52 protein-coding genes and 1 riboswitch (1 of these 53 running past the window's edge) are annotated in these 57,671 nt (G+C 66.9%); of the genes, 33 read left to right on the forward strand and 19 right to left on the reverse strand.

The genetic code is table 11. The annotated features are described in order from the left end of the window. Nucleotides 1-90: 90 nt before the first annotated feature. The 6 genes from ABIB14_RS14890 to wecB form a co-directional block, all read right to left on the reverse strand. Complete coding sequence (locus tag ABIB14_RS14890) at nt 91-336, reverse strand: helix-turn-helix domain-containing protein (RefSeq protein ID WP_354236694.1); 246 nt, start codon at nt 334-336, stop codon at nt 91-93. Nucleotides 337-589: 253 nt separating this feature from the next. Continuing rightward, nucleotides 590-1,168 (reverse strand): transposase family protein, encoded by a 579-nt coding sequence (locus ABIB14_RS14895; RefSeq protein ID WP_354236695.1) that lies wholly within the window; start codon nt 1,166-1,168, stop codon nt 590-592. A 39-nt stretch (nt 1,169-1,207) separates the two neighbouring features. Further along, complete coding sequence (locus ABIB14_RS14900; RefSeq protein WP_354236696.1) at nt 1,208-1,465, reverse strand: hypothetical protein; 258 nt, start codon at nt 1,463-1,465, stop codon at nt 1,208-1,210. A gap of 189 nt (nt 1,466-1,654) precedes the next feature. Next, nucleotides 1,655-3,664: a glycosyltransferase gene (locus ABIB14_RS14905; protein ID WP_354236697.1), complete on the reverse strand. Its 2,010-nt coding sequence runs from the start codon at nt 3,662-3,664 to the stop codon at nt 1,655-1,657. After that, on the reverse strand, nt 3,657-6,536 hold the full coding sequence (locus ABIB14_RS14910; RefSeq protein WP_354236698.1) for a CgeB family protein: 2,880 nt from the start codon (nt 6,534-6,536) through the stop codon (nt 3,657-3,659). The genes ABIB14_RS14905 and ABIB14_RS14910 overlap by 8 nt, the downstream gene beginning before the upstream one ends. Nucleotides 6,537-6,600: 64 nt before the next feature. Beyond that, complete coding sequence (wecB, locus tag ABIB14_RS14915) at nt 6,601-7,731, reverse strand: non-hydrolyzing UDP-N-acetylglucosamine 2-epimerase (RefSeq protein WP_502909681.1); 1,131 nt, start codon at nt 7,729-7,731, stop codon at nt 6,601-6,603. 423 nt (nt 7,732-8,154) lie between these two features. Between wecB and ABIB14_RS14920 the strand changes: the two genes are divergently transcribed. Then, complete coding sequence (locus tag ABIB14_RS14920; protein ID WP_354236700.1) at nt 8,155-9,627, forward strand: hypothetical protein; 1,473 nt, start codon at nt 8,155-8,157, stop codon at nt 9,625-9,627. Nucleotides 9,628-9,656: 29 nt separating this feature from the next. On the opposite strand, the gene ABIB14_RS14925 is transcribed toward ABIB14_RS14920, so the two are convergent. Both ABIB14_RS14925 and ABIB14_RS14930 read right to left on the reverse strand, forming a co-directional pair. Further along, entirely contained in the window at nt 9,657-9,944 is a 288-nt protein-coding gene (locus tag ABIB14_RS14925) for a hypothetical protein (RefSeq protein WP_354236701.1), read from the reverse strand. A gap of 67 nt (nt 9,945-10,011) precedes the next feature. Further along, entirely contained in the window at nt 10,012-10,593 is a 582-nt protein-coding gene (locus ABIB14_RS14930) for a YdcF family protein (protein WP_354236702.1), read from the reverse strand. Between the two features lie 104 nt (nt 10,594-10,697). On the opposite strand from ABIB14_RS14930, the gene ABIB14_RS14935 reads away from it, so the two are divergent. Genes ABIB14_RS14935 through rsmD form a run of 4 tightly spaced genes read left to right on the forward strand, consistent with a single transcriptional unit; the run spans nt 10,698 to nt 15,691 of the window. After that, nucleotides 10,698-11,729, forward strand: coding sequence for a thiamine-phosphate kinase (locus ABIB14_RS14935; RefSeq protein WP_354236703.1), 1,032 nt, complete (start codon nt 10,698-10,700; stop codon nt 11,727-11,729). A 22-nt stretch (nt 11,730-11,751) separates the two neighbouring features. Further along, the gene (locus tag ABIB14_RS14940; RefSeq protein ID WP_354236743.1) at nt 11,752-12,831 is read left to right on the forward strand and encodes a DAK2 domain-containing protein; all 1,080 of its coding nucleotides are present in this window, start codon (nt 11,752-11,754) and stop codon (nt 12,829-12,831) included. Continuing rightward, the gene (locus ABIB14_RS14945) at nt 12,821-15,040 is read left to right on the forward strand and encodes an ATP-dependent DNA helicase RecG (RefSeq protein WP_354236704.1); all 2,220 of its coding nucleotides are present in this window, start codon (nt 12,821-12,823) and stop codon (nt 15,038-15,040) included. The genes ABIB14_RS14940 and ABIB14_RS14945 overlap by 11 nt, the downstream gene beginning before the upstream one ends. Nucleotides 15,041-15,085: 45 nt before the next feature. Further along, entirely contained in the window at nt 15,086-15,691 is a 606-nt protein-coding gene (rsmD, locus tag ABIB14_RS14950; RefSeq protein WP_354236705.1) for a 16S rRNA (guanine(966)-N(2))-methyltransferase RsmD, read from the forward strand. A 150-nt stretch (nt 15,692-15,841) separates the two neighbouring features. Here the strand turns inward: rsmD and ABIB14_RS14955 are convergent, their stop codons facing one another. The 3 genes from ABIB14_RS14955 to ABIB14_RS14965 are packed head-to-tail and all read right to left on the reverse strand — an operon-like array spanning nt 15,842 to nt 18,713. Continuing rightward, on the reverse strand, nt 15,842-16,630 hold the full coding sequence (locus tag ABIB14_RS14955) for a spermidine synthase (RefSeq protein WP_354236706.1): 789 nt from the start codon (nt 16,628-16,630) through the stop codon (nt 15,842-15,844). After that, a complete protein-coding gene (locus ABIB14_RS14960; RefSeq protein WP_354236707.1) occupies nt 16,627-17,835 on the reverse strand; it encodes an aminotransferase class I/II-fold pyridoxal phosphate-dependent enzyme in 1,209 nt (402 codons plus the stop codon). The genes ABIB14_RS14955 and ABIB14_RS14960 overlap by 4 nt, the downstream gene beginning before the upstream one ends. Next, the gene (locus ABIB14_RS14965; RefSeq protein ID WP_354236708.1) at nt 17,832-18,713 is read right to left on the reverse strand and encodes an SDR family NAD(P)-dependent oxidoreductase; all 882 of its coding nucleotides are present in this window, start codon (nt 18,711-18,713) and stop codon (nt 17,832-17,834) included. The genes ABIB14_RS14960 and ABIB14_RS14965 overlap by 4 nt, the downstream gene beginning before the upstream one ends. 48 nt (nt 18,714-18,761) lie before the next feature. Here ABIB14_RS14965 and coaD point away from each other — a divergent pair, with 48 nt between their 5' ends. The 5 genes from coaD to mutM all read left to right on the forward strand — a co-directional run bounded on the left by coaD (nt 18,762) and on the right by mutM (nt 21,874). Then, nucleotides 18,762-19,241, forward strand: coding sequence for a pantetheine-phosphate adenylyltransferase (gene coaD / locus ABIB14_RS14970; RefSeq protein ID WP_354236709.1), 480 nt, complete (start codon nt 18,762-18,764; stop codon nt 19,239-19,241). 144 nt (nt 19,242-19,385) lie between these two features. Then, nucleotides 19,386-19,910, forward strand: coding sequence for a YceD family protein (locus ABIB14_RS14975; RefSeq protein ID WP_354236710.1), 525 nt, complete (start codon nt 19,386-19,388; stop codon nt 19,908-19,910). 36 nt (nt 19,911-19,946) lie between these two features. Then, nucleotides 19,947-20,150 carry a 50S ribosomal protein L32 gene (gene rpmF / locus ABIB14_RS14980; RefSeq protein WP_056738282.1) on the forward strand — a complete coding sequence of 68 codons (204 nt, stop codon included), beginning with the start codon at nt 19,947-19,949 and terminating at the stop codon, nt 20,148-20,150. Between the two features lie 21 nt (nt 20,151-20,171). After that, nucleotides 20,172-20,888: a ribonuclease III gene (gene rnc, locus ABIB14_RS14985; RefSeq protein ID WP_354236711.1), complete on the forward strand. Its 717-nt coding sequence runs from the start codon at nt 20,172-20,174 to the stop codon at nt 20,886-20,888. An 8-nt stretch (nt 20,889-20,896) separates the two neighbouring features. Beyond that, nucleotides 20,897-21,874, forward strand: a complete 978-nt coding sequence (gene mutM, locus ABIB14_RS14990) for a bifunctional DNA-formamidopyrimidine glycosylase/DNA-(apurinic or apyrimidinic site) lyase (RefSeq protein WP_354236712.1) — start codon at nt 20,897-20,899, stop codon at nt 21,872-21,874. A gap of 26 nt (nt 21,875-21,900) precedes the next feature. Here the strand turns inward: mutM and ABIB14_RS14995 are convergent, their stop codons facing one another. Genes ABIB14_RS14995 through ABIB14_RS15005 form a run of 3 tightly spaced genes read right to left on the reverse strand, consistent with a single transcriptional unit; the run spans nt 21,901 to nt 26,596 of the window. Beyond that, on the reverse strand, nt 21,901-22,881 hold the full coding sequence (locus tag ABIB14_RS14995) for an NAD-dependent epimerase/dehydratase family protein (protein WP_354236713.1): 981 nt from the start codon (nt 22,879-22,881) through the stop codon (nt 21,901-21,903). Beyond that, entirely contained in the window at nt 22,878-25,580 is a 2,703-nt protein-coding gene (locus ABIB14_RS15000; RefSeq protein WP_354236714.1) for an alpha/beta fold hydrolase, read from the reverse strand. The genes ABIB14_RS14995 and ABIB14_RS15000 overlap by 4 nt, the downstream gene beginning before the upstream one ends. Continuing rightward, nucleotides 25,574-26,596 carry a 3-oxoacyl-ACP synthase III gene (locus tag ABIB14_RS15005; protein ID WP_354236715.1) on the reverse strand — a complete coding sequence of 341 codons (1,023 nt, stop codon included), beginning with the start codon at nt 26,594-26,596 and terminating at the stop codon, nt 25,574-25,576. Before ABIB14_RS15005 ends, ABIB14_RS15000 begins: the two co-directional genes overlap by 7 nt. Before the next feature lie 278 nt (nt 26,597-26,874). Here ABIB14_RS15005 and smc point away from each other — a divergent pair, with 278 nt between their 5' ends. Both smc and ftsY read left to right on the forward strand, forming a co-directional pair. Further along, nucleotides 26,875-30,480 carry a chromosome segregation protein SMC gene (gene smc, locus ABIB14_RS15010; protein WP_354236716.1) on the forward strand — a complete coding sequence of 1,202 codons (3,606 nt, stop codon included), beginning with the start codon at nt 26,875-26,877 and terminating at the stop codon, nt 30,478-30,480. Between the two features lie 57 nt (nt 30,481-30,537). Next, nucleotides 30,538-31,752, forward strand: a complete 1,215-nt coding sequence (ftsY, locus tag ABIB14_RS15015) for a signal recognition particle-docking protein FtsY (RefSeq protein WP_354236717.1) — start codon at nt 30,538-30,540, stop codon at nt 31,750-31,752. Nucleotides 31,753-31,778: 26 nt separating this feature from the next. Here ftsY and ABIB14_RS15020 read toward each other — a convergent pair whose 3' ends face one another. Both ABIB14_RS15020 and ABIB14_RS15025 read right to left on the reverse strand, forming a co-directional pair. Beyond that, the gene (locus ABIB14_RS15020) at nt 31,779-33,119 is read right to left on the reverse strand and encodes a hypothetical protein (RefSeq protein ID WP_354236718.1); all 1,341 of its coding nucleotides are present in this window, start codon (nt 33,117-33,119) and stop codon (nt 31,779-31,781) included. A gap of 566 nt (nt 33,120-33,685) precedes the next feature. After that, nucleotides 33,686-34,924 (reverse strand): MFS transporter, encoded by a 1,239-nt coding sequence (locus tag ABIB14_RS15025; RefSeq protein ID WP_502909679.1) that lies wholly within the window; start codon nt 34,922-34,924, stop codon nt 33,686-33,688. 226 nt (nt 34,925-35,150) lie between these two features. Here ABIB14_RS15025 and ABIB14_RS15030 point away from each other — a divergent pair, with 226 nt between their 5' ends. Next, on the forward strand, nt 35,151-36,524 hold the full coding sequence (locus tag ABIB14_RS15030; protein ID WP_354236719.1) for an ammonium transporter: 1,374 nt from the start codon (nt 35,151-35,153) through the stop codon (nt 36,522-36,524). Next, nucleotides 36,521-36,859, forward strand: coding sequence for a P-II family nitrogen regulator (locus tag ABIB14_RS15035; protein ID WP_354236720.1), 339 nt, complete (start codon nt 36,521-36,523; stop codon nt 36,857-36,859). The genes ABIB14_RS15030 and ABIB14_RS15035 overlap by 4 nt, the downstream gene beginning before the upstream one ends. Nucleotides 36,860-37,036: 177 nt before the next feature. Here ABIB14_RS15035 and ABIB14_RS15040 read toward each other — a convergent pair whose 3' ends face one another. Then, the gene (locus ABIB14_RS15040; RefSeq protein WP_354236721.1) at nt 37,037-38,425 is read right to left on the reverse strand and encodes a glucose-6-phosphate dehydrogenase; all 1,389 of its coding nucleotides are present in this window, start codon (nt 38,423-38,425) and stop codon (nt 37,037-37,039) included. A gap of 150 nt (nt 38,426-38,575) precedes the next feature. Here ABIB14_RS15040 and ffh point away from each other — a divergent pair, with 150 nt between their 5' ends. Together ffh and ABIB14_RS15050 are read left to right on the forward strand one after the other, a co-directional pair. Continuing rightward, nucleotides 38,576-40,162 (forward strand): signal recognition particle protein, encoded by a 1,587-nt coding sequence (gene ffh / locus ABIB14_RS15045; protein ID WP_354236722.1) that lies wholly within the window; start codon nt 38,576-38,578, stop codon nt 40,160-40,162. Between the two features lie 70 nt (nt 40,163-40,232). Next, a complete protein-coding gene (locus tag ABIB14_RS15050; RefSeq protein ID WP_354236723.1) occupies nt 40,233-40,982 on the forward strand; it encodes an alpha/beta hydrolase in 750 nt (249 codons plus the stop codon). A gap of 69 nt (nt 40,983-41,051) precedes the next feature. On the opposite strand, the gene thiC is transcribed toward ABIB14_RS15050, so the two are convergent. Beyond that, nucleotides 41,052-42,881 carry a phosphomethylpyrimidine synthase ThiC gene (thiC, locus tag ABIB14_RS15055; RefSeq protein ID WP_502909680.1) on the reverse strand — a complete coding sequence of 610 codons (1,830 nt, stop codon included), beginning with the start codon at nt 42,879-42,881 and terminating at the stop codon, nt 41,052-41,054. Then, nucleotides 42,876-42,983, reverse strand: a riboswitch (TPP riboswitch). It overlaps the preceding gene by 6 nt. A gap of 85 nt (nt 42,984-43,068) precedes the next feature. Between thiC and ABIB14_RS15060 the strand changes: the two genes are divergently transcribed. From ABIB14_RS15060 to ABIB14_RS15140, 17 genes are all read left to right on the forward strand, one after another. After that, nucleotides 43,069-44,169, forward strand: coding sequence for an amidohydrolase family protein (locus ABIB14_RS15060; RefSeq protein ID WP_354236724.1), 1,101 nt, complete (start codon nt 43,069-43,071; stop codon nt 44,167-44,169). Nucleotides 44,170-44,251: 82 nt separating this feature from the next. Further along, nucleotides 44,252-45,127 carry a VOC family protein gene (locus ABIB14_RS15065; protein ID WP_354236725.1) on the forward strand — a complete coding sequence of 292 codons (876 nt, stop codon included), beginning with the start codon at nt 44,252-44,254 and terminating at the stop codon, nt 45,125-45,127. A gap of 257 nt (nt 45,128-45,384) precedes the next feature. Continuing rightward, on the forward strand, nt 45,385-45,822 hold the full coding sequence (locus ABIB14_RS15070; protein ID WP_354236726.1) for a hypothetical protein: 438 nt from the start codon (nt 45,385-45,387) through the stop codon (nt 45,820-45,822). A gap of 211 nt (nt 45,823-46,033) precedes the next feature. Continuing rightward, the gene (gene rpsP / locus ABIB14_RS15075; protein WP_354236727.1) at nt 46,034-46,450 is read left to right on the forward strand and encodes a 30S ribosomal protein S16; all 417 of its coding nucleotides are present in this window, start codon (nt 46,034-46,036) and stop codon (nt 46,448-46,450) included. Nucleotide 46,451: 1 nt separating this feature from the next. Further along, a complete protein-coding gene (locus tag ABIB14_RS15080) occupies nt 46,452-46,694 on the forward strand; it encodes an RNA-binding protein (RefSeq protein WP_290257539.1) in 243 nt (80 codons plus the stop codon). A 125-nt stretch (nt 46,695-46,819) separates the two neighbouring features. After that, nucleotides 46,820-47,425 carry a ribosome maturation factor RimM gene (gene rimM, locus ABIB14_RS15085; RefSeq protein WP_354236728.1) on the forward strand — a complete coding sequence of 202 codons (606 nt, stop codon included), beginning with the start codon at nt 46,820-46,822 and terminating at the stop codon, nt 47,423-47,425. Nucleotide 47,426: 1 nt separating this feature from the next. Next, entirely contained in the window at nt 47,427-48,236 is an 810-nt protein-coding gene (gene trmD, locus ABIB14_RS15090) for a tRNA (guanosine(37)-N1)-methyltransferase TrmD (RefSeq protein WP_354236746.1), read from the forward strand. Between the two features lie 249 nt (nt 48,237-48,485). Beyond that, a complete protein-coding gene (gene rplS / locus ABIB14_RS15095; protein WP_354236729.1) occupies nt 48,486-48,845 on the forward strand; it encodes a 50S ribosomal protein L19 in 360 nt (119 codons plus the stop codon). Nucleotides 48,846-48,949: 104 nt separating this feature from the next. Continuing rightward, nucleotides 48,950-49,612, forward strand: coding sequence for a signal peptidase I (gene lepB / locus ABIB14_RS15100; RefSeq protein ID WP_354236730.1), 663 nt, complete (start codon nt 48,950-48,952; stop codon nt 49,610-49,612). A 28-nt stretch (nt 49,613-49,640) separates the two neighbouring features. Beyond that, the gene (gene lepB, locus ABIB14_RS15105) at nt 49,641-50,453 is read left to right on the forward strand and encodes a signal peptidase I (RefSeq protein ID WP_354236731.1); all 813 of its coding nucleotides are present in this window, start codon (nt 49,641-49,643) and stop codon (nt 50,451-50,453) included. Nucleotides 50,454-50,464: 11 nt separating this feature from the next. Further along, a complete protein-coding gene (gene rnhB / locus ABIB14_RS15110) occupies nt 50,465-51,136 on the forward strand; it encodes a ribonuclease HII (protein ID WP_354236732.1) in 672 nt (223 codons plus the stop codon). Nucleotides 51,137-51,222: 86 nt separating this feature from the next. Beyond that, on the forward strand, nt 51,223-51,549 hold the full coding sequence (locus ABIB14_RS15115; RefSeq protein ID WP_349411448.1) for a DUF2469 domain-containing protein: 327 nt from the start codon (nt 51,223-51,225) through the stop codon (nt 51,547-51,549). Between the two features lie 90 nt (nt 51,550-51,639). Next, nucleotides 51,640-51,996: a YraN family protein gene (locus ABIB14_RS15120; RefSeq protein WP_354236733.1), complete on the forward strand. Its 357-nt coding sequence runs from the start codon at nt 51,640-51,642 to the stop codon at nt 51,994-51,996. Further along, nucleotides 51,997-53,547 (forward strand): YifB family Mg chelatase-like AAA ATPase, encoded by a 1,551-nt coding sequence (locus ABIB14_RS15125; protein ID WP_354236734.1) that lies wholly within the window; start codon nt 51,997-51,999, stop codon nt 53,545-53,547. 53 nt (nt 53,548-53,600) lie between these two features. Beyond that, nucleotides 53,601-54,788 carry a DNA-processing protein DprA gene (dprA, locus tag ABIB14_RS15130; protein ID WP_354236735.1) on the forward strand — a complete coding sequence of 396 codons (1,188 nt, stop codon included), beginning with the start codon at nt 53,601-53,603 and terminating at the stop codon, nt 54,786-54,788. A gap of 76 nt (nt 54,789-54,864) precedes the next feature. Then, nucleotides 54,865-55,794 carry a tyrosine recombinase XerC gene (locus tag ABIB14_RS15135; protein WP_354236736.1) on the forward strand — a complete coding sequence of 310 codons (930 nt, stop codon included), beginning with the start codon at nt 54,865-54,867 and terminating at the stop codon, nt 55,792-55,794. A gap of 350 nt (nt 55,795-56,144) precedes the next feature. Further along, nucleotides 56,145-56,648 carry a DUF3145 domain-containing protein gene (locus ABIB14_RS15140; protein WP_354236737.1) on the forward strand — a complete coding sequence of 168 codons (504 nt, stop codon included), beginning with the start codon at nt 56,145-56,147 and terminating at the stop codon, nt 56,646-56,648. 325 nt (nt 56,649-56,973) lie between these two features. On the opposite strand, the gene ABIB14_RS15145 is transcribed toward ABIB14_RS15140, so the two are convergent. Then, nucleotides 56,974-57,671 carry the 3' portion of a beta-ketoacyl-[acyl-carrier-protein] synthase family protein gene (locus tag ABIB14_RS15145; RefSeq protein ID WP_354236738.1) on the reverse strand. The gene runs 538 nt beyond the window's last position, so only the last 698 of its 1,236 coding nucleotides appear in the window; its start codon lies beyond the right edge, outside the window — the gene reads right to left on this strand; the stop codon is at nt 56,974-56,976.

Consider the following 57,671-nt stretch of genomic DNA (forward strand, 5'->3'; position numbering starts at 1 on the left):
CACGCCAATCGTGGCTCTGAACGACACGATCCGTGATCTGGGCAGGTGGCTCTGAAGCGCACGACAGGTGGCTCCCTTGGAAGCCAGTATTCACTGCTTGCGGTTCCGGCGCTGGTCCTCGATGAGCCACCGCTCAATGATGTGCTCGAACCCGGTCAACACCGAGGCCCCCGGCCTGGCCAGCGGTGCCGGCGCCGCCGGGGAGAAGTCCTCCTGCTCGGCGTACTTGGCCACTGAGGTCCGGCTCACTCCAAGCCTTCGGGCGATCTCCCGCACCGGGACTCCCTGGGAATCGAGTCTTCTGATATTTTCTTGAACGGACATGGGTACCGTCATCTCACTTTCCAGCCCTTCCGGCGCATACGCTTCGCAATGGCAGCGCCGTAAGGAACTTATCTGGGAGGTGGCGGGCCCATGTCCCTGACACAGGCAGGGCCCCGAACCACCGGTTGATCTCTATCTCCAAGCCAGCCCCCGAAACCGCGAATTTCAGGAGAAAAGACTGGCCTGATTCTTACCGCTCTTTTGGCCTGAAACGAGCCACCAACTTGGCTCAAATTCCTGGCTGAAACGGCCTACAGATAGTCGATCACACACACCAGGGCTCGAACCGTGTCCAGGTCTTTGATTCCGGGTCCTGGAAGTAGCGCACGGACCGGAACCGGTGTTCGTCGATGCCCAGCATTCGGGGGCTGAGCTTGTCCACGTCGGGCAACTGCAGCACGCAGGCTTCGTTGACGGCAGCACGGACCATCCACCACGACACGGCGAAGCCGGCCGCGGTCTCCGAGAAGGCACGGCCCGAACGGATGACCGCGTCCACGAGCTGGTCCCGGAGCCGGCCGGTGGAGCGGGCACGGCGCGGTACCTGTGTCGTGGATTCAAAGAAGGACAGCCTCTCGCAGGCGGGTTCCTCGCAATACCAGCGGTAATTGGACCAGAAGACGTCCACCGTCCCGGCGACAGGGATGTCCCGGAGTCGTTGGAAGCGGCGTTCCTTCCGGCGGGTGGCAATCACCCCGCAGCTCGGACAGCCCGGTGGCTGGTCGGTTTCGAAAATGACCTGCCGGCGGCCGCCGGTAGTGACGGTGGTGGAGACGACGCGGTAGTCGGGCAGGTTGAAGAGGATGGTGGCAGCGTCAGCTGCCGCCCCGGTAGGCTCGTTCAAGGCTCGTGGTCCTGTTCCAGGTTGAATGCTTAGACACACTCATCCCAGCAGGGCCACGGGCCCTCTTGTCTTCAACGACACGAACTCAATTCCCCACGAACCACCAAGAGCCGACAACACTCTCAAATGCGATGAGCAGGCAATCAGCCCGCAGCTCGGACAGCCCAGTGGCTGGTCGGTTTCGAAAATGACCTGCCGGCGGCCGCCGGTAGTGACGGTGGTGGAGACGACGCGGTAGTCGGGCAAGTTGGAGAGGATGGTGGCAGCGTCAGCTGCCGCCCCGGTAGGCTCGTTCAAGGCTCGTGGTCCTGTTCCAGGTTGAATGCTTAGACACACTCATACCAGCAGGGCCACGGGCCTCTAGTCTTCAACGACACGAACTCAATTCCCCACGAACCACCAAGAACCCGGAAATGATCACAGGCCCACCATGATCGAAGCCCACCCGCCCATCAGCCTCTTGACAAACGTGCCTGGGCAGCACACCTAGATCGACGCGACGATTTCCGTCACATTGGCGGTGAAGGCATCCAAGCCGTAGTTGTGTCGAACGTAGGTTTGGCCGTAGGCCCCGGTGGATTGAAAGACGCTTTCCTGGTGATTCTCGAGGATGTAATCCCGCATGCTGTAGATGTTAGCGTGAATGTATTTCTCAGGGTAAAGGAATTCGACGCCCCGCCACGGCAGAAATAACGCTTGGTTGCCGGAAACAAAGGCCTCAGCGGGTGCTACGTGGAAGCTTTCGAAATCGCTGAGGGATAGAACAAAACCTACTTTAGCAAGTTCCACCGTCGTGTCCACCCAGCCCGCATAGCTTACCGCCTCAGACAGGCCATGATCGACTATAAATCTTTCGCACAATTCGTAATAATTACGCTCATCTTCGTCCCTCATGACCCACGGAAACTCTTCGGGACCCTTGCCGAATATGGTTAGCGAGTAACGAGCGTCTAGAAGGTGCAAGCTGCGTAACAATTCGAGCGCCTTGAGCAAACCTTTACGGCGGGGGACTGGCCCCACTAGGCCTAGACGGAACAGCCTGTCTACGCCACTGCCTTGGGCGTAGTTGTCCTCAATGATGAAATTGGGGACAACGCGCACTTTCGCACGGTCCACGCCAAAAGTCTCTATCATATCTTCAGCGGTGTGCGCACTGACTGAAATGAAGGAGTCGACGGCCGAGTGTCTCAGTTTGTGGCCAAAATCCCGATTTAATTCGAAAAGATGCAACCTCACGATGAGTTTTTGGTGGGGCTTCTTGTTCTCCGCGTACCATACTGCATTTCCAAGGAGCCATTCGCAGAAAATGACGTCCGCCCAGTTAAGGAGTTCAGTGCTCAGCGCTGGATCGTGGCTATCATGGCCTGGCCATTCATCAACGCGGATTTCATAAAATTCTTCGAGTGCCGGCAGAGCAGCCTTTATGAATTTTAGGTCATTACCCGCAACCAGCACACGGAGGCGGAGGCTCTTACGGATTTCTGCAAGGTCGCCCTGCTCAAGTGCGTCAAGCGTTTCCCTGATACGCGGACGAACGATGAGCCCCCCTATGGCGTTAGAGTGCCGCTGCACAAAGTCGGCGAAGGCGAGCAGGCTTGCGTCCGGGTAGCTTGTTGAGCCGTACTTGTACATCTGGTCAATCGCAACACGGATACCAACTGCACCGCGCAATTCCAGATAGCTTAGTCCGGTTGGTGCGAGGATCCGCTCGGCTTCGTCCCAAACCGTCAGATGGGAGGCCAAATCGCGCGAAGTGTATTGTTGGGTGGCGGAACGGACTGCGCTGACCGTCTTGTGGTAGACAATGCCGGGTTCATCAAGGTAGGTGATCTTCTCGGCGCTGCTCAGAACCTTTAGGAGGAAAATCGTGTCCTCGCCCATATGAAGATCTTCCGGCCACTCCACGTTGTGGTCCACCAGGAGTGACCTTCGCACCAAGGACGAGTTTGTAGTGCTTTGTTGACGGACAAGCTCAGCGATCTGGTCGAACCGAGATCCGTCGGTTGGGTAGTCCTTTACCCGATTCATAACGATGGTCGGTTTCCCTAGTTCCGCGACCTCGAGGGAAGTGCGCACGAGGTCAGTTGCCCCGGCGACGGCAAGGTCGTATTGGGCTCGCAAGGTCACGGCATAGACTTCGTCGTCAGGGTCCAGGAAGAAGACGAATTGGCCCTTCGCGGCGGCCACCCCGGTATTCCGCGGCCGTGACGGGGAGCCGCTATTGCTCTGGAGCTCTACGACGCTCCAATGTGGCCGTTGGACCTGCTTTGCCAGAATCTTGCCCACTGTCCCGTCCGTCGAGCGATCGTCGACAAAGATCACCTCAAAGTCGGAGGGTCCGAACTCCTGATCGATCCTCTCTAGCGAAGCGAAGCACCTGTCGATTTTAGTTTCGACGTTGTAGCAAGGAACAATAATGCTAATTTTCATGCCATTGACCTTGTCATTTGGTGTCTCATCTGTCAGTGCAACCTTCCCATTGTCGAGATCAGACATGGTAGAAATCGCCGGCGATTGTAGTTCCGCTGTGTCGCAAAACGGTGCCGATGAACTCACGGGGTGCGATTAGGTTGGCGACTTTGTGAAACGGAGTAAATTCATACCTCACGTCCGAGCCGAGCACGATCGGCGAGTCCACATATTCGGTGTGGAGCATGGCCCGCTTAATGTACTCCGGAGTCACCTGACTTTCTGGTAAGAGGACCACGAAGTGAGAAGTGGGGACCAATGATTTGGCCGTTACATCTTGTTTTAGCGCAAGAGCCGCGGAAACCACCGTGGCACCGTACCGATTGAACTCCGAGTAGAGGGCGCGCACGTCTTCATCAGGAATATCCGCGGACAGAACGAGCAATACACCCTGTGCTACGGAAGACAGGCCGCTAAACGACGTTAGGGCGGCCGAGGCCTGACTGGCGTTGGCGACCGGGTACACGACGGTTACTCGTTCGTCGAGGCGCTGATAGTTAATCCCCACCACGTCGAGAACTTGCTGGAAACGTGCCCTATACGTGTGATTTTTGAGCACGTTGTGTAGAGCAGCGTCCCTCTTCCGCTCGATCTCCTCGGCCGTAAGGTCCTTGAGCCCGTCATGGTTCTGGCCCACAAGCACCAAAGTATCTCCAAAAAACTCCTCGGCCGCCGCAAAATCGTTGCTGAGAACCAGAGTGTTGCTGGACATTAGCTCGAAGATGCGTCGCGCGAACATGGTTGGGGAGTCCGTCACGGTGTTGATATTCATTCCGAAGAGGCTGGACTTATAGACCTTTGCCAGCCCAGCGTGTGAAAGGGCCGGAACAGTGAGCGGGCGAAGTTCTGGGGGAAATGCGTGTAGTTCGTCAGTGGAGCCATAGAAGCGGTCAAAGATCTTGACGGGGCGCCCAGCCGACAGCGCCTTGCGGAAGATGGCAAGCATCTCTGCCGACCGCTCTTCATGGTTGGCGTACCAACTCCCAGCGAAGATCACTTCGTCCGTTCGCGACGAACCTCCGACGGGGTTGAACAGTCGTGGCTGTGTGGCGAACGGTAGGCAGTGGACACTCGGATGTCCGTAGTCCTTCCGGTACATCTCCACACAGTCCCGGTCGGTGGTGAATACATGATCGAACTTGACCGCAGTGGCCACAAAGTCATGCTCCCTGTCCGGATAGTGCGTGGGATCCTCCTTGTTCCAGAAGACAGTTGGTACATTTTCGGTCCGGCACCACTCCAAGATCCCCAGCAGCTCGCGGCGGTTCTCGTAGGCAAAGTTCCGGCTGGCGTAGACCCTTCCTTTCCAAGGGCGAGTGTTGGAGTCCACGCCTGACCAGGCCGACTCACACAGGAAGATGTCCGGTCGGTTGTCTTCGAGTTGCTGTTGCCACGAGTCAGGATCGAGAACAATGGGGTCAAATTCGTATTTGAAACTGTTAAAGGTAAATTCATCACAGATGAGGGCGACTTTAAATTCCCGGGGGTGACGGACCGCCGGGGCTACGGCTCGGAAGTTGCCGACCGCTTTCCGTGTGGCACCCGGGTCGGCAGTCGCCTCAAAGTGGAGTTCGTTCGAGATCTGCAGATCGGCGTCCGGTGCGTCCCATGTTTGGACGGCAATACGTAGTTCCACTGTGGACGACGGCACCCCAATACGGAACGTCCTCGCCCCGGTTGTTCGGGCATCGAGATACGCGTACGCACCGTACTCCTCTGAGTGTTTGAGGCCCGACACTGTTTCCATCCGGCCAGTAGCAGCGATGGCCTCGACGCGCAATAGGCCGCTCTTGGCAGTACCGAGGGCTGTGGCTCGGGCGATGTTCAGCGACAGTGTGAAGTTCCGCGAACCGTCCGTGGCCAGCCGTATCCAGACAGGCGACTTCTTTACGATGAAATCTGCGGCATTCGCCGACTGTGGGTCGAAAAGGAAGCCGGTGTCCTTCGACTGAATCGGCGGTGCAGACGGCCGTAGACCCTCTGCGGCCGACGCCGGAAGCGACTCGAAGGTGATCCGGTTCCGGATCGTCAGACGCTGAGCGTTCGCTTCCCATGCGGCGAATCCCAGCTCAACGGTGACGGCATTGGCAGGTGCATGCAGGCGAAAGGCAAATCGTCCGGAAGCATCTGTATTCACGTAGAAGTAGTCGCCCCGTGGACCCGACGGAACCTCGACCCGGGAGGGTGTAGCGACCCCGTACTTGTCGAGGAATTTCACAAACACGATTCCCGGCTTCGGAGTTCCAAAGACAGCCGAGTCGAGGACCTCAATTTGGCACTCGAGATCTTTGGTGTCATGCAGAGAGAAAGCACGCCATACTGGCGACGTGTCGAGGACAAAAGCAGTCGAGCAGTCCTCGCCCGGAGAAATCACAATCTGGCCGGTCCGCGCCCCGGCGTTGCCTGCTTTCAGTGTGGGCACCGGTTGGGAAATCGTCTGCTCGATCGCAATAGCATTTTGAAGGCTAAGTGAGCCGGGACTGGCCTTCCATACTGCGAAGCCGAGAGCGACAGAGGCGCAGCTAGTTGGGGTGCGAAGCTTAAACGTCGTGACGCCCTCTGGCCCTGGTACCAGATAGACGTAGTGGCCGTTCTTACCGGAGGCTAGCTTTGACTCACTTACGACCTCGCCGCCGTCCTGTTCGAAGTACCTTATCCAGACAACGCCAGCCTTGTCTGCAAGTTCCGTAGAGCGCTGGGCCACCCTTACGTGGACAGATAACTCTGAGTTTCCTGCCACCTCAGCTCGAAGCCAATGCGAGCGTTTGACGAGGGCGATACTTGAACCTGAAGGAAGCCCAGTGTCTAGTAGGAACTGTGTCCTGGGTTGTCCCGTGGGGGAATCGTGCCAGGTTCGCTGAAGTTTTGCCCGGGGCTTGTCTAGGATGGTCCGAAGCATGCGGTTCTCTCCAAATAGCTGAAAACTGTGTAAACGAATTTGACGCTGATGATTGGGCCGAAGATCAAACCGTGAAGTCTTCGACCCGGAGTCCAAGACCAAAGAGTTGCGAGAGCGCCGCTAGTGTCCTGAGCGCCGCTTTGCCATCACCATAGGGATTTACCGCGTTAGCCATGGAGTCGAAGTGCGCTTGCTCATTCAACAGGCGGTCCACTTCTTTGACGATCCGATCTTCGTCTGTTCCGATGAGGGCTACGGTACCTGCGTGGACAGCCTCGGGCCGTTCCGTGTTTTCACGCATAACGAGAACCGGCTTACCGAGGCTCGGCGCTTCTTCCTGAACTCCACCAGAGTCCGTGAGGACGATGTGGGCTAGCGCGAGCATACGGGTGAATTCACCGTATGCCAGTGGTTCGGTGACGATGATGTTCGGCTTGCCCTCTAGGGCAGGCAGCACAGTCTCGCGAACCGCTGGATTCTTGTGGGCAGGCAGCACTATAACAAGATCCGGCTCCGCATCTGCGATCCTGGCGAGCGCCCTGCCCATGCCTCGCATCGTATCGCCCTGATTTTCGCGGCGATGGGTGGTGACCAGAAGGATCTGTCGCCCGGTGCTGGCAAGCTCTTCCAACCGGTGGTCGGTGAACGGTATTTTCTTTCCGACGGTAGTGAGCAAGGCATCAATGACGGTGTTGCCGGTTACGACGACGTCATGGGGGTCCACCCCTTCTGCCACGAGATTTGCTTTGCTGACGCTGGTGGGAGCTAAATGCAGACTGGCGAGCTGGCTGGTCAGCTTGCGGTTGGCCTCCTCCGGAAACGGGGAGAAAAGGTCGCCGCTGCGAAGTCCGGCCTCAACGTGTACTACGGGAATGCTGTGGTAGAACGCGGCGATTGCTCCTGCCGTGGACGTCGTGGTGTCACCCTGGACTATCACAGCGTCGGGCTTGTCGTGGGTAAAAAGCTTGTCCAGGCCGTCAATTGTGCGGGTCATGATGGCGGAGAGAGACTGGCGTTGCTGAAGGATGTTCAGATCGTGATCCGGGACGACGCCGAAGAGTTCGTTGACTTGGTCAAGCATCTCCCGGTGCTGGCCAGTGACGGTGACTACGCAGTCAAACAGGTCCGAGTCCTGCAGGGCGGCGACGATCGGGGCCATTTTGATGGCCTCTGGCCTCGTCCCGAAGATGGGCATGATCGTAGGCACAGGTATTTCCCCCAAAAGAATAAATGGATGTCCGCCGGTAATGTTACGGGAACGCGCTCCGAAAGGCTGAATCGCTACCGCCCAGGGACTTATCGGAGCGACGGCCGGCGCGCGGTTCTAATTGCAGTGGCGGATCAACGAAAACTTAAAGTTCCCTCTTGCACTCTGCGGCGGCTCGCGCCACCCTGTTTGATAAGTTCAGGGTCTCACCCAGCGAGCCAAGGACCAGGCGTGGCAGCAACCCAAGAGACCAAGACGTATTCTTCCCACGGGGCCTCACAACGGTGGTTCCCGCTGATGCTGGCCCTATTTTCGCTGGTACTCGGTCCTCTCGGGTCTTCAGCAGTGGCGGCCGACACCCCAGTGTTCCCCGTCAGCGGATTCTTCGTAGCGGCTAGCACGAGTGATTCCGTGAACACACATAAGTTGCGGGCCATCAAGGCCGTTGGGGGCGACACCGTCATCACCTTTGGATCGCGACTGACGCCATCGAGTGTTGCCGGTGTTCCCCCAGACTGCCAGATTTCAGCGGTCAATTGCGCCCAGGCAGCCGCGAGCGGTGTTCGGCTGAACAGGGTTTTCACGTACGCTGACGCCAGCCCGTGGGGCTCCGCCGCCGTCCGATGCCCTCGCGACCGGAGCATCACCAACAACAACAAGCTGTTCACCGTGCTGGTAATATCCACAACCGGCGCCGGATGCGACGCCTCGAACAACCTCTACGACGTCGTGGTGGTTAGCGGCGGCAGCGCGCCAGGGGCGAGCGCCACCGGTTCCCTCGCCCGGGCCGCGGCAGCCCAAGCGATGAAGTTCTACCCGGGCATGCCCATCCCGGCCAACAGAGCCGATGTGGCATACCTCCCGGACCTGTCCTATCAGGACACGTTTAGGCAGTTCACGGACCGGTATCTGCAATATCAAGCAGCGGCCAACAACGTGAAAGGACTCTCCGGGTTCTATCTATCTACGGAGATGCCTCTCAACGATGGGGCGGTCTTTGAACCCGTTCTGAGCGTCTACCGGATACAGAACCAAGCCATCCGGGCCATCATGCCGGGCCGCGGCGCCATCGTGAGCCCTTACATCGATGCGCGCACCGCCGCGCCGGGCCACGGTACACCGGCCCAAGCACAGGGCGGGGCGCGCAACATAGCGCTCACAGCTGGCGGAACACCATTGAGCATCGCCGTCCAGGACGGGATGGGGACCGGCAAAGGCGGCGCCTACTTCGGCAGCGAGGCAAACTCGCCCGTGGACCAGTACGCGGCGGCCATGGTGGGAGCGGGCACCTGGGGCAGCAAATACGTGGCGCCGAACCGGGACTACTTCCAGGCGGCGGCCGCCGGAGTGGCCGGAACCGGGGCGACTCTCTGGGCCAACATGGAAGGGATGGCGCCCGCCAACGGAACCAATCCATGCGATGCAAACCTTCGCGGCCAGACGACGAAGGGGCGGATCGACCGGCAGCTCCAGCAGATGGCCAACGCCCCGCGCAAGATTATTTCATTCATGTGGGACACGTACTACACCTGCGTCGGGACCGGCGTGCCCCTGGCGCAGCAACTAAAGAACGAAAAAAATACTCCCATCATTACCGACAGCAGCTTTAGCGCCGCCTCCGGCGCATTGCAAGTAACCGGCTTCAACCTCAGCGGGGCGACCGTCGAACTGCAGTGGACCACTGGGGCAGGACTAGTGCAGTCCAAGACCGTGGCTGCGTCCGGCTATAGTCCATTGTTCGGCCAGCAGCAAGGGCTCAACCCGGGTCTTCAAAGCATCAATGCCAACGTGGGGGCAACGAGCCTCGGGGCGGGAAAGTTCTACATCGTCAAAGTTACAAACGGCTGGGGGACCGTCAACCCGTTTTATGCGAAGACCGGATGATGGACCGGCTTTCTCCGTAACGACCGGTCTCAGCCGGCGAGAACGAGCACGACTACCAACACCGGCACACTGACCGCTATGGCAATCACCAGAAGCAAGGCCACCAGGCGTTTGCGCCGGTAGTCGGCTTCCTCCGGAGTGGCGGCCTCGGCGGCGCGTTTCGCCTTCGGCTCGCGGACTTCAGAGGAAGGGGGTTCGGAGAGCGGCTCGGCGGCAGGCACCAGCGAGGTATCCGGGATGTCCTCACGGAAGCGGCGCCGCTTAAGGTGCCGGGGCGCGGGGACACGTGGGGGACTCGCCTCGGTGGAATGCTCCATCGCCTGTCCTCCTCGCTTTTTAGATCATCGCCTTAGCGATTTTGCCGGGCCGCCCTCAATTCTTACATCACCGGGCGCTCGAGGAGCATTCGGGCCGCAGCGACACATCGATCAGGCCGCCGGTTTCGATCACGAAGCGCCGCAGCCATTGAACCGGCGAGAAGTCTGGGTGGGACGCCACCATCTGGACGTCCGCCGTCGTGCACTGCTCCATCAGCCGTCCGGCCCGGGTGAGATGGTAACTGGACGTCACCACCGTGATGGATTTCCAGCCGTTTGCTGCGATCAGCTTCCGTATGGCTTGGGCCTCACCCCGGGTGTCGTAGTCAGCGGGGGTGAAGCAGACCAGGCCGGGGCTGGGGAACTGCGCCGTATTGCAGGCTTCGTCGGCCACCTTGTTGCCGGGGGTGTCCGTGTGCGAGAGCACCAGCACCGGGGCGCCGAGTTCCTGCTGGATCCGTTGCGCCACCGGCAGGCGTTCGGAACTGGCGCCGCCCAGCATGATGACCGCGTCCGTAGGGTGCACACTCAGGGGATCAACGTTGACGAACAACTGGACGGCGACGATCAGCCACAATACGGCCGCCCCAAGGGCGAACGCCAAGCCCTGCGCCGCGACGGGGGGCATCGCAGGCATCAGTCGGGGCATGCCTAAGAGTTTGGCACGTGCCCTGCTAACCACGAAATACGGTGCCGGCGCCGCGGCAGGTATCGTCCACCGCCGTTGTCGCCCCCGCGCGGTAGCGTAGGGCTGTGTCTGAACTTGTGACCCCCGAACTGCTCACCGTGGCCGAACTCTCCGAGTCCGAGCTCCTGGCCCGGATCTTCCCCCGGCTCCACGGCGGGGACAGCAGTACCCTCCTGCTGGGGCCCGGCGACGATGCCGCGGTCGTGGCGGCGCCGGACGGCCGGACGGTGGTCAGCATCGACACCCAGGTGGTGGACCAGGACTTCCGGCTGGAGTGGAACAACGGCTACCGGACCTCCGGCTACGACGTCGGCTGGAAAGCGGCCGCGCAAAACCTGAGCGACATCAACGCCATGGGCGCCCGCGCCACCTCGCTGGTCGTCAGCCTAACCATGCCCCCCGAAACCCTTGTGTCCTGGGTGGAGGACTTCGCCGACGGGCTGAGCGCCGGGATCCGCGAACTAGGCGCCCCGGACTGCGCCGTGGCCGGCGGAGACCTGGGCCGGGGACGCGAACTGGCCGTCAGCGTCGCCATCCTCGGCACCCTTGACGGACACGCCCCGGTGCTGCGGTCCGGCGCCCGGCCGGGGGACACCCTGGCGCTCGCCGGCACCGTCGGACGGGCCGCCGCCGGCCTGGCCCTGCTGGAATCCGCCACCCCCGTGCACGCCCTGACGCCGGAACAACGCGCCCTGATGGACACCCAGTGCCGGCCGCGGCCGCCGCTCGCGGCCGGTCCGCTGGCGCGGGCCGCCGGAGCCACCGCGCTGATGGACATCTCCGACGGCCTGGTCCGGGACGGGGCGCGGATGGCTGCGGCCAGCCACGCCGTGCTCAATCTTGATCCGGCGGCGCTCAAAGATCTCGCCGCGCCGCTGCTCCCGGCCGCCTCCCTGCTGGGCGAGGACCCGGTGCGGTGGGTCCTCGGCGGCGGCGAGGACCACGGCCTGCTCGCCGCCTTCCCCGCAGACGTTCAACTGCCTCACGGTTTCACTGCGATAGGCTCGGTAGAAGCCCCTGCAGCGACAGTCAGCGCGGGCGTGACCATAGCGGGCAGGCCCGCTGAAACTGTGGGATGGGATCACTTTGCAGACTAAAATTGCCGCCAACGCGCAAGCGATGAAGCGGTGGTTGGGCAAGGCGGAAACAACGCTTGGGAACCACAGCGACCGCCTGAACGCCATCAACATTTTTCCCGTGGCCGACGGCGACACCGGCACTAACCTCTACCTCACCGTGCGCGCCGCCGCCCGGGCGGCCCAGGGCGTCCCCACTGACACCACAGCCCGGCCGCTGGTCAACGGCAACACCCGGCCGCCCGTGGTAGGTCCGCCCGACCCCGCACAGAACGACGTTGGAGCCGTCCTGGCCCGGGCAGGCCAGGCCGCGATGGAACAGGCGCGGGGCAACTCCGGCACGCTCTTCGCTGTCTTCCTGTGCGCCGCCGCCGAACCACTGGCTGGGCACACCCGGCTCAGCTCTCCCCTGCTGGCCGCCGCCCTCAACCGCGCCCAGATCCGCGCCTGGTCCGCGCTGAGCGACCCGGTTCCCGGGACCATGCTCTCCGTGATGGAAGCGGCAGGCCGCGCCGCGGCCGTCGTCGACGCAGACCACGACGGCGACGACAGCAACCACACCCTCGGCCTGGCCCTGGATGCCGCCGTCGAGGCAGCCTTGGCCGCCGTGGTGCGCACCGAGGACCAGCTCGAAGCCCTGCACACCGCCCGTGTGGTGGATGCCGGCGGCGTCGGGATGCTCCTGGTCCTGGACTGCCTGCGTTCCGCCGTGCTCGGCGAAGAACTCCAGGAACAGCTGTTCGACGGCTTGCACGGCTATGATGTCCAGGCCCCGCACATCCACGCGGACCTGCCGCGCGATGACGGCGTGGAAGTCATGTGCACCATCACGCTCTCGCCGCTGGACGCGGCCACCATGCGGCAGCGGCTCGACGAGCTCGGCGAATCCGTCATCATGAGCCAGGTGGGCGGCGAGGCCGACGCCGACGGCGCCTACCGCTGGCGGGTCCACGTCCACGTGTCCGACGCCGCGCCGGCCGTCGCGTTGATCCGCTCCCTCGGCGAACCCTCCGACATCAGCGTCAGCGAACTCGCCCTGCCCCGGGATCCCGGTTCTCTTCCTCTGGAAGCAGTTCCCGGCGCAGCAGCGCGCAGCACGGACCTCGGCGGACATGGACGCTGAGCCTGGACTGGGCCTGGAACGCAGGATCGGGAAGCGCTCCGCGGCCGTCATCGAGAAGCACCTCGGGATCAGCACCGTCGGCGGGCTGCTGAACTACTTCCCGCGCCGCTACCTGAACCGCGGCGAGCTGACACCCATCAACGACGTTCCGCTTGATGAGGAAGTCACCCTGATTGCGCGGGTACTCTCCAACAGCACCCGGTCCATGCGCGCCCGCCGCGGTACGCTGACCGACGTCGTGATTTCCGACGACGCCGGGACCCCCGGCACGCTGAAGGTGAGCTTCTTCAACGGCTTCCGCGCCAAGGCCGAGCTGCAGCCGGGCAGGCGTGCTTTGTTCTCCGGCAAGGTGACCCGCTACGGCGGTTCGCTGGGCCTGACCAACCCCCAGTTCCAGCTGCTGGACGAAGACCCGGATGTCCCCGGGATGGACCCGGAGAAGCTCGCCGCGATGCCCATCCCGGTGTACCCGGCCACCGCCAAACTGACCAGCTGGTCCATCCAAAAGGTCATCGCCACGCTGCTGGAAACCGCGGACCTGGGCGCCCTGCCGGATCCGCTGCCGGAGAAGATCGCCGCCCGGGAAAAGTTCCTGCCCGTCGCGGACGCCTACCGGCTCATCCACGCCCCGCAGGCTGTTGGCGACTGGCAGCGTGCCCGGGACCGCTTCCGCTACCAGGAAGCCCTGGTGCTGCAGGCGGCGCTGGCCCGGCGCCGCGCGCAGCTGGCGGCCGAGGAAGCCACCGCACGCCGTCCGGCGGCTGAGGGTCTGCTGACCGCCTTCGACCGGCAGCTGCCGTTCACCCTGACCGCCGGCCAGACCGCCGTCGGCAAGACCCTCGCCGAGGAACTGGCACTGGACTCGCCAATGAACCGGCTGCTGCAGGGCGAGGTGGGCTCGGGCAAAACCATCGTTGCCCTGCGCGCCATGCTGCAGGTGGTCGACGCCGGCGGACAGGCCGCGCTGCTGGCCCCCACCGAGGTCCTCGCGGCCCAACACTTCGACTCGATCCGGCGCACCCTCGGACCGCTCTCGCGGGACGGGCTGCTCGGCGGCCTCGGCCCGGACTCGGTCCAGGTGACCCTGCTGACCGGCTCCATGCCCACCGCCGCCCGGAAACAAGCCATGCTGGACTCCGCCTCCGGGACCGCAGGCATCGTGATCGGCACCCACGCCCTGCTGAGCGAGAACGTCTCCTTCTACGACCTAGGGATGATCGTGGTGGACGAACAACACCGCTTCGGCGTCGAACAGCGGGACGTCCTGCGATCCAAGGCCAGTAAACCGCCGCACCTGCTGGTCATGACCGCGACGCCCATTCCGCGCACCGTGGCCATGACGGTCTTCGGCGACCTGGAAACCTCGGTGCTGGACGAACTGCCGGCCGGCCGCGCGCCGATCTCCACCCATGTGGTGGGCCTCGCTGAACACCCGGCCTGGGCCACCCGGATCTGGTCCCGCTCACGCGAGGAGATCGACGCCGGCCACCAGGTCTACGTTGTCTGCCCCAAGATCGGCACCGACGACGACGGCGACTTCAGCCCCGGCGAAGCGGAGCCCACCGACGCGGACCTGGCCGAGACCGGCGCCCGGGAACTCGCGTCGGTGACCGGCGTCGTTGAACTACTGCGGGACGAACCGGCGCTGGCCGGCGTCAGCGTGGCACCGCTGCACGGCCGGCAGGATCCGACGCTGAAGTCGGACACCATGGCGTCGTTCACCGCCAACCGGACCCAGCTACTGGTCTCCACCACGGTGATCGAAGTCGGCGTGGACGTGCACAACGCCACCCTCATGGTGATCCTGGACGCGGACCGTTTCGGTATCTCCCAGCTCCACCAGCTCCGCGGCCGTGTGGGCCGCGGCGGCCTGCCCGGAACCTGCCTGCTGGTCACCAGCCTCGAACCGGGCCATCCCAGCCGGCGCCGGCTCGACGCGGTGGCGGCCACCACCGACGGTTTCGAACTCTCGCAGGAGGACCTCAAGCTCCGCCGCGAGGGGGACATCCTGGGCGCCTCGCAGTCCGGCGGCCGCTCGACGCTGAAACTGCTGCGGGTGCTGGAACACGAGGACGTGATCGCGCGCGCCCGGCAGGACGCCCAGGCGATCGTGGGGGCGGACCCGGGCCTGGACCGCCACGCTGCGCTTGCCGCGGCCATTGATGACTACCTCAACCCTGAAAAGGAGGCGTTCCTTGAACGCGGTTAGGAACGCAGTTCGAACACCCGGCGGAGCCGGACAGGAGCTGCAACCATGAGCCGGATCATCGCCGGCGCCGCAGGCGGCACCCCGCTTGCCAGTGTCCCGGGATCCTTGACCCGGCCCACGACCGACCGGGTCAAGGAAGCGCTCTTCTCCCGGCTGGACGCCTTCGAGATCATCGCGGAAGCTAGGGTACTGGACCTTTACGCCGGGTCAGGGTCGCTCGGCGTGGAAAGCGCCAGCCGCGGGGCAGGCACCGTGGACCTGGTCGAATTCGACGGCAAGGCCAGCGAGGTCTGCCAGCGCAACGCGGACCTGGTCAACACGGTCGCGGGGCACAAGGTCGTCTCCGTGCACCGTTCCAAGGTCGAATCGTTCCTGGAACGGGCCGCCGAAGGAACCCGGTGGGACCTGGTCTTCCTGGACCCGCCCTACCCGCTGGACGAGGTGGGCCTGGCAGCGGTGCTCGCCAAGCTGCTCCCGCACTTGGCCGAGGGCGCCGTCGTCGTGGTGGAGCGCTCCACCCGCACCCCGGAACCGGACTGGCCGGACGGCCTGGAGCGGTTCGCGGAGAAGAAATACGGCGAAACCCGGCTCTGGTTCGCCGAGCCCGGCGTGGATGAGGGCCCGGAAGCAATGCTGGCGGACGGGGAGTAGTCCGGTTTCTTCGGCGCAGCCACCACACCTGGCGCCGGAGCCCGGACATGCCCCGCGCCGGGGTCGGCGGATGGACATATTCCGCTTATGTCCGGTCCTGGGCGCGAAGACTGGACATGTCCTCCCGAGGGAGCAGCCCGGCCACCCCACTTAGCCCGACAGTACGTCCAGCTCCACGCCGGCGAGAACCTTCGCCGGGTGCGGACCGCGGGCGGTGAGCGCGGCGGTCCAGGCGTAGGGCCACGGACCCTGCGTCCCGGTCAGGATGATGTTGCCGGGCTGCCGGCCGGCGAACATGGACGTCTCGGCGAAGGCCGCTACGTCGGCCATCGCCCGGCGCAGCGCCGCCACCTGGCTCCGGACCAGGGTGAGGCCCGGCTCGTCGCCGACATTGACGATCAGCACACCCCGAGGGGTCAGCCGGGCGGCAGCCTCCTGGTAGAACTCCGTGCAGGCGATGTGTTCCGGCGCCTCGGGGCCGGAGAAGATGTCCAGGATTACGACGTCGAAGCCCAGCTCCGGGGGCAGTGTGGCCAGCGACTCCCGGGCGTCGCCGATCACGGTCTGCAGCTGCGTCCCCTCCGGCAGCGGGAGTTGTTGCAATACAAAATCCAGAAGCTCCCGCTCCAGCTCCACCGCGTACTGCACGGACCCCGGCCTGGTCGCCTGGATGTAGCGTGCCAGCGTCAGGGCACCGGCGCCCAGGTGCAGGGCCGTGACGGGCTCACCCCACGGCGCCGCGAGATCCACCACGTGGCCGATCCTGCGCAGATACTCGTAGAAGATGTCGGCGGGGTCTGCCAGGTCGACGTGGGACTGCTCGGCCCCGCCGATGCTCAGCACGTACCCGCCCTCGGTGAACGCATCGGGTTCGATCACGGCGTGCTGGCCGGTGGTGCGCAGGAAGCGGCTGGCTGCCCGGATTTCGTCCGCGCTCACAGCCTGTCCCGGAGGGTGGCGAGCCGTTCGGCGGCTTCTTCGAGGACTGAGGTCTTCTTGCAAAAAGCGAAGCGGAGCAGGCTGCGGGTCCGTTCGGCGCCGTCGGGGTGGCAGAAGACCGGGACCGGGATGGCGGCGACGCCCACCAGGCCCGGCAGCCGGCGGGCCAGGTCCACCGAATCGGAGATGCCCAGCGGGGCGGTGTCCACGTTGACGAAGTAGGTTCCCTGCGGGGTCAGCACGTCCAGGCCTGCCGCGCGCAGCCCCTCGCTGAGGATGTCGCGCTTGAGCCGCAGGGTGTCGGCGATGCCGGCGTAGAACTCGTCGGGCAGGCCCAGGCCCACCGCGATGGCGCTCTGGAACGGGGTCCCGGAACTGTAGCTGAGGAACTGCTTGACAGTCCGGGCGGCGGCGACCAGGTGGGCGGGGCCGCTGAGCCAGCCGATCTTCCAGCCGGTGAAGGAAAACGTCTTGCCGGCGGACGAAATAGTCAGGGTGCGTTCGGCTGCGCCGGGCAGCGTGGCGACCGGCAGGTGCGCCACGCCGAAGGTGAGGTGTTCGTAGACCTCGTCGGTGATGATCACGGCGTCGTACTTGGTGGCAAGTTCGACGACGCGTTCGAGCACCTCGCGCGGAAACACCGTGCCGGTGGGGTTGTGCGGGTTGTTCACCAGCACCACCTTGGTGCGGTCGCTGAACGCCGCCGCCAGGGCATCGAGGTCGGGCATGAAGTCGGGTGCCAGCAGCGGCGCGGTGACATGCCGGGCGCCGGACAGGCCAATGATCGCACCGTAAGAGTCATAGAACGGTTCGAAGGTGAGGACCTCATCGCCGGGACCCACCAGCGCCAGCAGCGCGGCGGCGATCGCCTCGGTGGCGCCGGTGGTGACAATGATTTCGGTCTGCGGATCCGGACTGAGCCCGTAAAAGCGCTGCTGGTGGTCGGAGATGGCCTCCCGCAGCTCCAGGATGCCCTTGCCGGGGGCGTACTGGTTGGCTCCGGCAGCGATCGCGGCCTGGGCGGCGTCCTTGATCTCCGCCGGGCCGTCCTCATCCGGGAAGCCCTGGCCAAGGTTGATGGCACCGGCGGCCAGCGCCAACGTGGTCATCTCCTCGAAGATGGTGACGCCGAGATCTCCGCCGGGGGAGAGCAGGTTGGCGCCCGTGGCCGCACGCTGCCAAGGGGAGAGCGGTTGCCCGCTCACCGGGTCCCCGCCTTCTGGTCCCGTCCGGTGAACTTGTCCATGGTGGTGTAGATCCCGAAAATCCTGCCGCCGACGAAGTCCCAGGCCCGGACCGGCAGCAGCCCGCGCAGCACCTTGCCCAGCTGCGCCGTCGCCGGGGCGATCAGCTGCGCACGGCCGGCCAGCGTGGCACGCCAGGCGCGGTCGACGGCGTCGTCCGGGGTCATCAGCGGCGTGAACAGCGGGCCGCTCGCGCCGGCGAACATGCCGGTGGAGACGTAGCTGGGGCAAAACGTGGTCACCTTGAGATGGTGATAGCCCTGCTGTTCGAGTTCGAGCCGGAGCGAGTCGCTCCAGCCGATGACCGCCCACTTGGAGGCGGCGTACACGCTCATCCGCGGGTTGGACACGGTGCCCGCGGCGGAGGCGATGTTCAGGATCCGGCGCGGCCGGCCACCGTCGGCCATCATGGCCGGCAGGAACGCGTGGGTGGCATACATCGGGGCGAGGGCATTGATGTCCATGGTCAAGGCAATGTCACGGTCGGGCTGGTGGTCCCAGAACAGGGCGCCGCGGACGATTCCCGCATTGTTGACCAGCAGCGTCAGCGGACCCTCCGACGCGGCCTCCCCGGCGGCCTCCGCAATGGCCTCCCGGCTGGCCAGATCCACCCGCCGGACGACGGCGCGCGCCCCGAGCGCCGTGACCTCGCCGGCCGTCCGGGCCAGCCCGTCGGCGTCGACGTCCCAAAGAATGACGACGGCGGCACCTTCCCGGGCCGCGCGCAGGGCGTAAAGGCGGCCCATGCCCGTGGCGGCCCCGGTCACAAGGACGACGCCTCCGGAAACAGTGAACGGCGCGCGCACGTATTCGGCAGAAGAACTGAGTGATCCTGACATTCCGCCATGCTATCCCGGCCGCCGGGGCCGATGCGGTAGGTTCGGAGCATGAGACGCGCGGTATGCCCTGGCTCCTTTGACCCTATTCACAACGGCCACCTGGAAGTCATCGCCCGGGCCGCCAGCCTCTTTGACGAGGTCATCGTGGCGGTGTCCACGAACTACGCCAAGAAGTACCGCTTCGCGCTCGAGGAACGCATCGACATGGCCCGGGAAACGCTGGCCTCGCTGCGCGGGATCGTGGTGGAACCCGTGGGGGAGGGGCTGCTCGCCGAGTACTGCCGTCAGCGCGGAGCCTCAGCGATCGTCAAAGGCCTGCGCTCCTCCTCGGACTTCGACTACGAACTGCCGATGGCCACGATGAACCGGCAGCTCGCCGGGGTGGAAACCGTGTTCCTGCCGGCCGAGGGCCACTACCTGCATCTGTCCTCCACCCTGATCAAGGAGGTCTTCACGCTCGGCGGCGACGTCTCCGACTTCGTGCCGAAGTCCGTGCTGAAGCGGCTGAGGTCCGGCGAGCCGGTCTAGGAATCGCCGCGCAGAGGGTAAGCTTGATCGGTACTCGGCGGCCTGCTGCCGGTCGGTTTGAGTCCGCCCGGAAGTTCAGGCTAAGATGGTACGTCGGTCATATGTTCAACAGGAGTTCTCATTAAACGAGATGCTAGTTCGCCCTTGGCGTTCGACGTCAAGGACCTCGGACGCAGTCCGGGAAGCATGCGGACACTGACGGAACATGTACCCGCACCAAGCGATCTTGGTGTGGCGCTCATCGGTGTGCAGGAAGGCTCGGACATCGGGCTTGATCTGCGCCTGGAGGCCGTACACGAAGGAATTCTGGTATCAGGTACCGCAAACGTCAAAGTAACCGGCGAATGCGGTCGCTGCCTGGATCCCCTTGCGTATGACCAAGAGGTCGATTTGCAAGAACTTTTCTTGTACGGGGAAGCTGAATTCCCGGACGAAGAAGTAGAACAAGAGCAACGTCGAGTCGAGCACGATCTGATCGATCTTGAGCCGGTGTTGCGGGACGCAGTTGTAACCATGCTGCCGTTCCAGCCGGTGTGCCGGGAAGACTGCCAGGGCCTTTGCTCCGAATGCGGAGTTCGCCTGGAAGACGAGCCGGGGCATCACCACGAGGTCGTAGATCCTCGCTGGGCTGCCCTAGCCGACCTGGCTAAGCCTGACCGGCAAAACTGATTTGTAAGTGTTGGACTAGAGAGAAATGAGTTAGCCGTGGCTGTCCCGAAGCGGAAAATGTCTCGCTCGAATACCCGCGCCCGCCGCTCCCAGTGGAAGGCAACCGCCCCCCACCTGGTGAAGACCGTGGAAAACGGCCAGGTTGTTTACAGCCTGCCGCACCAGGCAAAGGTCGTTACCGACTCGGCTGGCACCGCGCTGTTCCTTGAGTACAAGGGCCGCAAGGTCGCAGACGTCTAATCCGCCAACAGGCTGATCGAGATGTCTTCAACTGAAGAGCTTCTGAAGCGTCTCGGTGTCTCTATTGACGCCGGGACGCTTCGTCTTGCTCTGACACACCGTTCCTACGCCTACGAAAACGGCGGCATCCCCACCAACGAGCGGCTCGAGTTCCTGGGCGACTCCATCCTGGGGTTCTCCGTCACGGACGCGCTGTACCGTGACAACCCCACGCTGCCCGAAGGGGACCTGGCCAAGCGGCGTTCCGCCGTCGTCAGTACCCGGGCGCTAGCCGGCATCGGCCGCAGCATCGGGCTGGGGGACTACATCTACCTCGGCCAGGGCGAAAAGCTTACCGAGGGCAAGAACAAGGCTTCCATCCTGGCGGACACCATGGAGGCGCTCATCGGCGCCACCTACCTGTCCAACGGACTGGAGTCCGCCCGTCAGCTCGTTATGCGGCTGGTCGGGCCGCTGCTCATGGACGCTGCCGCGCTCGGCGCCGGCACCGACTGGAAGACCAGCATCCAGGAGCTCGCGGCCAGCCGCCAGCTCGGCACGATCCACTACGCGGTGGAGGGCTCGGGCCCGGACCACGCACGGACCTTCGAGGCGGTGCTGCGGATCGGCGGCCACGACTACGGCTCCGGCGCGGGTAATTCCAAGAAGGAAGCCGAGCAGGAAGCGGCAGCGGACGCCTGGCGCCGGCTCTCCGCGCCCGCAGAGGGTTCCCGACTGAGCACCCAGACCGGCAGCTAGGCGCCTCCTTGCCTGAACTGCCCGAGGTCGAAGTCGTCCGGCGCGGCTTGGTGAACTGGGTGCGGGGCCGGACCATTACCTCCGTGGAGGTGCGGGATCCGCGCTCCATCCGCCGGCATCCGCTGGGGGCCGAGGACTTCGCCGGAAATCTGGAAGGCGCCCGCGTCCTGGACGTGGTCCGGCGCGGAAAGTTCCTCTGGCTCCCGCTGGCGGACACGCACGAGCCCGATCGGGCGCCCGCTCACGGCGAGGCCGGCACCGGTGCGCCCGCCGTGGCCCTGATGGCCCACCTGGGCATGTCGGGGCAGCTCCTGATGCAGGACGCCGGCGTCCCGGACGAGAAACACATGAAGGTCCGGTTGCGGCTGAGTCCCGCGGCCGGCATGCCGGAACAGCTGCGGTTCGTGGACCAGCGCATCTTCGGCGGCCTGTTCCTCACCGCGCTCATCCCCACGCCCGACGGCGGCCCGGGCGGCCTCGCCGAAACGCCGTTGCCGCTGATCGCCGAGGAAGCCGCCCACATTGCCCGGGACCCGCTGGACCCCTACTTTTCATTCGATGCCTTCTACCGGCGCCTGCGGGCGCGTAAGACCGGGCTCAAACGGGCGCTGCTGGATCAGGGACTGGTTTCCGGGATCGGAAACATCTATGCGGACGAGGCCCTCTGGCTCGCCAGGCTCCATTACGCCCGTCCCACGGACACCCTGCGCCGCTCCGATGCGCTCCGCGTCCTCGACGCTGCCCGCGAGGTCATGACCGACGCCCTGGCCGCCGGCGGCACGAGCTTCGATTCCCTCTACGTCAATGTCAACGGGTCCTCCGGCTACTTCGAGCGCTCCCTGAACGCCTACGGCCGCGAGGGCCAGGAGTGCAGGCGCTGCGCCGCCGTCGGCCGGGTGAGCCTGCTGAAGCGGGAGCAGTTCATGAACCGTTCCTCTTACACCTGCCCGGTCTGCCAGCCGCGGCCGCGGAACGGGCGCTGGTAGGGCAGCCCGACGGGCCCGCGGGGTCGCTACACCGGCTCCGGCGAACCGTAATACGCGGCCAGCCTGGCCAGGCCCTCATCCAGCGGGACGGCGGGGACCCAGTCGAGGAGTGCTCGGGTCTCGCGCTGGTCGAACCAGTGGGCCGTCGAGAGCTGCTCCGCCAGAAATCTGGTCATCGGGGGTTCCTTCGCCCGGCCCGACAGGGTCCAGACCTTTTCCAGCACCGATCCTGCCGCGCGCGCCAGTCTGCCCGGCACCCGCCACGACGGCGCCGGGACGCCGCCGGCGGCGCAGATGCCCGCCAGCAGCTCGCCGACCGGCCGCGGTTCGCCATTGCTGACGACCAGTGCCCGGCCGTGAATGTAATCGATGCGGTCCAGCGCGGCGACAATCGCCGACGCTGCGTTGTCCACATAGGTGGTGTCGATCAGGGCCGCGCCGGCGTCCAGCAGCGGCAGGCGGCCTCGGCCGGCGCGCTCGAGTACCCGTTCCACCAGCTGCGTGTCGCCCGGTCCCCAGACGATGTGGGGCCGCACCGCAGCCACCCGCAATTCCGGCGAGTCCGCCGCCAGCGCCAGCAGTTCGGCCTCAGCCTTCGTGCGCGAGTAGTCGCCGTGCGCGCGGTCCGGATCCGCCGGCTCGGCGCCCAGCCCGGTGATGGACGCCCCGGAGTTGGCCACCGACGGGGAGGAGACAAACACCAGGTCCCGCACCCCGGCCTCGCGGGCCGCCCGGAGCAGGCGCCGCGTGCCTTCGACATTGACCTCGTCGAATTCCGCGGCGCGGCCGGTGAAGGAAACCTTCGCCGCAAGGTGGATGACGCCCTGCGCGCCGGCAACGGCGCGGCGGACGGCGGCGTCGTCCGTGACCGAGCCGGTGACGTTCGCGGCGCCGTCAACGCCCGAGGGACGGCGCTGGAACGTGGTGACGTTGTGGCCCCGGTCCACCAGCAGCCGGGCCACAGCACGGCCGAGCAGGCCGCTCGCACCGGTGACGAGGACCCTCACGGCGTGCCCGGACGGCCGCCGGCCACGACCGTCGAGGCCCAGCGGGACAGCCGGGTCCTGTCGATCTTGGCGTTGTGGCGGATGTCGGTCGGCTGGGCGGGGACGGTGAGCACGGCGGAAACGCTGATCCCGGCCCGGCGGGCCGCGTCCCGCACCCGACCGGCGAGCTGCGGGGCGGCCGGACCGGCCCGGCGGGCGGGAGGTACGGTCTCCACGACGGCGACGACGGCTTGCGTCCCGGCCGGACCGACGCCGACGACGGCGGCCAGCACGACGTCCGCCAGGCATTCGATGGCCTGCTCGGCGCCCACCGGCGTCACGACCGTACCGGGAGCCGTCACCACATGTGCGAGGCGTCCCTCCACCCAGAGCCGGCCGCCGGCGTCGAAGTGCCCGACGTCGCCCGTACGGTGCCATCCGGGCGTGCGGACGCTCTCGCGCTGGGTCAGCCAGAGCCTGTCGTAGGCGTCCTTCACATGCGGGGCACTGACGAGGATCTCGCCGGTCACTCCCGCGTCGGTGACAGGATCGTTCCCGGGTGCGGTGCCGTCCGCGGCGAGCGGAACCACGGCCACGCGGGCGCCGTGCACCGGCAGGCCCACGCACACGCCGTTGCCGGCCCCCGCCATGGTTCCGGCGGCGGCGTCGGCCCCGGCGGCGCGGATCTGTTCGAGGCTGATGTCGGTCACTGGCAGCGCCTCGGTCATGCCGTAGGGGGTGTGCAGCGAGGCCCGGGGGAGCAGCCGCTGCACCTCGGCGAGGAGCGGTTCAGGGACGGGAGCCCCCGCGGAGAGCAGCAGCTCCACGCGTCCCAGGGCATCATGCCCGGCCCGGTCCAGGCCTCCTTTGGTGGCCAGGACGTTCCGCAGCGCCGCGGGCGAGGCGAAGACCACCGTGGCGTCAATGGCCGCGGCGGCGGCCGCCAGCGCAGGGGCCGTCAGGGTGCGGGGCGCGGTGACGTCCATGGCGGGCGTCACCGAAACGGCTCCGAGCGCCGGTCCCAGCAGGGCGAACGGTGCGAAGCCTGCCACCAGGCGTGCGCCCGGGCGGATCCCCAGCGTCGCGGCGACGGTGTCCCGCATTGCGGCCAGCTGCCGGTGCGTGTAGAGCACGCCCTTGGCGGGACCGGTGGAGCCGGAGGTGAAGAGCACGGCCGCCGGCGCGTCCGCTGCCGGAGCCCGGTCCGAGTCCGGAGCCTGCGACGGCGGTTCCTGGCCGGCGCCGGCCCCGCTGCGGGTAAGGGCGGCCAGGGAGGTTTCGACGCCGAGGAGGCGCCGGCGGGCGGCCGGCAGGTCCCGCACACTGATGCGCCGGCCCGGCCAGCCGAGCACCGCCGCAGCGGCCAGCGCCTTGTCGATTCCGATCAGGAAATCCGGGGTGGCGCCCTTCACGGCACGGCTCAGGCCGCGGGTGCCCAGGCCGGCGTCGGCCACGACCACCACCGCACCGAGCCGCAGGCAGGCATAGAGGACCACGGTCAAATCCACGCCCGGGGGCACCATCAGGCTCACCCGGCTGTGGCGGCTTACGCCGGCTGCCCGCAGGCCCGCCGTGAGGGCGGTGATGTCTTGTTCCAGCTCGCGCCAGCTGAGCGAGCGGGCGACGCCGCCGTCCGCGTCCATTTCCGCGACGGCGGTCTCCCCGCCGGCTGCTCCGGCGGCCAGCTCCGTAAGCGGAGCCCACAGGGGCGGGACTCCGGTGCCGGGGCGTGGGGTCGCGGCAGCCGGCTGCGGCTGCGAATCGACCCGGGTGCCAGTCGTTTCGCTGTCCCGGCCGTGTCCCGCGAGCCATTCGAACACGGGCGCGGCGATGTCCCGGTCTTCGGCGACCAGGTGCCCGGCGCCCTCGAAGCGATGCACCTTGGCGTGCGGCAGCCGGCCGATGAGGTCCTTGAGGTACCGGTCGGAAAAGATCGGGTCCCGCGGGCCCCAGAGCATCAGGGCCGGGACGGTCAGCCCGCTCAGCCCCTCGGCGACGCGGTTGAGTGCCGGGAAGCTGGGATGGGACGGGTCCGCCGGAATGTCCGCGACGAAGTTTCCCACCCCGGCGCGGCGGCCGGCACCCCGGTAGGGGGCCATGAAGGCGCCGCGGACAGCTGCGGGCAGCGGCGGGTGCGCCAGCGAATGCGTCACCCGCAGGAACGCGTCCGACGTCGTCGTTCCCCAGCGGTGCACTGCGGGGTGCAGCGCCAGCCGGAGCGCCGGGGGGATGGGGGAGCCGGCGGGCTGGTGCACGGCGGTGTTGGTCAGCACCACGCCGGCGAGCTGCTGCGGATGCGCCAGGGCCCAGCCGAGGCTGATCACGCCGCCCCAGTCGTGGCCGACCGTGACGACCGGCCCCGCCAAGCCGAGCGCGGCGGTGAGGTCACCCAGGTCGTTGATCCGGTCCGCCAGGCGCCGGAACGTGCCGGTGCGCTCGGAGAAGCCCATGTCCAGCTGGTCCACCGCCACCACGCGCCACGGCCGGGCGGGATCGGTTCCGGCGGCCAGCAGGGTCCGCCACAGGTAGGACCAGGTCGGGTTGCCGTGCACGCACAGCAGGGTGCCGGCCGGGGCCAGGCCTCGGCGGGAGAGCTGGGCGCCGTTATCGAGCAGGTGCCAGCGGCGCACCGTCCCGGGCTGATCCGCGGCGGAGCTGGACGGCACGCCTATTTCGCGCGACCATTCCGGGTCCACGCCGGGCCAGCCGGCGTCTACCATACGATTTCCACCATGGCCGTGTTCAGGCCGGACCCGACGCCCATGCACAGCACGCGGTCACCGGTTGCGAGGGTCTGCGCCTCGGCAGCGAGGGTCATGGGAAGGGACGCCGGGCCCACGTTGCCCCAGTGCGGGAACGTGATCGGGACCTTGGCCGGGTCCAGGTCGATCGCGTCGATGATGGCCTGCGTGTAGGCGTTGCTCACCTGGTGTGTGACGTAGCGGTCCATCGAGGCCCAGTCCCACTCCGGTTGCGCCTCCTGCCAGGCGTCGACCACCAGCCGCAGCCCGCCGTCGAGCAGGCCCTTGGTGTCGGTGGTCATGCCGTCGATGCCGCCCACGCACAGTTCATGGTGCTCGGTGCCGGCACGCATCACGCCGCCCACGATCCGGTGCGCGCCGGGGTGTTCGTCAGCCGGGCCCAGAACGGCTGCGGCGGCTCCTGAGCCCAGGGTGAGCGTGGCGAACTCACGGCCGAAGTCCTCGCGGGTCGTTTCGGGCCGCTGCAGCCGCGCCAGGGTGGCCTCCTGTGTGGCCTGGGCGTCCTCACCGTTGACGATCACGGCGTACTTGATCTGTCCTGAGTCGATCATGTTGGCGGCCAGCGTCATGCCGTTGACGAAGCCAAGGCACGCGTTGGCCAGGTCAAAGTTCATCGCCGATGACGGAAGGCTCAGTCCGTGGTGGATCTTCACCGCGACGGACGGCTCAAGGCTGCGCCGCGTGACGGAGGTGTTGATCAGCAGGCCCACCTCGGACGCTTCGACGCCGGACTCGGCCAGTGCTTTCGCGCCCGCCTCGATGGCGGCGTCGTCGAACGACGTCCCGGGAGCCCACCAGCGGCGGTGCGTGATGCCGGCGACCCGTTCGAGCAGTTTCGGGGGAAACTTCAGCCGCTGCAGGGTCGGGGCCAGCCTGCGGTCGAAGTCCGCGGAACTGACGATTTTCGGAGCTTCGACGCTGCTTACCGAAAGCAATGCGGTATTGCGGTGCCGGAATGTTGCATTCCCTATCAAATCAAGCCTCTGTTCGTATCTGTCCTGCGCTCCGGCGGGTGACCACACCTTCAAGCACAAGCCCAAGTGCTTAACTATGCCCGCTGCAGATACATTCCTGCATGTGCCCACCGCGCCGGCTGTGGCTTTCGCGCGGGTTTTTGCACGGAATTATCACAGCTCCGCAGTAGATTGTAAGGATCAGGGGCCGTGCAGAACAGCCGTCCTACCAAACCAGCACCCGAAAACCGCACCACCAAACCGGCACCCAGTCCGCCGAGCAGGAGACCCGAAACACCTTGCACCTGAAAAGCCTGACCGTCCGGGGATTCAAGTCGTTCGCTTCGGCGACGACTTTCGAATTCGAACCCGGCGTCACCGCCGTGGTGGGTCCCAACGGCTCGGGCAAGTCCAATGTGGTGGACGCGCTGTCCTGGGTGATGGGCGAGCAGGGTGCCAAGACCTTGCGCGGCGGCAAGATGGAGGACGTCATTTTCGCCGGGACCTCCGGCCGCCCGCCGCTGGGCCGCGCCCACGTCTCCCTGACCATCGATAACAGCGACGGTGCGCTGCCCATCGACTACAGCGAAGTGACCATTTCCCGCACGCTGTTCCGGACCGGCGGCTCCGAATACGCCATTAACGGGGCAAGCTGCCGGCTGCTGGACATCCAGGAACTGCTCTCCGACTCCGGCCTGGGCCGGGAAATGCACGTGATCGTCGGGCAAGGGCAGCTGGACAAGGTCCTGCACGCCACCCCGGAGGACCGGCGCGGCTTCATCGAGGAAGCGGCCGGCATCCTCAAACACCGCCGCCGCAAGGAAAAGACGGTCCGCAAACTCGAAGCCATGCAGGCCAACCTGGCCCGGCTGAGCGATCTCACCGGTGAGATCCGCCGCCAGCTCACCCCGCTAGGCAAGCAGGCGGAAGTGGCCCGCCGCGCCCAGACCGTCCAGTTCGAGGCACGCGACGCCCGCTCCCGGTTGCTGGCCGATGACCTGGTCCAGCTGCAGTCCGTGCTGGCCCAGGACGTCGCGGAGGAGACCGCACTGAAGGCCCGCCGCGCCGTCGTCGAACGGGAACTCGAGGCCGGCCGCCGGCACCAGGCCGGTCTGGAGCAGCTCGCCGCCGAGGCCACCCCGAAGCTCAACGCCGCCCGTGATACCTGGTACCAGCTCTCCTCCGGAAGGGAACGGCTGCGCTCCCTCGGGGCGCTTGCCAAGGAACGCCGCCGCCTGCTGGGCACGGCGGACGCGGCCCCCGACGCCGGGCGGGACCCTGAACAGCTCGAACGGCAGGCGGCCCGGGTGCGGGCGGAACAGGCCGCGCTGGAAGCCCAGATCGTCGAGCGGCGCACCGCCCTGGATGAGGCTTCCGCCGCCAAACAGGAGGCCGAAGCCGCGGCCGCCGCCGAGGACAAACGCCTCGCCACCCTGCTCCGCGCCGCCGCGGACCGGCGCGAGGGCCTGGCCCGGCTGGCCGGCCAGGTGGGTGCCGCGCGGTCCCGGGTCGAATCCGCCCAGGCCGAGCTGGGCCGGCTGCGGGAATCGCAGAAGGCCGGCGAGGAACGGCGCCGCCACGCCCAAAGCGAATTCACCGCCCTCGAGTCGCAGGTCGCCGGCGTCGAGGACGGCGAGGAAACCCTCGACGCCGACTACGAAGCCGCCAGCGAGGCCCTGGACGCCGTGACGGCGGAAATCGACGGCCTCAAGGCGGCCGAACGGGACGCAGAGCGTGGACGCGACGCCCTCGCGGCCCGCCGGGACGCCCTGCAGCTTGGCCTCAACCGCAAGGACGGCTCGGAACACGTGCTCGCCGCCGGGGTGCCCGGCGTTCTCGGCGCCCTCGCGGGAATGCTGGCCGTGGAGCCCGGCTACGAGACCGCCATCGCCGCCGCACTGGGCAGCTGCTCCGACGCGGTCGTCGTCCGCGACGCTGCGTCCGCCGCCGCCGCGGTGCAGCTCCTCAAGGACGACGATGCCGGCCGCGCCGCGCTGCTGCTGGCCGATGCGACAATACCTCCCGCCGCGGCCGCCGATGGCCCGGCCATGGGTAGCGAACTTCCCGCCGGCGCACGGTGGGCCGCTGGACTAGTCCTCCCTGCCGGGGACAGCGGCGCTGCCGTGCCGCTGGCGCTGCTGCTGGCCGGCACCGCCGTCGTCGAGGACCTCGACGGTGCCGTGCGGCTCATTGCCGCCCGGCCGGAACTGAAGACGGTGACCCGGGCCGGCGATGTGTTCACCGCCCTGACCGTCAGCGGCGGTTCCGCGACGGCGCCCTCGCTGCTCGAAGTCCAGGCCGCCGTCGACGACGCCGCAGCCCGGCTCGCCGGCGTGGCGGCCGACCTGGAACGGAACCGCTTCGCGCTGTCCGCCGCGCAATCCCGCCGCACGGCTGCCCAAGACCGCGCGGACGCCGCCCTGGAAAAGCTGCACGACTCGGATGCCCGGCTCGCCGCCGTGGCCGAACGGCTCGGCCACCTGAACTCGGTGCTGCGCAGCGCCATCGGGGAAAGCGAACGTCTCGCCGCGTCGCTGGCCAAGGCAGCGGCCAACATCCAGACGGAGCAGGAGGCGCTGGAAGCTGTCGCGGCGAGGCTTGCCTCCGCTCAGGAGATTCCCGCCGAGGAAGAACCCTCCTCCGAACACCGTGACGCCCTCGCGCTGGCGGCGTCCGCGGCGCGCGCGGCCGAGATGGAGGCCCGCCTCTCGCTGCGCAGCGCGGAGGAACAACTGACCGCCATCGGCAACCAGGCCACGTCGCTGGAACGTGCGGCCGCCACCGAGCGCCGCGCCCGCGAGGAGGCTGCCGAACGGGCCCGCCGCCGCCGGCTCCAGGCCGGCCGGGCCGCCGCCGTGTCCGCCGCGGTGGAACGGGTGATCGGCTTCATCGACGTGTCGGTGCAGCTGGCCCGCCGCGAAAACGACCGCGCCGAGGAGCGCCGCGAACAGATGGAGCGGGAACTGGCCGGGGCGCGCACCCGGAACGACGCACTCGCACGCGAACTGGCCGAGCTGACCGACTCCGTGCACCGCGACGAACTGGTCCGCTCGCAGCAGCGCCTCCGGATCGAAGCCCTCGAGCTGCGCAGCGTCGAAGAACTCGGCCTGACCGCCTGCCAGCTCGTCGCCGACTTCGGCCCCGATAGTCCCGTGCCGGTGACTGCGGCCCCATCGGCGGACAAGTGGGCTGCCCTCCGCGCCCCGGTGGACGAGGACGGACGCGATCTCGTAGCGGGCAAACCCTTCGTCCGCGAAGAGCAGGAGAAGCGGCTCCGCAAGGCCGAGCGCGACCTGTCCGCCCTGGGCCGGTTCAACCCGCTCGCGCTGGAAGAGTTCGCGGCCCTCGAAGAGCGGCACCAGTTCCTGAGCACCCAGCTTGAGGACCTCAGGGCCAGCCGTAAGGACCTGCTGGACATCATCAAGGAAGTCGACGAACGCGTGCAAAAGGTCTTCGCCGAGGCCTTCGAGGACACGGCCGCCCAGTTCGTCCGCGTCTTCGCGCGGCTGTTCCCGGGCGGCGAAGGCCGGCTGGTCCTCACCAACCCCTCGGACATGCTCAGCACCGGCATCGAGGTGGAGGCCCGCCCGGCCGGGAAGAAGATCAAGCGGCTTTCCCTGCTCTCCGGCGGCGAACGGTCGCTGACGGCGGTGGCCCTGCTGGTGGCGATCTTCAAGGCCCGACCCTCCCCGTTCTACGTCATGGATGAGGTCGAGGCCGCCCTGGACGACACCAACCTGGGCCGCCTCATCACGATCTTCGAGGAGCTGCGCGAGACCAGCCAGCTGATCATCATCACCCACCAAAAACGCACCATGGAGGTCGCGGACGCGCTCTACGGCGTCACGATGCGCGGTGACGGCGTCTCCACGGTGATCAGCCAGCGGCTCGGCGCCGACGCCTGAAGGTCGTCGTCTGGGCGCCCGCCCGCCGGGCGTTTAGGGTTATGAGAAGCTAGGGGAGTGAACGACATCCTCCCCATCCTCCTGCCCATCCTCGTTGTCCTGGTGGTCCTCGGCGCTCTCATTCCGGTGCTCATGAAGACCCGGAAGAACATCACCAACTACCCCGGAACGCGCGACGCGAACGACCCTGTGCAGGGCACCGGCGGAGGCACGCTGCTTGAGGACCGCCCGGTCCCGGCCCCGGCCAGCGGGGCGGCGGCGCCGGACGCCGTCGACGTCGAAGGCCTCGAGACCGTCGAGGTCCCGGACGATGTCGCGGGCCTCGAGACCGTTCCGGTCGAGACCCCGCTGCCGGTGGCAGGCCGCCTGAACCGGCTGCGCGAACGCCTGGTCAAATCCAACAACATCCTGGGCAAGGGCCTCCTCGCCCTGCTCTCAGCGGACAAAATCGACGAAAATGTCTGGGACGAGGTGGAGGAGACCCTGCTGCTGGCAGACCTCGGCACGGAACCGACCATGCAGCTGGTCGACGCCCTCCGCGAACGCGTCAAAGTACTGGGCACCCGCTCGCCGGAACACGTCAAGGCCATGCTGCGCGAGGAACTCATCAAGCTTGTTGACCCCGGCATGGACCGCAGCCTGAACGTCCAGCGGCACGCGGACAAGCCCGCGGTGATGATGGTGGTGGGCGTCAACGGGGTCGGAAAGACCACCACAGTGGGCAAGCTCGCCCGCGTGCTCGTCGCCGAGGACAAGGACGTGCTGCTCGGCGCCGCCGATACCTTCCGTGCCGCGGCGGCCGAGCAGCTGGCCACCTGGGGCCAGCGCGTCGGCGTCGCCACCGTCAAGTCGGACATCGACGGCGCGGACCCGGCGTCCGTCGCGTACGAGGCGGTCAAGGCCGGCATCGACCAGGAAGTCGACGTCGTGATGATCGACACCGCGGGCCGGCTGCAGAACAAGGTGGGCCTGATGGACGAGCTTGGCAAGGTCAAGCGCGTCATCGAAAAGCTCGCCGAGGTGGACGAGGTGCTCCTGGTCCTGGATGCGACCACCGGCCAGAACGGCCTGAACCAGGCCCGCGTGTTCGCCGAAGTCGTGAACATCACCGGCATCGTGCTGACCAAGCTGGACGGCACCGCCAAGGGCGGCATCGTCGTCGCGATCCAGAAGTCCCTGGGCGTGCCGGTGAAGCTGGTGGGTCTCGGCGAGGGCGCGGACGACCTCGCCCCCTTCGACGCCGAAACCTTCGTGGACGCGCTGCTGAACTAGCCCCCTCGGGTCCCGCCCTGCCCGCCTCAGTACTTGAAGTTCAACACTGTCACGGTGCCGGCCGTCAACTTGAACTTCTGCGTCCCCGACTTGTAGGCGAAGCCCGGCACCGTGGGGCGGCCTGCGAGGGGCTTCGGCTCGGTCTTGGCGCCATCGATAACGGTCTGGTCCTCTGCCTTGTAGCTGGGGCCGCTGAGCTGCGTCATGGTGCCGGTTACCGGCTTGCCCGGCAGGTTGAGAGTGACTTCTGTCTGGGCGGCCTTTTCAGGGTCATTTTCATTGACGATCACCACGGTGGTACTGCCGTCATCGTTCCGCAGCGCGTAGTTAAACGCCAGGCCGCCACCTGAACTTTTCAGCTTCATAAACTTCCCGGCCTCGAGCTCGGCCACCATGGAGATTCCGAAGAAGTTGGCCCGGCCGGACATCTGGCCGTCGCCGAACGGGTAGGCGCCGGCGCTGCAGATGGCGGACAGCGGCGGTCCGCCCTTGCAGGTCTGCAGAGAGCCGTGGAAGCCGATCCGGGTGATGCCGAGCTGAGCGGCGTTGAGGACGTAGTCTGCAGCCCACAGCGCCGAAGCGTGGGTGCGGGAGGTCTCGTTCGAGCCGGGGCAAGCCGCGATCCCGGTTTCCGGGAGCCACGTTTCCAGGCCAGCGTCCTTGCCGACCTTGAGCGCCGACTTCTGGTAGTCGGCGGCACGGTCGTGCATCAACTGGCTCATCAGGTTGGCCATGGTAGGCGACCCTTTGGGGTCGCTGCCGTCGCAACTGTAGAGCGGGTAGTTGTGGAAGGTGAGGATCTTCTTCTGGGGTAGCTCCGCTTCAACGAAGGGCTGCCACCACTTCTGGTCGTAGGCGCCCGGGCCGGAGATGGGCACATTGGGTGCTACTGCATAGATTGCCTTGGCGTAGTCCTTCAATTCGCGGATGTACTGGTCCAGGCTGTAGCCGCTGCCGGTCTTCACATCGTTGAAAACGAAGCCGTTGGGCTCGTTGCCCACCGTGATGCTGAGCAGGCGGTCACCGAAGATGGCGGAGGCGTGCTTGACCATGTCGGCTGCCCGGGCCGGGTTGTAGTGGCCAAGGTCTACCGTGAGGGTCACCGTTGCATCGGCGGCCTCAAGCAGGGTCTTCAGCCGGACCAGGTCAGAGGGACCCACGGCCTTCACCGGATGAGTTTTGTCTCCCTTGTAACTGGCCGGGACCGCCTCGCCTGTGGACGTCCAGAAGAAGCGCCGGTCCACGGCATTGCCGCCAAATCGCAGAACCGGCTGATCCATCTCCTTTAGGAGCTTGACCATTGACGCGTTGTCGCTGCTGAGGTCAGGGTCGGCCAGGTCTGTGGCTTCGAGGGAGATTCCAGTCATGCCCTTTACGAGTGAGCTGCCTACGAGTTCGCTGGAGACATCTACATTGAGAGGCTCAACCTTTTCCAGCGGCGACCCGGCCGGCGGGCCCGGCTGCTTATAGGAAGTGACCGTCGGCCCCACCTCGGCAGAGGCAGGCACCGTCGCAGGCGCACTTGGCGACTGGGAAGCGACCGTCGGGGACTGCTTCGAGTCGCCGACAGCAAGAGGAACCAGAACCGCAGTGGCTATGACTATGGCAGCGACTCCTCCGCCGGCAAAAATCCATGTCCGCTTCCCGCGCCCCGATTTTGTATTTTCTTTGGGGCCAGAGGGATCGGCGTTCCCCGGGGACGAGTCGATTCTGGCCATGGGGGATTACCTCCGGAAGATTGTGAGAATTGTCCCCAGCTTAGCCAATCGCGGCATCCGTCACCGACCACGGCTCCTGGGCTGGTATGACCGCGTAACTGGGTAACCGGCAACGGCTTGGGCACGAGGCTCCGCGCTGCTGAACTAGCCCCCTCGGGTCCCGCCCGGCCCGCAGCTGTTGCCGTTGTCCGTCTCAAAACGAGAGCTACTGCGGGCTACTTGGGTTTCTGGTACGTTTCCCGGGCCAGCAGCCAGCCCACGGCGGCCGCGAGCAGCACCCCGCCGGTGACGCCGAACGCCCAGCCGTAGCCCAGCCGGTCGGCCAGCAGCCCCACGATGACCGGCCCCGCGATGGCGCCGCTGTCCGAGGTCATCTGGAACGCGGCGAGCACCCGGCCGCCGGAGCGTTCGTTGCCCACGACGTCGGCGATGGCCGCCTGTTGGGCGGGCCCGAGCAGCCCCGCCCCGATGCCGGCAACGGCCGAGGCCAGCAGAAACCAGGACAACTGGTGCGTCAGGCCGATGCTGGCGGTGGCGAGGCCGGTGACGATCAGCCCGGCGAGCACCATCGGCCTCCGTCCCAGTCTGTCCGCGAGCCGCCCGGAGAACGTGAGAGCCACGGCATTGCCCGCAGCGAACACGGCCAGCGCCCAGCCCGCAGACGCGGATCCCGCGCCGAGTGCCGCGACGGCGAATAGCGGTACCGTGGCCATCCGGACCCCGAATGTGGCCCAGCCGTTGGCGAAGCTGGAGGCCAGCCCGGCCCGGTACGCGCTGTCCCGCAGCGCGTCCCGCAGTTGCATGGCCGGCGCCGCGGCGCCCGCCGTCCGCGAGCCCGCGGGGACGTGGCTGAGCTGGGTCTGTACGACGGCGGCGGCCAGCACCAGCGCGGCCGCGTAGGCAAGGAACGGCACCCTGAGGCCGAAACTGGCCAGCAGGCCGCCCACGATCGGCCCGCCCACACTGCCGATCAGGAAGGCCGAGGCGTAGGCGCCGGAGACCCGGCCGCGGCTCTCCGGCGGCGCGAGCCTGACCACGAGGGTCATCGACGCCACCGTGAACATCACCGATCCGGCCCCGCCCAGGCCGCGGAAGATCAGCAGTTGCCAGTAGTCCTGGGCGAAGGCGCAGGCAGCCGTGGAGGCCGCCACGATCAGCAGCCCGGCCACGTAGACGGGGCGCTCTCCCAGGCGCACGATCAGCGCCCCGCCCGCCGGCGCGAACACGAGCCGCATGAACGCGAAGATGCTGACAATCACCCCCGCTGCGGTAGCGCCGACGTTGAACGTGGTGGCGAACTGGGGGAGTACCGGCGCCACGAGGCCGAAGCCCAGCGCAATCAGGAAGGCTGCGGCCAGCATCACCTTGATGTCCCGTGGCAGGCGGGGTCTGCCGGGGTGCCCCAGGCCCTCGGGGGGCCGTGTTCCCTGGGCGGAACGAGTTGATTTGCTCATGCTGCTGCTTTCAGTGCCTTGGTTGGGCCGGGGACGGGATGGGGCTCCGGAAACATAACCGTAACAAGCCCGAGACGCACCATTTACTTCCGGGAGATTCTTGTAACAACCCGGCAATGTAACTTCCCAGTCGCTGAAACACGGCGCCAGCAGAATCTTCTTAGAACGCAAAAGGCGTTGGGACTGGCGGGCCACTCCGCACCAAAAGCAAGAGAGGACGCAGACCATGGAACTCACCGCAGGTCTCGTTTGGCTCCTGGTCGCTTCAGCCCTCGTGCTGTTCATGACCCCGGGCCTGGCATTCTTCTACGGCGGCATGACCCGCGCCAAGTCGGCTTTGAACATGATGATGATGAGCTTCGTCGCCATTGGAACCGTCGGCATCACGTGGGTCCTGTGGGGCGCCTCGATGGCCACGAGCAACGAGGACAACTTCTTCCAGATCGTCGCCAACCCCTTCAGCCACTTTGGGTTGCACAACTTCACCGACCCGGCGGATCTGCTGAAGGTGGGCTACGCGGCCACCTTCGCCATCATCACGGTGGCGCTGATCTCCGGCGCGGTCGCGGACCGGGCCAAGTTCTCTGCGTGGGTCATCTTCACCCCCATCTGGGCCACCCTCGTGTACGCGCCGCTGGCCTTCATGGTCTGGGGCGGAGGCCTCTTCTCCAAGGACGGCTGGTTCGGCCAGACCTTCGCCCCGGTGATCGACTTCGCCGGGGGCACCGTGGTCCATATCAATGCCGGTGTAGCCGGCTTGATCCTGGTCCTGATCATCGGCAACCGCAAGGGCTTCGGCAAGGACCCGAACCACCGTCCGCACAACATTCCGTTCGTCATGCTCGGCGCCGCCATCCTGTGGTTCGGCTGGTTCGGCTTCAATGCCGGGGCCGCCGCCACGGTGGAGCAGGCCGGCCTGATCTGGGTCAACACCCTGGCAGCCCCGGCCGCTGCGATGCTCGGCTGGCTCGCCGTCGAACGCTTCCGCGACGGGCACCCGACGTCCCTCGGCGCGGCTTCCGGCGTGGTTGCCGGCCTGGTCGCCATCACCCCGGCCTGCGCCAACGTCTCGCCGCTCGGTGCGATCGCCCTGGGCGTCGTCGCCGGTGTGGCCTCGGCCCTCGCCGTCGGCTTGAAGTTCAAGTTCGGCTACGATGACTCGCTCGACGTCGTCGGCGTGCACCTCGTGTCCGGCGTCGTCGGCACCGTCGCGATCGGCTTCCTGGCCACCCCGTCCCAGGGCACGGCGGGCCTGTTCTACGGCGGCGGCAGCACCCAGCTGGTCGCCCAGGCTCTCGCGGCACTGTTTTCCATCGTGTTCACCGCCGTGATGACCTTCATCATCGCCTTCCCGATCCACAAGACCATGGGCTTCCGGGTCTCCCAGGAGCAGGAAGCCGTGGGCGTGGACCTGAGCCTGCACGCTGAGACGGCCTACGAGTTCGGCGTCGGCGGCCAGGGCGGAAGCTTCCAGCCGCTGCACGAACTGATCACCGGCAAGCCGCAGGGCGACGCGGCCGGGGCACCGGCGACCGAGGCCATGAACGCCCGGCCCAACGGCAAGAAGGCCGCAGCAGGCAAGGAAAGTGTAGGGGCATGAAACTGATCACAGCAATCGTCCGACCGGAAAAGCTCGACGCCATCCGGGAAGGACTGGAAGCCTACGGGGTGCAGGGCCTGACGGTCAGCGCGGCCAGCGGCTACGGCCGGCAGCGCGGCTACACCGAGGTGTACCGCGGGGCCGAGTACAACGTGGACCTCCTGCCCAAGATCCGGGTCGAGGTGCTGGCTACCGACGAACAGTCGGACGACATCCTGGATGTCATCATCGCCAGCTCGAATACCGGCCGGGCCGGTGACGGGAAGGTCTGGACAGTGGACGTCTTCGAGGCCGTGCGCGTCCGCACCGGAGAACGCGGCGCGGCCGCCATCTAAGCTGCGTCCCTCCAGCCGCACCGCTCCAGCGGACCGCTCCAGCGGACTGCGAATGAGGGGTGCGACAGCGGGCCGGACACCTGAAAAGGTGTCCGGCCCGCTTTTCGTCTCTGACTACGTCACCCAGTGCGCCGGCCGTGATGCCCGACGTCGACGGCGCCGGCAGGGTTGCGTCCGCTACGTCGCCCAGCCCTCCGGACCGGGCGACCCGGCCGCGTATTCCTCCAGCGGCACGCTGTCCCGGGCCCAGGCCTTGAGTACGGGGTCGATGATGCGCCAGCAGTCTTCCGCGGTATCCCCCCGCACGGACAGCAGGGGGTCGCCGCTGAGCACCCCCTCGAGGACTTCACCGTAGGGGAGGAGTTCGGAAGCGCTCAGTTCGGCGTGCAGGGTCGCCCGGTCCAGGCTCAGCACATCGCCGGGGCCGTTCACGTCGACGTCGAACTGCAGCGTGTCCGGGCCGAAGCCGATTCTCAGCTGGTTGGGGGAGTCCACCCCGGTGAAGCCCTGGGGCAGGTGCGGAGGCGGGCGGAAGGTGACCACGGCCTCCTTGCGGGCGGAGCTGAGCGCCTTGCCCGAGCGGAGCAGGAAGGGCACGCCCTGCCAGCGCCAGTTGTCGATGCTTACCTGGACCTCGGCGAGGGTCTCGGTTCCGCGGGCCGCGTCCACGCCGGTTTCCTGGGCGTAGTCGGGGACCTTGCGGCCGTCGATGGTGCCGGCTGCGTACCGGGCGCGGCGGGTGTTTTTAGCGTACGGCGCCTTGATGCTGCTGGCGCGCAGGAGCGTCGCCACGGCGTCCCGCAGGTCCCGTTCGTCGACCGAAGCGGGCGGTTCGATCGCCATCAGGGCCATGACCTGGAGCAGGTGGCTCTGGATCATGTCGCGCAGGGCGCCGGCGCCGTCGTAGTAGCGGGCCCGGCCCTCGAGGGCGAGGTCCTCATCGAAGATGATCTCCACCTTCGCGATATGGTCCCGGTTCCACACCGGTTCCAGGAAGTTGTTCGCGAAACGCAGGCCCAGGATGTTCAACACCGTGGCCTTGCCCAGGAAGTGGTCCACCCGGTGGATGTGGTCTTCCGGGACCAGGGCGGCCAGGATCTTGTTGAGGTGCCGGGCGGACTCCTCGTTGGAGCCGAAGGGCTTTTCCATCACCAGCCGGGTCCCGGCGGGCAGCTGCTCCGGGGTGAGGGCTTCGCAGGCCAGCTGGCTGATCTTCGGCGGCAGGGCAAAGTACACCGCGACCGGACCCTTTAACGTGGCGAGCAGCCCGGCCAGCTGTCCGGCGGCGGTGACGTCCAGCTGGTGGTAGCCGGTACCTTTGTGGATCCGCTTCAGCTCCCGCTTGCCGCTGGAATCGGCCTGGGAGTTGGCGTCGGCGAAGGAGGTCTCGAGACGCTCCAGCCACTGCTCCTGGGTCCAGTCGTCTGAGCCCGCGCCCACCAGCGTGAGGCCCGGAGTGTGGCCCCTGGCTGCCAGTCGGGCCAGGCCCGGCAGCAGCAGCCTGCCGGTCAGGTCGCCCGACGCGCCGAGGATCAGCAGGGTCTTTATCGTTGTTTGACTGGTCATCTAAGCCAGCATGCCACCTGGAGGGTGTGGCTTGGTACCCTAGATAGTCGAGTCCCGTTGTCGAGGCAGTTCGTTCCGGCGAAACAGTCACGACTCTGGCGTGCCGCACCGGCCGCCAACTGTAGATCCACTGAAAGAAGTGCACGGCGCGTGTTCAATTCACTCTCTGACCGGTTGACAGCAACCTTCAAGAACCTCCGTGGCAAGGGCCGCCTCACCGAGGCCGACGTTGACGCCACGGTCCGCGAGATCCGGCGTGCCCTGCTGGACGCCGACGTCGCCGTCCCCGTGGTCCGTGAGTTCACCGCCCGCGTCCGTGAGCGTGCCCTTGGCGTCGAGGTCTCGGGCGCGCTGAACCCGAGCCAGCAGATCGTCAAGATCGTCAACGAGGAACTCGTCGAGATCCTCGGCGGCGAGACCCGCCGGATCCGGCTGGCCAAGACCGGCCCCACCATCATCATGCTCGCCGGCCTCCAGGGTGCCGGCAAGACCACCCTCGCCGGTAAACTCTCCAAATTCCTCAAGGCCCAGGGCCACAGCCCCATGCTGGTGGCCTGCGATCTGCAGCGCCCCAACGCCGTGACCCAGCTGCAGGTCGTCGGCCAGCGGGCTGGCGTCCCCGTCTTCGCCCCGCACCCGGGCGCCACCTCCACCGAGCTGGACCACCCCGCCGGTGACCCGGTCGCCGTCGCCCGTGCCGGCGTCGAGGAAGCCAAGCGCACCTTGCACGACGTCGTGATCGTGGACACCGCCGGCCGGCTCGGCGTCGATACCGAGATGATGGAACAAGCCCGCCAGATCCGCCGGGCCATCGTCCCCAACGAAGTCCTCTTCGTGATCGACTCGATGATCGGCCAGGACGCTGTCAACACGGCCCTGGCGTTCGACGAAGGCGTCAACTTCACCGGCATCGTGCTCTCCAAGCTCGACGGCGACGCCCGCGGCGGTGCCGCGCTGTCCGTCGCCTCCGTCACAGGCAAACCGGTGATGTTCGCGTCCACAGGCGAAGGCCTGGACGACTTCGAACTCTTCCACCCGGACCGGATGGCCTCGCGCATCCTCGACATGGGCGACGTGCTCACCCTGATCGAGCAGGCCGAAAAGTCGTGGGACAAGGATGAAGCTGCCCGGATGGCGAAGAAATTCGCCGACCAGGAGGACTTCACCCTCGATGACTTCCTCGCCCAGATGCAGCAGATCCGCAACATGGGCTCGATGAAGAAAATGCTCATGATGATGCCGGGGGCACAGAACATCCGGCAGCAGTTGGAACAGTTCGACGAGCGCGAGATCGACCGAGTCGAGGCGATCGTCCGGTCCATGACCCCGCACGAGCGGCTGGCCCCGAAGATCATCAACGGCTCCCGCCGCGCCCGCATCGCCCGCGGTTCCGGTGTGCACGTTTCCGAAGTCAACGGCCTGCTGGAACGCTTTGCTCAGGCGCAGAAAATGATGAAGAAGATGTCGGCCGGCGGCGGCATGCCCGGGATGCCGGGGATGCCCGGCATGGGTGGGGGAGGAGCCCGTAAGGGGGCCAAACCGGCGCCGAAGAAAAAGGCACGCTCCGGCAACCCGGCTAAGGCCGCTCAGGAGCTCAGGGAGGCTGAGGCGCGCCGCGCCGCCGGTGCCAAAGCCCTGCCCACCGGCGCGGCCTTCGGCCAGCAGGCCGGGGATTTCGATCCGTCCCAGCTCAACCTGCCCAAGGGGTTCGACAAGTTCCTCGGCGGCAGCAAGTAACGGAAGCCGGCTTGCGCCCCGCCAGTATGTCGTCGACTGGGATGCGGGAACGGTGCCATAGGCTTAGGACATGTTCAAGGAGCGCGTAGTCTTCGTCCACGGGGCCGGCAGCTTTGGTGCCGCCGCGTGGCCGAAGCAGCACGGCATGGCCTTAAGCTATGACGCCCTGTTCCTGCGGCGGCACGGCTTCGACGCCGTCGCCGATCCGCTGGAAACCGACTTCGCGGCGGACGCCGGCATTGTCCTGCGCGCCCTGGCTGACGACGGCCGCGGCGAGGCCGGCGGCCACGTCGTTGCGCACGCGCAGGGCGCCATCGCGGCGATGATGGCGGCCGTCGAGCGTCCCGACCTGGTCCGGTCGCTGACCCTGGTGGAGCCCGCCTGCCTCTCGCTCACGGCGGAACTGCCCGCGACCGCGGCTCACAGGGCGCTCATGCAGCCGCTCTTGGACGTCCGCAACAACCTCGGCGACGAGGATTTCCACCGGGAATTCGTGCGCCGCGTGTTCGCCGCTCACGCCCCGGCCCGCGGTACCCTGGGCGTGCCGGCCCCCGACGCCGGGCGGGAAGCGAACCGGCTCAGGCTGCAGGCCCCGGCGTGGGAAGCGCCGCTGCAAATCGTCCCGGGCGTGCCCACACTCGTCCTCACCGGCGGCTGGGAGCCGCTCTACGAGGAGATTGCCGGCTACCTGCGGGAGACGGGCGCCGTGCACCGCCTCGCCCCCGGAGGACACCGGCCCCAGGATTCCAAGGAAGGCGACCGCGCCATCCGCTCCTTCATCGCCGACGTCAACCGCAGCGGGCACGCCCGGGCGTCCTAGTCCCACGCCGGGCCTCAACCTACGAGTTTTGGGGGCCGTCCATGAGCGGACGGCGCCCCAGAACTCGTGCTAGGGGCGCGCGCCCAGGGTGGGCTCGGGCAGGTAGACCTTGCCGCCGGATGCCAGGAATTCGTCGCTCTTCTCCCGCATTCCGTCCACCATGCGCGCAAACGCCGCCTGGGAATCGGCTGAACCGTATTCGTCCCTGATGTCTTGGCTGATCCGCATGGAACAAAACTTCGGCCCGCACATGGAGCAGAAGTGCGCTGTCTTGGCCGGTTCAGCGGGGAGCGTCTCGTCGTGGAAGGCCTCGGCAGTCACGGGGTCCAGGGACAGCGCGAACTGGTCCCGCCAGCGGAACTCAAACCGCGCCTTCGACAGGGCGTCGTCGCGTTCGTGCGCACCGGGGTGGCCCTTGGCGAGGTCGGCGGCGTGGGCGGCGATCTTGTAGGTGATCACGCCGGTCTTCACATCATCCTTGTTCGGCAGCCCGAGGTGCTCCTTGGGGGTGACGTAGCAGAGCATGGCGGTGCCGTAGCGGGCAATTTCGGTGGCGCCGATCGCCGAGGTGATGTGGTCATAGCCCGGTGCGATATCGGTGACCAGCGGCCCGAGGGTGTAGAAGGGGGCGCCCTTGCAGAGTTCCTGCTGGCGCTCCACATTTTCCCGGACGAGGTGGAACGGCACGTGCCCCGGGCCCTCGACCATGACCTGCACATCGAACTCCCAGGCCCGCTGCGTGAGCTCGGCCAGGGTGTCCAGTTCGGCGAATTGCGCGGCGTCGTTGGCGTCCGCCGTCGCGCCGGGCCGCAGACCGTCGCCGAGGGAAAACGCGACGTCGTACTTGGCGAAGATTTCACACAGTTCGTCGAAGTGGGTGTAGAGGAAGTTTTCCTGGTGGTGCGCCAGGCACCAGCCGGCCATGATGGCGCCGCCGCGGGAGACGATTCCGGTGACCCGGTTTACCGTGAGCGGCACGTACCGCAGCAGGACGCCGGCGTGGACGGTCATGTAGTCCACGCCCTGCTCGCACTGTTCAATCACGGTGTCCCGGTAGATCTCCCAGGTCAGGGCGTTCGCCTCGCCGTTGACTTTCTCCAGCGCCTGGTAGATCGGGACCGTGCCGATGGGAACAGGGGAGTTGCGGATGATCCACTCGCGGGTCGTGTGGATGTCGTCGCCGGTGGAGAGGTCCATGACGGTGTCTGCTCCCCATTGGGCGGCCCACTGCAGTTTGTCCACTTCCTCGGCAATGGAGCTGGTGACGGCGGAGTTGCCGATGTTGGCGTTGATCTTCACGAGGAAGGCCTTGCCGATGATCATCGGCTCGGACTCCGGGTGGTTGATGTTGTTCGGAATGATGGCCCGGCCGGCCGCCACCTCGCTGCGGACAAGTTCCACGTCGCAGTTCTCCCGCACGGCCACGAACCGCATCTCCGGCGTCACAATGCCCTGCCGCGCGTAATGCATCTGGGTGACCGTACGGCTGTCGACGGCGCGGCGGGGCTCCGGCGGCGCGCCGCGCCATTCGGCAGAGGAGGCGCCGCGCCGGACCGCGGACTTGCCGTCGTCGAGCAGATTCCGCTCCCGGCCTCGGTACGGCTCCGTGTCGCCGCGTCCGGCGATCCAGTCACGGCGGAAGGGGGCGAGCCCCACCACCGGATCGCTGCCCGGCCCTGCCGTGCGGTACACCCGGAACGGGGGATTCTCGACACCCCCCGGGGAGGGTTCCAAGGCGATCTCGGTCACGGGAACACTGATCCCGTCGTCTTCGACATACGCGAGGGTGTGGGATTTCAAGGACTGCGTCACGGGAGATGCACCGCCGACGGCGAGCCCGCTTGGTACGGCGGCCGCCCCGGTTTGGTCAGGGCTCTGCCTTGGATTTGTAGTGCTCAAGGGTTACTCACTTCCTTCGCCGGCATTACCCGGACAGGTTCAACGGTCACAGACTGCGTCAGCCCGATCTCAGCCCCTGCAGGGGCACCCGTGTGGTCGTAGACGAAGCTACCACAGACGGTGCGGAAAGCCATCGGGGCGGCCCCCGCCCCGTGTGCGGGTAGCGATGCGGATTAGGCTTTAAGGCATGAGCAGCATCATCGAGTTCAGCGGCACCGTTCTTACCGGACCCGTCAGGGAACACCGCGGGTTGTGGGCAGTCGACGGCAGGCTGACTTTCAAGCGTCCCAGCGCGGCCCCGGACGTTGTCCTTGACGGCTGGGTTATCCCCGGGCTGGTCGACGCGCACTGCCACATCGGGCTCGGACCCGGCGGGGACGTCCCGGAACAGATCGCCGAGGACCAGGCCCGGACGGACCGCGACGCCGGAATTCTGCTGGTCCGCGATGCCGGGGCCGTCCATGATACCCGCTGGATCCAGCAGCGGAGCGAGCTGCCACGCATCATCCGCGCCGGCCGGCACATCGCGAGGACGCGCCGGTACCTTCGAGGCCTGGCCGTCGAGGTGGAGCCCGAGGACCTCGTGGAGGCCGTCCGCAAGCAGGCCCGCGCCGGCGATGGCTGGGTCAAGCTGGTGGGGGACTGGATCGACCGCGACGCCGGCGACCTCGCCGCCAGCTTCCCGGCGCGCAGCGTCAAGGATGCTGTCCAGGCAGCCCACGACGAGGGCGCCAGGGTCACGGCGCACTGCTTCGCGGAGGACACCCTCGACGACATGCTCGACGCCGGCATCGACTGCATCGAACACGGAACCGGACTGCTCCAGCGGCACCTGCCGCGTTTCGTCGAGCAGGGTGTGCCGATCGTGCCCACCCTGATCAACATCGCCACCTTCCCCGATATCGCAGCCCGGGCCGAGGCGAAGTTCCCCCGCTACGCCGCGCATATGCACTCCCTCTGGGAGCTCCGCGCCGAACGGATTCTCGAGGCATATGAGGCCGGGGTTTCCATCTACGCGGGAACGGACGCGGGCAGCGTTATCCAACACGGACGCATTGTCGACGAACTTGAGGCGCTGCACGCTGCCGGACTCCCGGCCGGGGCAGCGCTCGACGCCGCCGGCTGGGCTGCCCGCGACTGGCTCGGCGCGGAAACGATCACCGAAGGCGCCAGCGCCGACGTGCTGGTCTGCGCCGAGGACCCCCGCCGTAATCTGGCCACCCTGCGGGACCTGCGGAACATCGTGCTGCGCGGTGAACTAGTCCGTCCGGGAGTGCCCGCACATTAGGAATAAATTGAAGCTTCAAGTAATTTAGTAGTATGAACGGGTCTCCGAGGGTCGGTGGCCGCGAAACCACTGGAGCGTTTCGATGACAGCAGAAGCCAGCACCCAGGATCTTCTTCCCGCCGAACTCACCATGGGCACCGTGATGCTCAAGGTCGGCGACATGCAGCTCATGACCGACTACTACCAGCGCGCCCTGGGCCTCGACATCGTGGCAGAGCAGGACGGCGGGCTTTACCTTGGACGCAGGCAGAAGCCGCTGGTCCACCTCGCCCCGGCATCGGGGCTCAGCTTTCCCTCGCGCGGCGAGGCCGGGCTGTTCCACACCGCCCTGCTTTTCGAGGACCAGCCCGCGCTGGCAGCCACCGTGGCCAGCGCGGCCCAATACGAGCCGCAGTCCTTCACCGGCAGCGCCGACCACCTCGTCAGCGAGGCCTTCTATTTCAACGACCCCGAGGGCAACGGCATCGAGCTCTACTGGGACCGTCCCCGCGACACCTGGTCCTGGGAGGGCGGCAATGTCGTGATGGACAGCCTCGCCCTGCCGCCGCAACGCTACCTCGAGCAGCACCTCACCGAGGCATCGCTGGCCGGTCAGCGGCAGGCCGAAGCCGGCATTGGGCACATCCACCTGCAGGTCGGCGACGTGCAGTCCGCCCACGACTTCTACGTCCGCACCCTCGGCTTCGAAAAAACGGCCGGCTGGCACGGCCAGGCGCTCTTCGTGTCCGCCGGCGGCTACCACCACCACATGGCCATGAACGTTTGGAACAGCCGCGGCGCCGGACCCCGCCGCGACACCCTGGGCCTGGGCGAGGTCCTGATCGAAGTGCCGTCCGGCGAGGACGTCGGCGCCCTCGCGGACCGCCTCAAGACCGCCGGAGTCCAGTCCCACCACACGGGCGCCGAGCTGCGCTTCGACGATCCGTGGCGCAACCGGATCCGCGTCGCCGTTCGCTGAGACCCGGCTGTACTTGGGCCGGGGCAAACGGGACACGTCCCGCTTGTCGCTGGCCCAAACTCCGGACATGCCCATTGTTCGGAGCAAGGAGTGGACGTGGTGCCTATATGTCCACTGCCCGCGGCCACGGCAGGGCATGTCCAGTCTGAGCGCACCGTCCGGCTGGGCTAGGCTGAAACCGGACGGTAGCAGCAGCCTCGTGCCTGCAGTGCGGCCGCCGGTACGACGCTACGCCGACCTTCATGAGGAGCAGTTCCTTGGGATTTACTGAAATCTTCGTCGCCACCCATGACGCCGCCCTCAAGCGTGCGGCAGCCCTCGACGGCGGTGCCGCGGCTGACGCTGGCGCCGTCCGGATTCCGGACATCAGCGACTTCGAAGTCGAACGCCTCGGAGACCTGGCCGGGACCGCCGTCCACGCTGCGGGGGCCGACTACGAGCTGGCCATGGTGGACGTGGCCAGCGACTCGCTGCTGGGCGTTCCGGCCGCCATGGTCCGCGCCTTGGCGGACCTGCTCAGCTATGAGACTGAAGGCGACGGTGACGTCCTGACCGACGTCGCGGAGGGCTGGGCCGCCGAGGAGGACATGCCCTTCGGTGCAGAGCAGGCCGCCCGCTTCGTCCGGCAACTGGCAGAGCTGGCCGCGGGTGTGGACCCCGCCACCAAGGCCGGGCTCTACGTCTGGTCCTCCTGACGCCCGCCAACCGGTGACGCAAAAAATGCGCCGGACGCGGGTGTCAAGTCGAAATTCGCGCGGCGATCTGGCACAATGATCAGGTACTCGATCCACGTGGCCCCTCTCTCCGCGTCCGGATCCTGTCCTTTAGAACCCCCTAGTACGGCCCGCCCCACGGGTGCAGAACGCCGGGCTCGACCTCGTTTCAGAAACAGGAGTGACCACAAAAGTGGCCGTAAAGATTCGCCTTAAGCGCTTCGGCAAGATGCGCGCACCGTACTACCGCATCGTCGTCATGGACGCACGCTCCAAGCGTGACGGCCGTGCTATCGAAGAGATCGGCAAGTACCACCCGACCGAAGAGCCCTCGTACATCGAGGTTGACTCGGACCGTGCCCAGTACTGGCTCGGCGTCGGCGCACAGCCGTCCGAGCAGGTTGCCGCGATCCTGAAGATCACCGGTGACTGGCAGAAGTTCAAGGGTCTCCCCGGCCAGGAGGGCACCTTGAAGACCAAGGCTCCCAAGGCCGCCTTCGTAACTCCGGAAAAGGGTTCCGTGATCATCCCGGAAGCCATCACCAAGAAGGCCAAGAAGGACGACGCCGCCGAGGCTCCCGCCGAAGCAGAGACCACCGAGGCTGAGTAATTTGCTGGCAGATGCGCTCGAACACCTGGTCCGCGGGATTGTTGACAGCCCCGAGGACGTCAAGGTCAGTGCGAAGAACAACCGCCGCGGGGACACCCTCGAGGTACGGGTTCATCAGGACGACCTCGGACGGGTGATCGGACGCCAGGGTCGCACCGCACGCGCCTTGCGCACCGTGGTGGCGGCGCTGGCCGACGGTGAGCCGGTCAGGGTCGACGTCGTCGACACCGACCGCCGCCGGTAGCGCAGCCAGCATTACTTGTCTTAAGTCCGGCCCCTCCACCAGCTTATGGTGGAGGGGCCGGACTGTTTTGCGCAGCAAGTGCACCAGAAACCCCAGACTTCAAGAGAATCCGAACAGAGGAACAGATGCAGCTTCAGGTGGCACGAATCGGCAAGCCCCACGGCATCCGCGGCGAAGTGACCGTCCAGGTGCTCACCGATGCGCCAGGTGACCGCTTTGTTCCCGGCACACAGTTCGTGGTGGAACCTGCCTCGGCCGGCCCGCTGACCGTCGAGAGCGCCCGCTGGAACAAAGACATCCTGCTGCTGGCCTTCGAGCAAGTGGAGACGCGCAACGACGCGGAATCCCTCCGCGGCGCCAAGCTCTTCATCGAGACCGAGGAACTGGACGAGGACGACGACGACGAAGGCTGGTACGAGCACGAGCTCGTGGGCCTGGATGTTCGGGTCGGGGACACGGTGGTCGGCAAAGTGTCGGGGCTGCACACCCTGCCGGTTCAGGACCTCCTGGTGGTGACTGACCAGGACGGAAAAGAAATCCTGATCCCGTTCGTGGAGCAGATCGTCCCCGAGGTTAATGTCGCCGACAAGTACGTCCGCGTCACCCCGCCGGCCGGACTCTTCGACGTCAATACCGAGACTGGCGCCACCCCCGACGACGGCGACGCGGACGGCGGCGCCGAGGGCACCGATGCCGACAACGCCACTGCCGGCGACGGAGACCGCGCCTGAAATGCGGATCGACGTCGTCAGCATCTTTCCCGAATACCTCGCACCCCTGGAACTCTCCCTGATCGGGAAGGCGCGCCAGGACGGGTTGCTGGAACTGAACGTCCACGACCTCCGCGGCTTCACCACTGACCGGCACCGCACGGTGGACGACACCCCCTACGGCGGCGGCGCCGGCATGGTGATGAAGCCCGAACCCTGGGCGCAGGCGCTGGCCGCCGTCGCCGAGGCGGCGCCCAAGGCGTCCGCCGGGGACACCTCCCGCAAACCCGTGCTGATCGTTCCGTCCCCGGCGGGGGAGCCTTTCAGCCAGGCGATTGCCCATGAACTCGCGGAAGAGGACCAGCTGGTTTTCGCCTGCGGACGCTACGAGGGCATCGACGAACGCGTCCTGGACTGGGCCGCGGAACACTTCACCGTCCGGCCCATGAGTCTGGGAGACTACGTGCTGAACGGCGGCGAGGTGGCCGTGCTGGCCATGGTCGAGGCCGTCGGGCGCCTGCTGCCCGGCGTCGTCGGCAACCCGGAGTCGCTCGTGGAGGAATCGCACTCCGACGGCCTGCTCGAATATCCCGTCTACACCAAACCGTCGAGCTGGCGGGACCGCGAGGTTCCCGCAGTGCTGCTGAGCGGCAACCACGGCAAGATCGCGCAGTGGCGGCGGCACGAACAATACCGGCGCACCGCTGAACGCCGCCCCGACCTGCTCGACGTGTTCGACGCCGGCAAGCTGCCCCGCGCGGACCGGACGGCGTTTGGAGAACTCGGTTACGACGTCGTCGACGGCCGGCTCCAGCGCCGCCCCGACGCTTGAACCAAGCCGATCCGCCTAAGCCAATTCACCAAAACGCGCCGGAATGTGGCAAAATTAGTGCTTGTGCCTGCTGGGTTGCGAACCTGCCACAGGGGGAGCGTCACCAACAGCGGCACCCCGGCCCGGTCAATTCCTGACAGAGCCGGAACGACAAAACTTTCGGCGGGAATTTCCGGTGCGTGAATGCGCCCGGGCTTGGCCGCCGTGACCCAACGTGAATGACCTGTGGCGTTCGCCAGGAGTGGATCAATGCATATCCTAGATTCCGTAGACGCAGCTTCGCTGCGAAACGATGTTCCCGAGTTCCGCGCGGGTGACAACATCAAGGTGCACGTGAACATCATCGAAGGCAAGAACTCCCGCGTCCAGGTCTTCCAGGGCTTCGTCCTGGGCCGCCAGGGCGACGGCGTCCGCGAAACCTTCACCGTCCGCAAGGTCTCCTTCGGCGTCGGCGTGGAGCGTACCTTCCCGGTACACTCCCCGATCATCGACAAGATCGAGCTCGTCTCCAAGGGGGACGTGCGCCGCGCCAAGCTTTACTACATGCGTGCACTGCGCGGTAAGGCTGCGAAGATCAAGGAAAAGCGCGACTTCCAGACCGCCAAGTAAGTCCACCGGACTTTCCCAGCGGATCCACGGACGAGGTCCGGCATGCGCCGCGACCAGCCGCCACTGCGCTGTTCAATTTAGAAGAGCGCCAGAGGACACGGATCATGGAACAGACAAGACGCCGGCCCAGGAAACTGGGCTGGCGTTTTGCGTTGCTATGCCTGGTCCTCGCGGTGGTCATCAGCGGCCTGGTCCGCTCGCTCTGGCTGGACGTTTACTACATCCCGTCGGCGTCGATGGAACCGCTGCTCCGCGACGGGGACAGGATCGTAGTATCACGCACCGACTTTGCCTTCGAACCGGTCCGCCGCGGCGACCTCGTGGTATTCGATGGCCGCGGTTCCTTCGCCCCGCTCAACAGCGGCAAAGGCCCTGCGGCCGATTTCCTTGCCGGCGCCGGCCACTGGCTGGGCCTGACCGGCAGCGACACGACCTATGTCAAACGCGTCATTGGCCTGCCCGGCGACCACGTGGTCTGTTGCGATGCGGACAGCCGGCTCACAGTCAACGGCCAGCTAGTTGAGGAACCCTATCTGTATGCCGGCGATGCCCCAAGCCAGTTAAAGTTCAGCGTGATAGTCCCCGACGGCCGGCTCTGGCTGATGGGGGACCACCGGTCCAAGTCGGCCGATTCCCGCAGCCTGCTGGGCGCGCCGGGCGGCGGAATGGTCCCGCTGGACCGGATCGTTGGCCGGCCGGCGCAGATCATCTGGCCGCTTGATAGATTTGCAGCAATACCCCGGCCCAACGAAGCCGCCCGACATTAAAGACACGACGATGAAGAACGGACAGTAGATGCCCGAGACCGGACCCCGGACACCTGATCCGCAAGGGCGCGACGAGCCCCCGGCGACCTCCTCGCCGACTTCCGGCGATCACGCCGCGGTCCAGCGGACGCCGGCGCGAGCGCGCCGGGCGACGGCCCGGGAGGGCCGCAGCCCCGCGTTCCTCTGGTTCAAGGAAGTCGCCACGGTGGTGGTGATCGCCGTCGTGCTGTCTTTCCTGATCAAGACGTTCCTGTTCCGGGCGTTCTATATCCCGTCCGAATCGATGATGAACACGCTGGACGTCAACGACCGGATCTTCGTCAACCTGCTGGTGCCGGAGCCGATCGCCATGCAGCGCGGCGACGTCGTCGTGTTCCGCGACACCAAGGGCTGGCTGGCCCCTGCCGCCAAAAAACCGGCCGGAGCGTTCGCCGGCGTGCAGGACGCACTGACCTTCGTGGGCCTGCTGCCGGACAACTCCGAACAGCACCTCGTCAAGCGCGTCATCGGCCTGCCCGGCGACCACGTGGTCTGCTGCGACGGCAGCGGCCGGCTCACCGTCAACGGGGCGCCACTGGACGAAAAGTACATCAACAGCGCCGAGGTGCCGCAGGTGCGCGACTTCGACGTGGTGGTGCCCGCGGGCAAAGTCTGGGTGATGGGCGACAACCGGAACCATTCCGCCGATTCCCGCGCCCACACGGACAGCAGCGGCGGCTTCATCGACGTGGCCGACATCGAAGGCAGAGCCGCCGTGATCGCCTGGCCGCTGAACCGGATCACGGCCCTGGACAATTACCCGGAAGTCTTCCGCGGCGTCCCGGCCGCGGCCGGAAAGTAGGGACAGCAGCCGTGTCCGCAGCTCCAACCCTCGACTACGAGCGCCGCTTCCGCGGCTCCGGCGCCCGGCTGCTCGCCGGGGTCGACGAGGTGGGCCGCGGCGCCCTGGCCGGGCCCGTCAGCGTCGGAATCGCCGTCGTGGACCTGCACCAGCAGAAGCTTCTGGCGGACGTCCGGGACAGTAAGCTGCTCAAGGCGGCGGACCGGGAGCGGCTCGAGCCACTGGTACGGAGCTGGGGCGTCGCCTCCGCCGTGGGGCACGCCTCCGCCGCGGAAATTGATGCGCTCGGGATCATCGGTGCGCTCAGGCTCGCCGGAAACCGGGCCTGGTTCTCGGTGCTGGCCGCGGGCGTGACGCCGGATGTGGTGCTGCTGGACGGCAGCCACAACTGGCTGTCACCCGTGGCGCAGGCCTCCCTGTTCGACGACGGACCGCAGGAACCGGGCTGCGACGCGCCGGTGCACACCCTGGTAAAGGCCGACATGCAGTGCCTCAGCGTGGCCGCGGCATCCGTGCTGGCCAAGGTCGAACGCGACCGCCAGATGACTGCCCTGCACACCGAGTATCCGGACTTCGGCTGGAGCGAAAACAAGGGCTACGGCACCGCCGCGCACAAGGACGCGCTCCGCGCCGCGGGTCCGTCCCCGTACCACCGCGTCAGCTGGCAGCTGCTCCGCGACTAAGTGTGGGGGGTGCCGGCGCCAAGCGGGGGGCGGCGTCGGGACGGGCCATGGCGCGCCGTCGGCGCGCGATGGTGCAAGATGGAACCATGAGTGCCGAAGACCTGGAAAACTATGAAACCGACATGGAGCTGCAGCTCTACCGCGAATACCGCGACGTCGTCGGGCTGTTCAGCTATGTGGTCGAGACCGAACGGCGTTTCTACCTGGCCAACCACGTGGACCTGCAGGCCCGCAGCGCCGACGGCGAGGTTTACTTCGACCTGACGCTGCAGGACGCGTGGGTCTGGGACGTCTACCGCTCCGCCCGGTTCGTTAAGAGCGTCCGCGTCATCACCTTCAAGGACGTCAACGTCGAGGAGCTTCCGCGCAACGAGGAACTGGCTCTGCCCAAGGTGGAGGGTCTGGGGAACTGATTCCCGGCTTTAGCTAGCCACCGCCCGGAGTTACCCACATAGCCCGGCAGCCCACTGTGTCGGCGTTCCCGGAGCACGCACGCTGGAGGCATGAGAGCTAAGGACGTGCTGGGCCGGCGCGGCGAAGAACTCGCCGCCGGCTTCCTCGAAGCCCAGGGCATGCGCATTGTGGACCGCAACTGGCGCTGCCCCGAGGGTGAGATCGATATTGTGGCGCTCGACGGGGACGCGCTGGTCATCGCCGAGGTCAAGACCCGCAAATCCGTCGCCTACGGGCACCCCTTCGAAGCCGTCGGCGTGGACAAGCTCGCGCGGCTGCATAGGTTGGCCTCGGCGTGGTGCCGGGACCATGAGATGCGTAGGCCGCTTCGCCGCGTAGACGTCATCGCCGTGCTCGACGACGGCACCGGCGGTCCGTCCATCGAACACCTCAAAGGGGTGGGGTAGATGGCCCTGGGACGGACCTATTCGGTGGCACTGGTCGGCCTGAACGGCTTCATCGTGGAGGTCGAAGCCGACATCGGCCAGACCCTTCCGGCGTTCGTGATCCTGGGCCTGCCGGACGCCTCACTTAACGAGGCGAAGGAACGGATTCGATCCGCAGCGCAGAACTCCGGCATCCCGCTGAGCCGACGGAAGATCACCGCGAATCTGATCCCGGCGTCATTGCCCAAGCGAGGCTCCGGCTTTGACCTGTCCATCGCAATGGCAGTCCTGCTTGCTGCCAACGACCTGCGTCCCACCGGACGGCATGTCTTCATCGCGGAACTTGGCCTGGACGGGCGTCTGCGCCCCGTTCGCGGCATCCTCCCTGCCGTCATGGCCGCCGTGCAGGCCGGCTATCCGGACGTGGTGGTGGCGCAGGCCAACGCCGCCGAAGCCGCGCTGGTTCCCGGCGCCCAAGTCCGCGGCTACCGGACCCTGGCCCGGCTGGCCTTCGACTTCGGCGCGGACCCGCAGGAATTGGCCCTGGATTTCGAACCGGAAGACGGGGAACCGGCCGGCACGACGCCGGCCGCGGCCTCGGCCGGCGTCGTGCCGGATATGTGCGACGTCTCGGGCCAGGGCGACGGGCGCCGGGCCCTGGAAGTGGCAGCGGCCGGGGCGCACCACGTCCTGCTCACCGGGCCACCGGGGGCCGGCAAGACGATGCTCGCCGAACGGCTGCCCGGCCTGCTGCCGGACCTCGGGGACAGGGCGGCCATGGAGGTGACAGCCATCCATTCATTGAGTTCGCTGCCCTCTGCCACAGTCACGCTGCTGCGGCGGCCGCCCTACGAGAACCCGCACCACACCGCCACAGCGGCCGCGATCATCGGCGGCGGATCGGGACTTCCGCGTCCGGGTGCGGCCTCACGTGCCCACCGCGGCGTGCTGTTCCTTGACGAGGCCCCGGAGTATGAACGACGCGTCCTGGACGCACTCCGGCAGCCGCTCGAGAGCGGCGAACTGGTCATTCACCGCTCGGCCGGCACGGCGGCCTATCCTGCCAGATTCCAGCTGGTCCTCGCTGCCAACCCGTGCCCCTGCGGGAAGGCCTCCGGCAAGGGCATCGACTGTACCTGCACCCCGATGATGCGCCGCCGCTACCTCGCCAGGCTGTCCGGGCCGCTGTTGGACCGGGTCGATATTCAGCTCGAGGTTGAACGCGTGGCGCTGGCAGACTTCGGCCAGCCCCGCGCCGAAGAGAGTACGGCCAAAATCGCGGCCCGGGTGCGGGCCGCCCGGGAGCGGCAACTCGACCGGCTTCGGCCGCTCGGTCTGGAAACGAATGCGCAGGTACCGGGGCGGGTGCTCCGCGGGCCGCTGCGGCTGGCCGGCCCAACAACCCGCATCCTCGACCGGGCGCTGGAACGCGGCGCCCTTACGGCCCGCGGCTATGACCGAGTCCTGCGCCTGGCGTGGACCCTGGCGGACCTCGCCGGCGGTGACGTCCCCCATGCAGACGACATCGGCCAGGCGCTCGGCCTTCGTCAGGCCACAGCGGCCGCCGCCTGAGGCAGCTATCCCGACCCGCCAATGGACCCACAGCGTGAGGAGAATGCAACACCATGACTGACAACGAAAGGACTGCCCGGGCGGCACTGTCCAGGCTTCTGGAGCCCCAGGACGCCGCAGGCCTGGCCCTCGTCCGCGTGGCCGGGGCAGAAGCGGCCCTAAGGATCGCGACCGGGCAACTGGCGGCAAGTCCCGGGCTGGAGCAGGAATTGTCCCGGGTGCTGGAGGAAAACGGCGCAGGCAGCGGCTGGACCGGCCTGGGCATGGCACTGAAACGCTGGGCGCCGCGGGTTCCTGACCTGGCGCCGGCGCGTGACCTCGCGACCGTGCAGCGCCTCGGCGGACGACTGATCATACCGACGGACGTGCTATGGCCCGGCCAGCTCGCAGACCTGGGCCTCCAGGAGCCCCTCTGCCTGTGGTGGCGCGGTGTGGAACAGGAGTTGCCGGCGGTGAACAAGGCTATTGCACTGGTGGGCTCCCGGGACAGCACTTCATACGGCTCCGCCGTGACGGGCGACCTTGCCTACGCCCTGGCCCAGAGGGGGTTCACCATCATCTCCGGCGGAGCCTACGGCATCGACGCCCACGCCCATCGGGCCGCCCTGGCCGGTGCCGCCGGCGGCCTGCCCACCATCGCCGTCATGGCCGGGGGAGTGGACCGGTTCTACCCCGCCGGCAACGAGGACCTGCTCCGGGCAGTCGCCAACCAGGGTGCCGTGCTCGCCGAGGTCCCGCCGGGGTCGGCGCCTACCAGATACCGCTTCCTGCAGCGAAATAGACTCATCGCGGCGCTGGCCGCGGTCACCGTCGTGGTGGAGGCACGGTGGCGGTCCGGGGCACTGAACACAGCCCACCATGCCGAGACCCTGGGCAGGGCAGTCGGGGCGGTGCCCGGGTCGGTGCACAGTGCCAATTCGGCCGGCTGCCACCGCTTGCTGCGCGAAGGCGGGGCCGTGTGCGTCACTGACGCAGGCGAGATCGCCGAACTGGCCTCGCCGAGCGGTGACTCGTTGCCGGAGGTCAAGCCAGGCAGGGTCGAGGCCCACGATGGACTGACCCTCGAAGATCTGATCCTGCTGGACGCCCTTCCGCTGCGGATCACGAGCAACGTCGAGAAGCTCGCCACCGTCGCCGGGCTGAGCCAGGACTCGGTCCGCGCAGGTCTTGGCCGGCTTGGCCTGATGGGCCTGGCCGAATCCCGAGGCGCCGGCTGGAAACGGTCCACAGCGGCGGGATGAGGCGCGGGACCGGCCGACACCCCGGCACGCCGTCGGGCTGCGGCAGAGCCGGAGTAATTACTGGCAGAGTGGAACGGTGCCAACACAGCAACAACTGCCCGCAGCGCTCGCCGAAGCTGCCAGCGGCTTCGGCCGCTACCTGGAAGCGGAGCGTGGCCGTTCGGTCCACACCGTGCGCGCCTACCTCTCCGACGTCGGAAGCCTGCTGGTGCATGCGGTCACGGAGGGTGCCGGGGAAATGGCGGATCTCGAACTCGGCACCCTGCGCCGCTGGCTTGGCGCCCAGAGCGAAGCTGGAAAGTCCCGCGCCACCTTGGCCCGGCACGCCGCCACAGCCCGGGCCTTCACCGCCTGGGCCGTCCGCGAGGAATTCATTGCCGTCGACCCGGCGCTGCGGCTGATGGCCCCGAAACGGGAAAAGTCCCTGCCCGGTGTGCTGGGGCTGGGGCAGGTGCAGCGGCTCGTGGCCGGAGCCGAGTCGGCCGCAGCCGAGGGCAAGCCGATGGCCCTGCGGAACCGCGCCATACTGGAGTTGCTCTACGCCACCGGTGTGCGCGTCGGTGAGCTGTCCGGCCTGGATGTGGACGATCTCGACCCGGACCGCCGGACCCTGCGGGTCATCGGCAAAGGCAACAAGGAGCGCACGGTGCCATACGGACTCCCGGCGGCGCACGCCGTTGACGACTGGCTGCGCCGCGGACGTCCGGCTCTGGTTGGGGAAGGTTCGGGTCCGGCGCTCTTCCTGGGCGCCCGTGGCAGGCGGATGGACCAGCGGCAGGTCCGCAGCGTCGTGAAGGGGCTGCTGGACGGGCTGGGGGACACCTCGGCGACCGGTCCGCACGCCTTGCGGCATTCGGCCGCAACTCACCTGCTCGACGGCGGGGCGGACCTCCGTGCCGTGCAGGAGATCCTTGGTCACAGCAGTCTGGCCACCACCCAGATCTATACGCACGTCTCGGTCGACCGGCTCCGCAAGAGCTACCAGCAGGCCCATCCGCGGGCTTGAGCTGCCAGCCTCCCGCGCCGTAAGGTGACGGCCCCGGACCGCCCGGTCGACGCGTCCGGTAGCCAAAACGACTCGCCGGGGGCGACGCGCCGAATTGCGCTGGCGTAAATAGCCGGGGTACGGCAGAATGAAACTCACGCCCGGCAACTTTCAAGTGGTGATTGAAGCTCGTGAGCATCCCTCACCACTTGTGATCCGGACCATTTTTTGCAAACGCGGGGCTTTGCTAATGCTTTCAAATAACTGAATAGTCTGGCAGGGGCAACCGCCCCGCACGCGGATCCGCGCAACAGACGGACATCCAGGCAGAGGTCGTTGGGGAAGACGTACCTATAGCTATGGAGGATGGAATGTCTGTTGCACTAACCCGTGGTGTCCTGTTCGTTCACTCGGCCCCGACCGCCCTGTGCCCCCACGTTGAGTGGGCCATTGGGTCTGTCGTGGACAAGCGGACGGATCTCGAGTGGACTGCCCAGCCCGCTGCGCCCGGAATGTTCCGGGCCGAACTGTCGTGGACCGGAACGCCGGGCACGGGGGCCCAATTGGCGTCCGCTCTCCGCGGCTGGGCTCACCTCCGCTACGAGGTCACCGAGGAACCCAGCCAGGGCGTCGACGGCGGCCGCTGGTCGCACACTCCCGAACTCGGCATCTTCCACGCCGTCACAGACGTGCACGGCAACATCATGGTCTCCGAAGACCGCATCCGGTACGCCTACGAGTCCGGCGCCGGCGACCCCGCCGCGGTCTACCACGAACTCTCGCTGGCGCTTGGCGAGGCATGGGACGAGGAGCTCGAACCATTCCGGCACGCCGCCGAAGGCGCCCCGGTGCGCTGGCTCCACCAGGTCGGCTAAAAGCAGGTCGGCTAAAAGCAGGTCGGCTAACAGCGGTGCCTTCCTGACCCGGACCTCCGCAGGACAAATCAACATCCCACTCCGTAGCAAGGGCACATGACAGATGGGGGCAATGTTCTTCTTGAACTAGGCGCTAGCCGTCATATCGCCAGCCCGGCTGACATTGTGTCCAGTCTGTTGACTAACTGGTTATCAGCACGCCACGCAGTCGCCCAGTCTTGCATGGCGCCGTCGTCGGACGCGCTCCACAGCAACGCCAAATGACAGATGGCGGCAGTGTTCACCGGGAACATTGCCGCCATCTGTCGTTTCGAGGGGTGTGCGCCTAGAGGCTGCGGACTGCGATGACGGCGTTGTGGCCGCCGAAGCCGAAGGAGTTGCTCAGCGCCACGATGCTGCCACCGGGCAGGGCGCGTTCGGTTGTGACCACGTCCAGCGGGATCTCCGGGTCCTGGTTCTCGAGGTTGATGGTCAGCGGAGCCTTGCGCTCGTACACCGCCAGCACGGTCAACACGGCTTCCACCGCTCCGGAGGCGCCCAGCAGGTGCCCCATCTGGGACTTCGTGGCGGAGACCGCCACGCTGTCGATGTGGTTGCCGAGGGCGGCCCTGAGGGCAGTGTATTCGGGCTTGTCGCCGACCGGGGTGGAGGTGGCGTGCGCGTTGACGTGCACCACGTCCTCGGCCTGGATCCGGCCGTCGAACATGGCCGCCTTGAGCGCCCGGATGGCGCCAAGCCCCTCGGGGTCCGGGGCGGTGATGTGGTACGCGTCGGCGGTCACCGAGGTGCCGGCCAGCTCGGCGTAGATCCGGGCGCCGCGGGCGATCGCGTGTTCCTCGGCTTCGAGGACCAGCGCGCCGGCGCCCTCACCCATGACGAAGCCGTCGCGGTCGCGGTCGTAGGGCCGTGACGCGTGCTCGGGATCGTCGTTGCGGCGCGAGAGCGCCTGCATCGAGGCGAAGGCGGCAATCGGCATCGGGTGGATGGCGGCCTCCGCGCCGCCGCAGACGACGACGTCGGCCT

The sequence above is a fragment of the Arthrobacter sp. UYEF3 genome, from assembly GCF_040546245.1.
GTDB lineage: Bacteria > Actinomycetota > Actinomycetes > Actinomycetales > Micrococcaceae > Arthrobacter.

Bases quoted from the DNA above. Each gene is read 5' to 3' on its own strand.
- lepB (WP_354236730.1), top strand. From the start codon at position 48,950: ATGGAACAGACAAGACGCCGGCCCAGGAAACTGGGCTGGCGTTTTGCG.
- ABIB14_RS15025 (WP_502909679.1), bottom strand. From the start codon at position 34,924: ATGAGCAAATCAACTCGTTCCGCCCAGGGAACACGGCCCCCCGAGGGC.
- rplS (WP_354236729.1), top strand. From the start codon at position 48,486: ATGCATATCCTAGATTCCGTAGACGCAGCTTCGCTGCGAAACGATGTT.
- ABIB14_RS14925 (WP_354236701.1), bottom strand. From the start codon at position 9,944: ATGGAGCATTCCACCGAGGCGAGTCCCCCACGTGTCCCCGCGCCCCGG.
- ABIB14_RS15065 (WP_354236725.1), top strand. From the start codon at position 44,252: ATGACAGCAGAAGCCAGCACCCAGGATCTTCTTCCCGCCGAACTCACC.
- rnc (WP_354236711.1), top strand. From the start codon at position 20,172: ATGTCTTCAACTGAAGAGCTTCTGAAGCGTCTCGGTGTCTCTATTGAC.
- ABIB14_RS14890 (WP_354236694.1), bottom strand. From the start codon at position 336: ATGACGGTACCCATGTCCGTTCAAGAAAATATCAGAAGACTCGATTCC.
- ABIB14_RS15000 (WP_354236714.1), bottom strand. From the start codon at position 25,580: ATGGTAGACGCCGGCTGGCCCGGCGTGGACCCGGAATGGTCGCGCGAA.
- ABIB14_RS15050 (WP_354236723.1), top strand. From the start codon at position 40,233: ATGTTCAAGGAGCGCGTAGTCTTCGTCCACGGGGCCGGCAGCTTTGGT.
- wecB (WP_502909681.1), bottom strand. From the start codon at position 7,731: ATGCCCATCTTCGGGACGAGGCCAGAGGCCATCAAAATGGCCCCGATC.
- ABIB14_RS14930 (WP_354236702.1), bottom strand. From the start codon at position 10,593: ATGCCCCGACTGATGCCTGCGATGCCCCCCGTCGCGGCGCAGGGCTTG.
- dprA (WP_354236735.1), top strand. From the start codon at position 53,601: ATGACTGACAACGAAAGGACTGCCCGGGCGGCACTGTCCAGGCTTCTG.
- ABIB14_RS14965 (WP_354236708.1), bottom strand. From the start codon at position 18,713: ATGTCAGGATCACTCAGTTCTTCTGCCGAATACGTGCGCGCGCCGTTC.
- rimM (WP_354236728.1), top strand. From the start codon at position 46,820: ATGCAGCTTCAGGTGGCACGAATCGGCAAGCCCCACGGCATCCGCGGC.
- ABIB14_RS15120 (WP_354236733.1), top strand. From the start codon at position 51,640: ATGAGAGCTAAGGACGTGCTGGGCCGGCGCGGCGAAGAACTCGCCGCC.
- ABIB14_RS15115 (WP_349411448.1), top strand. From the start codon at position 51,223: ATGAGTGCCGAAGACCTGGAAAACTATGAAACCGACATGGAGCTGCAG.
- coaD (WP_354236709.1), top strand. From the start codon at position 18,762: ATGAGACGCGCGGTATGCCCTGGCTCCTTTGACCCTATTCACAACGGC.
- lepB (WP_354236731.1), top strand. From the start codon at position 49,641: ATGCCCGAGACCGGACCCCGGACACCTGATCCGCAAGGGCGCGACGAG.
- ABIB14_RS15035 (WP_354236720.1), top strand. From the start codon at position 36,521: ATGAAACTGATCACAGCAATCGTCCGACCGGAAAAGCTCGACGCCATC.
- ABIB14_RS14940 (WP_354236743.1), top strand. From the start codon at position 11,752: ATGAAGCGGTGGTTGGGCAAGGCGGAAACAACGCTTGGGAACCACAGC.
- ABIB14_RS15020 (WP_354236718.1), bottom strand. From the start codon at position 33,119: ATGACTGGAATCTCCCTCGAAGCCACAGACCTGGCCGACCCTGACCTC.
- rsmD (WP_354236705.1), top strand. From the start codon at position 15,086: ATGAGCCGGATCATCGCCGGCGCCGCAGGCGGCACCCCGCTTGCCAGT.
- ABIB14_RS15040 (WP_354236721.1), bottom strand. From the start codon at position 38,425: ATGACCAGTCAAACAACGATAAAGACCCTGCTGATCCTCGGCGCGTCG.
- ABIB14_RS15060 (WP_354236724.1), top strand. From the start codon at position 43,069: ATGAGCAGCATCATCGAGTTCAGCGGCACCGTTCTTACCGGACCCGTC.
- ABIB14_RS14910 (WP_354236698.1), bottom strand. From the start codon at position 6,536: ATGCTTCGGACCATCCTAGACAAGCCCCGGGCAAAACTTCAGCGAACC.
- ABIB14_RS14905 (WP_354236697.1), bottom strand. From the start codon at position 3,664: ATGTCTGATCTCGACAATGGGAAGGTTGCACTGACAGATGAGACACCA.
- ABIB14_RS15125 (WP_354236734.1), top strand. From the start codon at position 51,997: ATGGCCCTGGGACGGACCTATTCGGTGGCACTGGTCGGCCTGAACGGC.
- ABIB14_RS15140 (WP_354236737.1), top strand. From the start codon at position 56,145: ATGTCTGTTGCACTAACCCGTGGTGTCCTGTTCGTTCACTCGGCCCCG.
- trmD (WP_354236746.1), top strand. From the start codon at position 47,427: ATGCGGATCGACGTCGTCAGCATCTTTCCCGAATACCTCGCACCCCTG.
- ABIB14_RS15030 (WP_354236719.1), top strand. From the start codon at position 35,151: ATGGAACTCACCGCAGGTCTCGTTTGGCTCCTGGTCGCTTCAGCCCTC.
- ABIB14_RS14945 (WP_354236704.1), top strand. From the start codon at position 12,821: ATGGACGCTGAGCCTGGACTGGGCCTGGAACGCAGGATCGGGAAGCGC.